Origin of the sequence: Parahoeflea halophila (genome assembly GCF_900220985.1) — a bacterium.
GTDB lineage: Bacteria > Pseudomonadota > Alphaproteobacteria > Rhizobiales > Rhizobiaceae > Hoeflea > Hoeflea halophila.
This window is the reverse complement of record NZ_OCPC01000002.1, coordinates 56,000-111,137: the sequence shown is the minus strand read 5'-3', so window position 1 is coordinate 111,137 and position 55,138 is coordinate 56,000. Positions and strand designations below refer to the sequence as shown.

Sequence of the window (55,138 nt, the reverse complement as noted above, 5' to 3'; positions counted from 1 at the left end):
CGGGAACTCGATCTGCCCGCCGGTTCGCTGTTTTCCGTCATCGCGTTCAGTGCCCTGACAGGGTTGAGCCTGAGAGGGGCGAAGTATCCGCTCGACCAGGCCGATATTGCATTCGGCGCCTCGCGCACCATCTCCAATGTGGCCCAAGGGCCTGTGACCGTCAGACTAAATGCCGGTCGCGCCCTGATCATCGCCCGTCCCCATGATTTTTCCGGAGCATGAGCATGGCGCCTCCCATTCTCAAACTTGACGATATCGGCCTTTCCTTTGGCGGCACGCCGCTGCTTGACGGGGCCGAGCTGCAGGTCGAGCCCGGCGACCGGATCTGCCTTGTCGGCCGCAACGGCTCGGGCAAATCGACGCTTCTGAAGATTGCCGCCGGACAGGTCGAGCCGCAGTCGGGCGAGATCTTCCGGCATCCGTCCTCGACTGTCCGCTACCTGCCGCAGGCACCGGATTTCGAGGGGTTCGACACGGTTCAGGCCTATGCGGAAGCCGGGCTCGGCCCCAATGATGATGTCTATCGTGTCACTTATCTGCTTGAGCATCTGGGGCTCGACGGAGACGCCGATCCGCAGACGCTCTCGGGCGGGGAAGCCCGGCGGGCGGCGCTGGCGCGGGTGCTGGCGCCGGAGCCCGATATCCTTCTGCTTGACGAGCCGACCAACCATCTTGATCTGCCGACGATCGAATGGCTGGAAGAGGAATTGCTGCGAACCCGCAGCGCGCTTCTGGTGATTTCGCATGACCGGCGCTTCCTCGAACGGGTCAGCCGGATCACGATCTGGCTCGACCGCGGCCGGTCGCTGCGGCTCGACCGCGGCTTTGAACATTTCGAGGCCTGGCGCGATACGGTGCTGGAAGCCGAGGAGCTGGAACAGCACAAGCTGGGCCGCCAGATCGAGCGCGAGGAACACTGGCTGCGCTACGGCGTGACGGCGCGGCGCAAGCGCAACATGCGGCGGCTGTCGGATCTCAAGACCATGCGGGCCGAGCATCGCGGCCACAAGGGCCCGCAAGGGCGGATCAATGCGCAAGTGGCCGAGGGCCGTGATTCCGGCAAGCTGGTGATCGAGGCCGAAGGCATCTCCAAGCGCTTTGACGGGGCGGATCCGGTAGTGCGCGACTTCTCGATCCGAATCAATCGCGGCGATTGTATCGGTATCATCGGCCCGAATGGTGCGGGCAAGACGACGCTCCTGAAGATGCTGATCGGCGAACTCGAAACCGACACCGGCTTCGTGCGGCATGGCTCGAAGCTCGACATCGCGGTGCTGGACCAGCGCCGGGACGTACTCAATCCGGACGAGACACTGGCGCATTATCTTACCGATGGGCGCGGTGACAGCCTGATTGTCAATGGCGAGGCCAAGCATGTCACCGGCTACATGAAGGATTTCCTGTTCCAGCCGGAGCAGGCACGGACGCCGATCCGAAATTTGTCGGGCGGCGAGAAGGCCCGGCTGGTGCTGGCGCGGATCCTGTCACGTCCGTCCAACCTGCTGATCCTTGACGAACCGACCAACGATCTCGACATGGAGACGCTGGACCTGCTGCAGGAGGTCGTTGCCTCCTATTCCGGCACGGTGATCCTGATCAGCCATGACCGTGATTTTCTCGACCGCACGGTGAATTCGACGCTGGCGCCGGCCGATCCCGTGGACCCCGACGGACGCTGGATTGCCTATGCCGGCGGCTACTCCGACATGCTGACCCAACGCGGAACCGAGGCGAAGGAAAAGAAGGCGCGGGCTGCGCAGGAAGCGGCCAGCCGTCCTGCAGCTGCCACCAAGTCACAGGCTGGAGGCCGGGACAACACGCGAAAGCTCTCCTACAAGCAGAAATTCGCGCTGGAATCGCTGCCCGCAAAGATCGAGGAAGCGCAAGCCAAGCTCGCCAAGGTCGAGGCGGAGATGGCTGATCCTGCCCTGTTTGCCAAGGACCCGAACGGGTTTGCCACTCGCGCCAAGACCCACGATGCCCTCAAGGCCGAGATCGAGGCGATGGAAGGTGAATGGCTGGAACTTGAAATGATCCGCGAGGAAATCGAAGGCGGCTAAGGCTGCAGGCGCGGCCGCATTTCCGCGCCCGGCTTCCGTCAGTCGGCCTGTGTCACAGAGGCGATGACGAAGGTGTGGAGTTCATCCGCCCCGTGGTCGCGAACAGAGATGTATTCCCCGGTCTTGAAGACGTGGTTGGAAAGCCGGTAACCGGTTTCGTCGTCATTGTCGTCGGCGGGATCATAATCGAAGGCCCAGCCGCCTTTCGGATGATGGACCAGATAGCCCAGCTCGGAGCGTTCTCCATCCCAGAAGCGGATCACCGTGCATGCCGATGGCACCTTTTCCCAGGCTTCCCTGTCGAGACGGCCGTCTGCGTCGAGCGGCGCATGGATGTCGTAACCGCGATGAACGTTGCCATCGGGGAAATCCTTGTTGCGGGCCATGACCAGATGAATGTGGTAAAGCGTCATCTCGTTCTCCCATAAGCGAAGTTCCAAGCTCACGCCCATCCTGTGCCATTGACGGCGATGATGCTTTGATCTGGCGCAAACCGTGTCAGCGGGTTGCGTCCCGGGCCCGAGTATGGTGTTGAAGACCCCATGAAACCAAGCTGCCTATGATGCGGCACATGGAGGGTACATGCAGTTTGAAGGCACTTCGGCCTATGTGGCGGAAAAGGATCTCACCGTAGCGGTCAATGCGGCCATCAAGCTCGAACGGCCACTATTGGTCAAGGGCGAGCCGGGGACCGGGAAAACCGAACTTGCCATCCAGATTGCCCGGGCGCTTGGCCTGAACCTGATCGAATGGTCGGTGAAATCCACCACCAAGGCGCAGCAGGGCCTCTACGAATATGATGCGGTCAGCCGGTTGCGCGACAGCCAGCTCGGCGACGAGCGGGTCAATGATGTTTCCAACTACATCCGCCGTGGCAAGCTGTGGGAAGCCTTCGTTGCAGAGAAGAAAACCGTGCTGCTGATCGACGAGATCGACAAGGCCGACATCGAGTTTCCAAACGATCTGCTGCAGGAACTCGATAGGATGGAGTTCTTTGTCTACGAGACCGGCGAAACCATCCGCGCCCGTCACCGGCCGATCGTCATCATCACATCCAATAACGAGAAGGAGCTGCCCGACGCGTTTCTGCGCCGGTGTTTCTTCCACTATATCCGCTTCCCGGACATGGACACGCTGCAGCGTATCGTCGATGTGCATTATCCCGGCATCAAGCAGGCGCTGGTACGTGAAGCCCTGACCCAGTTCTATGAGGTCCGCGAGACGGCGGGACTGAAGAAAAAGCCGTCGACCTCGGAAGCGCTCGACTGGATCAGGCTTCTGGTCTCCGATGATGTAGAACCGGAAACATTGCGCGGCGATGCGAAGAACGCCTTGCCGAAACTGCACGGAGCCTTGCTGAAGAACGAACAGGACGTGCATCTGTTCGAGCGGCTGGCGTTTCTGGCGCGGCAGCGGGGCGCCTAATTCCATCCGTGCCGTGGGGCTGCCTGACAAGATTGACCTCGGTGGCGCGCGTGACTAGATTGGTGCCCGTGGTGATTTGGCCGGCCGGCTTGCAGCCACGTTAAACAACTCGCTAAATGGCCGACGGGCATGTTCCCACCGGACCGGTAGCGTTTTTTTCGCGGCCGGTTTTTTGTTGGAGCAAAGTGACATGCCGATCCGTATTCCTGATGGTCTTCCCGCCCGTGATGCGCTGGTGCGCGAGGGCGTGCAAATCATGGATGAATCGATTGCCATCAGGCAGGATATTCGCCCGTTGCATATCGGGCTGTTGAACCTGATGCCCAACAAGGTCGCTACGGAAACCCAGATTGCCCGACTTATCGGCGCGTCACCCTTGCAGGTGGAACTGACACTCGTGCGGATCGGCTCACACAGAGCCAAGAACACCTCGGAAGAGCACCTGATCAATTTCTACAACACCTGGGACGAGGTGAAGCACCGGAAATTCGACGGTTTCATCATCACCGGGGCGCCGATTGAGACCATGCCGTTTGAGGATGTGACCTATTGGCAGGAGATGGAACAGATCCTGGACTGGACGACCACCCATGTGCATTCAAGCTTCTTTGTCTGCTGGGGTGCGATGGCGGCCGCGTGGCACTTTCACAAGGTGCCCAAATGGTCGCTCGACGAAAAGGCGTTCGGGATCTACCGTCACCGCAATCTCAATCCCGCCTCGCCCTACCTGATGGGCTTTTCGGACGATTTCCAGGTCTCGGTATCGCGTTGGACAGAAGTCCGGCGCGAGGATCTGACCCCGGATTTCGAAGTCCTGATGGAAAGTGAGCAGACCGGGCTCTGCCTGTTGCATGAAGCCTTTGCCAACCGGCTGTATATTTTCAATCACATCGAATATGATTCCGGCACATTGGCGGAAGAGTATTTTCGGGATGTCGAGGCCGGCAAGCCGATCAAGCCGCCGCATCATTATTTTCCCGATGACGACCCGCAGAAGAAACCGTCGAACCGCTGGCGCAGCCATGCCTTCCTGCTGTTCGGCAACTGGATCAACCAGGTTTACCAGACCACGCCTTTCGACATCCAGGAGATCGGCACGGATCGTCTGACTGCCGCGGGCTGACCGGTGAAGCGATCACGGAGTTTGATTTGACCCATCATCGGCGCGTGTGATTACAGATTAACTCACTTTAGCGCGCGGAGCAGTGGACGCGTGGGGATTTTGGGGGACTGAAATGACCGGGACCATGGAAATTCGGCCGATCACCTCAGCCGACGAGTCCGAATGGCGGCGGCTCTGGACGCTCTATCTCGAATTCTACGAGTCGCGTGTTCCCGAGGAGGTCTACCGGAGCACCTTGTCACGAATTGCCGGGGAGCATGAGGTTGGCCAGGCTTCGTTTTACGAGCCGCGCGGCATGCTGGCACTGGTCGATGGAAAACCCCAGGGACTGGTGCATTACATCTACCACCGGCATGGCTGGAAGATAGAGCCGGTCTGCTATCTCCAGGACCTTTATGCATCGCCTGACGTCCGTGGCACCGGCGTTGGCCGTGCACTGATCGAGGCAGTTTATGCGCAGGCCGATGCCGATGGCTGCCCGAGCGTCTACTGGATGACGCAGGAATTCAACGCTACCGCGCGCAAGCTCTACGACCGGATCGCAACGCTGACGCCTTTCATCAAGTACAGCCGCTGACGCGTGATGCGATGGCTGCTCGAGAATTTTGGCTGAATTGGCTATTTTGGCTAAGTTGTACAACGCGACAGGTTGTTGACTGGAGAACGGCGATGAAAGTCATGCAGGCAAGTGAAGCCAAGAACCGTTTCGGTGAGCTGCTGGAAAGCTCTGCATCGGAGCCTGTTATGATTCGCAAGAATGGCCGAGATGTGGCTGTCGTCGTGTCAAAAGCCGAGTACGACCGCAGGGTTGCTCAGGTTTCCAAGCAGGAGCTTGTGCGCCGCTATCACGAGGAAAGTATCGAGGAATTCGGCGGCCTCTACGAAGAACTGGCCAAGTAGCCTCAGACGATGGGCGAGATACTCTATCTTGATATGGCCGACGTGCTCGCTCTTCACGCCCGGCAGGCCGAAAGATTTGGTGGCGCTGACGGCATTCGCGATGCGGGATTGCTGGATGCTGAAATAAACCGCCCGCAATCAGGCTATTATTCCAATATTTTTGAGCAGGCGGCAGCGCTTTGGGAAAGCCTGACGATGAACCATTGTTTCGTTGACGGCAACAAGCGGGTCGGCTTTGCAAGTGTCTACGTGTTCCTGCGTCTGAATGGAGTGCGCATTGCCGCATCTGAAGCCGAAACTCTCAGCTTCATTATCCGAAGCATCGAAACCGGTAGCTTTACCAAGGACAATCTTGATACTTGGCTAAGGGCAAATACAGTCGGCTCGTGAAGCGAGCGAAGGCCGCAAGCCTATTTTGAGGCTGAAGCCAAACGGCAGTCAAAGCGGTTGGCAACTGATGCGCATTGCGGCTAATGTCGCGCGCATGTTTCTGCCGTTTTTTCTTGAGCTCAAAGCCGCAAAAGTACCGGTCTCGCTGCGCGAATACCTCACCCTGATGGAGGGGCTGGACGCGGGACTGTCGCTTTATGACGTGGAAGGCTTCTATTACCTCGCGCGAGCGGCGCTGGTGAAGGACGAGCGCCACATCGACCGCTTCGACCGGGTGTTTTCGCATTACTTCCGCGGGGTCGAGGCGGTCAGCGGCGAGAGCGGCGTCGATGCCCAGAACCTGCCCGAGGAATGGCTCCGGCGGATGGCGGAGAAGCACCTCAGCGAAGACGAAAAGAAGCTGATCGAATCGCTTGGTGGCTTCGACAAGTTGATGGAGACGCTGAAACAACGGCTCGAGGAACAGCAGAAACGGCACCAGGGCGGCTCAAAATGGATTGGCACCGCCGGTACCTCGCCCTTTGGCGCCTATGGCTACAATCCCGAAGGTGTGCGGATCGGGCAGAAGGAAAGTCGTCACCGACGGGCGGTCAAGGTCTGGGACAAGCGGGAGTTCAGAAATCTCGACGACAAGGTCGAACTCGGTACCCGCAACATCAAGGTGGCCTTGCGGCGTCTACGGCGCTGGGTGCGCGAGGGGGCTGCCGAAGAATTCGATCTTCCGGGCACCATCCAGTCGACGGCTGAGCATGGCTGGCTCGACGTCAAGACACGGCCGGAGCGACGCAACGCGGTCAAGCTTCTGATGTTTTTCGATATCGGCGGGTCGATGGATGACCATGTCAAGGTCGTCGAGGAGCTGTTCTCGGCGGCACGGGCCGAATTCCGGCACATGGAATATTTCTACTTCCATAATTGCCTCTATGAGGGAGTCTGGCGTGACAATCGACGGCGGCGGCAGGAATTGCTGCCGACGGCGGAGTTGTTGCGCACCTACGGTTCGGATTACCGGGTGATCTTTGTCGGCGATGCGGCCATGAGCCCCTACGAGATCGTCTCTGCCGGCGGATCGGTGGAGCACTGGAACGATGAACCCGGTCAGGTGTGGCTGACACGCGTGCTCAACCATTTCCACAAGGTGGCCTGGCTTAATCCGACACCGGAAGCCTATTGGCAGCACACCCATTCCACCGCCCTGATCCGGCAGCTCTTCAGCGACCGGATGTTTCCGATGACGCTGGCCGGGCTGGAAGCGGCGACGCGTCAGCTGACCCGCTGACAAAGGCTTGCGCCGCACCCGAAAGCCGGGCATGGCTTTCATTGGGACAGCGCAAACTGATCGACGGGGAGACTGCCAGGATGATTGAACCATTCGGCCAGACGGCGGACGGCCAGACCGTACACCGGGTGACGATCGCGGGCGGCGGGTTGAGCGCGAAGATCATGACCTGGGGCGCCACGCTGCAGGATCTGCGGCTCGAAGGCCACGGCGCGCCGCTGACGCTCGGGTTTCCGGATTTTGACAGCTATCCCGCGCATTCGCCCTATTTCGGCCAGACCGCGGGCCGGCATGCCAACCGGATTGCCAAGGGTCGTTTCGTGCTGGATGCAACAACCTATCAGCTTGAGTGCAACGAGCGCGGCGTGACCCATCTGCATGGCGGCAGCGCCGGCATCGGCAAGCGGCTGTGGACACTGGAAAGCCACGGCAGCGATTTCGCCGTGTTCTCGATCGTCGATCCCGACGGCCAGTCGGGATATCCCGGCACTGCGAAGACCGAGGCGCGGTACGAGTTGCGTCCCGGCGGCTGTCTGGCGATCACCTATACCAGCGTCACCGACCGGCCGACGCTCGTCAATGTCGCCCATCACAGCTATTTCACGCTCGATGATGCCGGCGATATCCTCGATCACGAACTTATGATGGCGGCCGATCATTATCTGCCGGTTGACGAGGATCTTATTCCGACGGGCGAGATCCGTGCGGTGGCAGGCACGGACCACGATTTCCGTGAGCTGCGCCCGATCCGTCGCGAGGGTTCCGATGGTCAGCAGGTGGCTTACGACCACAATTTCTGCCTGTCGCATGAGCGCCAAGCGGTCCGCACGATTGCACTGCTGCGGTCGATGCGCTCGGGTCTCGCCATGGAGCTTCGCTCGACCGAACCGGGTCTGCAGCTCTATACCGGCTTCAAGATCGCGACGCCGGTTGCCGGCCTGACCGGGAAACCCTATTCCGCCTGCGCCGGGCTGTGTCTCGAAACCCAGAGCTGGCCCGACAGCCCTAACCATGCGGGCTTTGCCGGCGCAGTTCTGCGGCCGGGCGAAAAACGGGTTCAGCACACCGAACATGTGTTCATCCGCAGCTGAAATGCTTCAGCAAAGACTTGACAGAGGCTGTGAAATAGAAGCCCATGTCAGAAGTCTTATATAAGACTGCGGAGCGAGTTTCGGGGTAGGGCCTGGGGAGGACCAAGACCATGACGGTTATACTGGCGTTGCTCAAGCCGCTGGCGGCTTTCAACACGCTGCTCTTGCGCCTGGGCCGGACCTTTGCCTGGGTGGCCATGGGTCTGATGGTCCTGATCATCATCCTGCAGGTGTTCTTTCGCTACATCGTTGGCAGTGCCCTGGCATGGCCAGATGAGGGTGCGCGCTTCCTGATGCTGTGGATGACGGCCTTGATCGCACCCTCCGCCTATCGCTGGGGCGGGTTCGTCTCGATCGAGATGGTCAAAGACCTGCTGCCGGCGCGGATCGGCTCTTTCCTGGGGCTTATCCTGCTTGCGGTTTCGCTGAGCGTGCTGGTTTACGGTTTTCAGCTCGGACTCAATCACGTCAAATCGGGCTGGCTGTTCAATTCGAGCTCCCTGAAGCTGCCGCTGGAGTTTCTCGGGCTGGGGCTGGTGCGGATCAAGCTCGCCTGGATGTACATGTCGTTGCCGGTCGGTCTGCTGCTGATGTGCCTGGTCAATGTCGAGCTGTGTCTGAAGGCCTGTGCCCATGTCATCGACCCGGAGGCCCACCTGCCCGATGACCGTGACCGCGTTATCGTGGCGGTGGAATAGGTCATGCTGTTCTTCTTCCTTCCCCTGTTCCTGATCTTCCTGATGATCGGCCTGCCGGTGTTCTTCGGCATGTTGGCAGCCCCTGGCTTCCTGCTCTGGCTCAATGGCCAGGAGCGCGACCTGGCGCTGCTCTATCGCAATGTCTACACGGGCATGGATTCGTTCCCGCTGATGGCGATTCCGTTTTTTATGCTAGCCGGCGAGCTGATGAACCGTGGCGGCATCACCATGCGGATCGTCGAGTTCAGCCAGGCAATGATCGGGCATCTCAAGGGCGGGCTGGCGCATGTCAACATCCTGTCATCGATGCTGTTTGCCGGTCTGTCCGGGTCGGCTGTCGCGGATGTTTCTGCATTGGGCTCAATGCTGATTCCGGCGATGGAAAAGAACGGCTATAGCCGCAAGTTCGCGGCGGCTGTGACCGCGGCCTCTTCGGTGATCGGGCCGATCATCCCGCCGTCGGGGATCATGATCATCTATGCCTATGTGATGGGCGAATCGGTGGCGGCGCTGTTCCTAGCCGGCATCGTTCCGGGCATTCTCGTCGGCGTCGGATTGATGAGCGTGGTAGCCTTGCTTGCCCGGCGGCACGGCTTTCCCGTTGCCGCGCGCAAGGCGAGCTGGCCTGAGCGCGGGCAGGCGAGCCTGAAAGCCTTCTTCCCTCTGCTGACGCCGGTCATCATTCTGGGCGGCATCCTGGGCGGGGTGTTCACGCCGACGGAGGCCTCCGCGGTGGCCGCGGTCTATGCCCTGATCGTGGCGATGTTCATCCTCAAGACCATGGCATGGGCAGACCTGCCGAGGGTTTTGACCAAGGCTGCAATGACGACTTCGGTGGTGCTGCTCCTGGTGGGGGCGGCGATGGCATTCAAGACCGTGGTCAGCCTGTCGCACACGCCGGAGATCCTGGCCAATTTCATTCTCGGCCTGTCGGACAATCCCTATATCCTGCTATTCCTGATCAATGTGCTCCTGTTCATCGTCGGGATGTTTCTCGACGCGGGGCCGGCGATCATCATCCTGGGGCCGATCCTGGGGCCGATCTTTACCGATCTCGGGGTTCATCCGGTGCATTTCGCCATCATCATGAGCGTCAACTTGACGGTGGGGCTGGCGACGCCGCCGATGGGGCTGGTGCTGTTTGTCACTTCAAGTGTGTCGGGCGAACGGGTGGAAACCATTGCCAAGGCAATACTGCCGTTTCTGCTGGTCGAAGTCATCGTGATCTTCCTGATCACCTTCATCCCGCAGATTTCGCTGTTCATGCCGCAATTGTTCGGTTTTGCCCGGTGACTGTCATGCGGGCGACATCGAAGGCCGGACAAGTGTTGTGGTTGACAAGTCCGGATGCGTCATCAATCTTATGTCTTATATAAGACAAGAAGGAAAATAGATCTCAACGGGAGGGTTATCGATGATCTTGAACAGGGCAATGAAAACACTGACGGCGGCTGCACTGGGGCTGGCGGTTCTGTCGGGGGGCATGATATCGGCCGCCCAGGCTGCCGACATCAAGCTGCGGGCGACGGCGAACTCGAATGAGAACGACGAGGACTATGATGGTCTGATCGTGTTCAAGGATTATGTCGAAAAGGCTTCGAACGGCGCCATCGAGGTGGAGCTGTTTATCGGAACGCAGCTCTGTTCGACCGGGGCTGAATGCCTGCAGGGCATCGCTGACGGCTCGATCGACATCTACATTTCCACATCCGGCGGCGCTTCGGGGATCTTCCCTTACGTGCAGGTTCTGGATCTGCCTTACCTCTTGCGCGACGACCGGATTGCCGAAGCCGTGCTGACCGAGGGCACCTTTACCCGGGCGCTGCGCGAGCAAATGCTGGCCGATTCGGGCGGCATGATCCGGCTGATGACGATCGGCAACACCGGTGGCTGGCGCAATTTTGCCAACACCAAGCGGGAAATCCGCTCGCCGGCCGACATGGAGGGGCTGAAGATCCGCACCGTGGTGGCCGATCTGCCACAGGAACTGGTGCGCTCGATGGGCGCTTCGCCGACCCCGATTCCGTGGCCGGAACTGTTCACCTCGTTCCAGACCGGCGTGGTTGAAGGCACCCAGAACGGTATCACCGACATCATGGGCATGAAGTTCCCTGATGCCGGCTTGAAATACCTGACGCTCGACGGACACTCCTACATGGGCGCGCTGTGGTACATGAACAATGACCGCTTCATGAGCATGGACGAGAACCTGCGCCGGGTGGTGGTCGATGGTTTTGCGGCGCTGCAGCAGGCAACATTCGCCTCGCCGAAGCGCAAGTCGATCGAGGCCTACAAGGCCTTCGCCGAGGACGGTGGTTCGGTCTATGTGCCGACAATGGAAGAAAAAGCCCAGTTCAAGGAAGCCGCAGCGCCAGTGTTCGAATGGTTCAAGTCCAATGTCCAGGGCGGCGCAACCTTCTATGACCTGCTGGTCGCGGAAGCCGCAAAGGCCTCCGAAATGATCGACAGCGGCGCGATGAAGGACATGCAATAAGGCCGTGGTGCCATAGCCGCGATGACAAGGCCGCCCGGTTCACACCGGGCGGTTTTTCGTTGATGACCGGTTTAGCGGAACGGGTACATCCAGGGACGGTAATCGTTGATCAGCACTTCGGCGCGGCGGATCTGCTCTGCCGTCATTTTCTTTGCGACTTCCTCGATCGAAATGGCTGCATCCGGATCGCCGCCGATGGCGGAAAGGCCGTACCAGAGATAGGCGCGTACCAGATCGACCGCGGTGCCGCGGCCGACTTCAAAATACCAGCCGACACCCGATTGCGCACCGGGATGGCCTTTCATCGAGGCGCGCAGATACCATTCGAAGGCGCGTTCATCATCGCGTTCGACGCCAAGGCCCATGGCGTACATGACGCCGATCAGTTCCTCAGCGTCGGCATTGCCGGAGCGGGCGGCCGGCAGGAACTCGGCCATGGCTTCCTCGAATTTGTGGCTTTCCATCAGCACGCGGCCCTTCTCGATTTCGGCCTGTGCAGGAGCGGCGATGGCCAGCGCGAGGCCCAGGGCCATGAGGCGGGTTTTGGCATTTGCAAGCGGAAGGTTCATTTGCCATTCTCTCGATATTCATTCGTGATGCCGACAATAGGGGCCTCGTGTCCGGGGTGGCAAGATGATGTGGCAACGGGTGTTGGCGGTGCGTCACCGGTTTTGGGAGGAACGGGAGATGAGCGGAGAGGAACTGCCTGACTGGCGAAGTGATGTGCTGCGCCACCTTGCCGCTGGCCGCACCCTGCTTGCGGCTATCCTGTTCGGCTTGGCTGGGCTCGTTGCGCCGGCCAAAGCTGACAGTGTCACCCCATTCCCCGAACCGCTGCGCGAGGCGGATTTTCATGACTACGATCCGCGACTCGCGAAGATCGGCCAGTTGCTGTTTTACGATCCAGTGCTGTCGGGCAATCGCAATATCTCCTGCGGCACCTGTCATCACCACGATCTCGCCTCAGGTGACGGCCTGCCGCTGGGTGTGGGAGAAGGCGGCATGGGCCTGGGGCTCAAGCGGACGACCGGTGAGGGCGCGGACCGGATCGAAAAGCGGGTGCCGCGCAACGCATCGGCGCTGTTCAATCTCGGCGCCCGCGAGATCCGGGTGCTGTTTCACGACGGCCGGCTGAGCATCGACGACATCTTCGGCAACGGGTTCAACTCTCCGGCGGAGGAATACCTGCCGGAAGGCCTCAAGGGGATACTGGCGGCGCAGGCGCTGTTCCCGCTGACGTCGGAAACCGAGATGGCCGGCAACCCGGAGGAAAACAAGGTCGCGGGGGCGGCCTATGACCGGATCGACTATGTCTGGCCGCTGCTGGTCGAGCGGGTGCGTGGTATTGACACCTATGTCGAGCAGTTCCGCGAGGCGGATCCCGACCTCCGCGGGCCGGGAGATCTCACCATTACCCATATTGCCAATGCGCTGGGAGATTTCGTCAATTCCGAGTGGCGCAGCATGGACAGCGCGTTCGACCGCTATCTTGCAGGCGATAACGCAGCGCTTGATCCTGCGGCGCTGGCCGGGATGGAGCTGTTTTACGGCAAGGCGCAATGCGCAAGCTGCCACGCGGGCAAGCTGATGTCGGACCAGGAGTTCCATGCGCTGGCGCTGCCGCATTTCGGTCCGGGCCGGACCCGGCGGTTTGATCCCTATGTGCGTGATGTAGGGCGGATGGCGGAATCGGACCGGCTGGAGGACGCCTACAGTTTCCGCACGCCGATGCTGCGCAATGTGGCGTTGACCGGGCCATGGGGCCATAACGGGGCCTATGCCACGCTCGAAGGTATTGTCCGGCATCACCTCGATCCGGTGACAGCGCTGGACGGCTGGACGCCGGAATTGGTAAAACTGCCGCCCGACGAGCGCTTCGCCCGCGTGGATTTCATCTCCTTCGACGACAAACGGGAACGGGAGCGGCTGCGGGCGAGGGTCGATATCGAGCCGGTGACGCTTTCCGATCGCGAAGTCTCGGATCTCATCGCTTTTCTCGAGGCCTTGACGGGTGAAGCCAAAGGCCGGCTTGGGCGGCCGGCCGCAGTGCCGAGTGGTCTTCCGGTGGATTGAGATCAAGTTCATCCCTTTCAGCGGTCTACGGCGGGCGATTAGCTCTTGTGTCTTATATAAGACTTGATAGAGTCGTGCCGCGGAGGGTGCTTTTCGCAACCTCGATGCGCCAGGGATACTAGCTTGCAATGACAAAGATCGTGACCACCGGGGTCGCCGTGATGGATTTCGTTTTTCATCTCGACGAGATGCCGAGGCTGGCTGAAAAATACCGGGCGAAGGGTGCTGAAATCACCGGAGGCGGCGGCGCAGCCAATGCGGCGGCTGCAATTGCACGGCTGGGCGGTCATGCGATGCTGGCGAGCCGGCTCGGCTCGGACCAGGTGGCAGAGATGATTGCCGCCGGGCTTGAAGCCGACGGTGTCGATTGCTTTATGCTGAAGCAGTTCGAGGGGCGGCGGTCCTCGTTTTCCTCGGTGTTTATCGATCAGGCAGGAGAACGCCAGATCGTCAATTTCCGTGATCCCGAACTGCCGATGGATGCAGACTGGCTACTGGCCGCGTTGCCGGAGGATTTCAACGCGGCGCTGGCGGACACTCGGTGGCCGGATGGGGCCGAGGTCCTGATGCGGGCAGCACGCGAGCGTGGGGTACCCGGCGTACTGGATGGCGAAGCACCGATACGCGAGGCGGAAACCGCGCTGCAACTGGCGAGCCATATCGCGTTTTCGGCGCAAGGGCTGCGCGACTGGGCTGAGCACGAGGATCTCGACACAGCGCTCAACGATGTTGCGGCGGAAACCGGCGCGTTTGTGTGCGTTACCGATGGCGGAAACGGCGTGAATTGGCGGCATGGCTCAGCGTCGGGCTTCGAGCCTGCCTTTGCGATCACGCCGCTTGATACGCTGGGGGCGGGCGATGTCTGGCACGGCGCCTTCGCCCTGCTGCTAGGGGAAGGGGCATCACCGCCCGAGGCGATCCGCTTTGCCAGTGCTGTCGCCGCCATCAAGTGCACCCGGACCAATGGCCGTGACGGTTATCCGACACGTGCAGAAACCGAAACATTCATGAAAGAGGCCCAGCCATGCAGCTAAGCGCGGGAAAGCTATGGGGCATGCGCCGCATGGCCGATGAAAAGGGGCTGTTCAAAATGACGGCGGTGGACCAGCGGCCGCCGATCAAGGGGCCGATTGCCAGGCACCATGGGGTTGCCGAAGCGCCGTGGCAGGAAGTGGCGGACTTCAAGACCCTGCTTATTGAAACGCTGCAGGGGCAATCCTCGGCGATGCTGCTCGATCCGCATTTCGCCATCCCGCGCGGGATCGGCAAATTGTCTCCGGCCAAGGGGCTGATCGTGACGCTGGAGGATTCGGTGTTCGAGGAAACACCGGATGGGCGGCTGTCGAGCGAGATCGATGACTGGTCGGTGGCCAAGATCAAGCGGATGGGAGGTGACGCGGTCAAGGTGCTGGCGTGGTACCGGCCCGATGCTGCGGAACACATCCGGCAGAAGCAGAAGGACTTCACCAAGCGGATCGGCGAGGCCTGCGCGCGCCATGACATCCCGTTCCTGTTCGAACTGCTGGTCTACCCGCTGGCCAATGACACGCACCAGACCACGGACTATGTCGAGATGACCGGCAAGCGCACCGACCACGTGTTGCAGTCGGTTGCGGATTTCGCTGCGCCTGAGTTCGGTATCGACGTGTTCAAGCTGGAGAGCCCGGTTGCGGCCAAGGATGTTCCCGAAGCGGAGGACGGGCAGGTGCAGGCGGCATTTGACGAGATGGGCCGGCTTGCCGGCCGGCCTTGGGTGATGCTTTCAGCCGGCGCCGGCAAGGCCGAGTTCCGAAATATCCTCAGCCACGCCTACAGGGCGGGCGCATCAGGTTATCTCGCAGGCCGCGCGATCTGGCTCGAGCCCTTCGCGCTCTACCCGGACTGGGAGGGGATGCGCAATGGGCTGGAAACCGGGTCGGTAGAGTATATGCGCGATCTCAACGCCTTGACCGACCGTGCGGCAAAGCCCTGGAACAAGCACGAGATGTTCGGCGCGGATGGCGCCCGGTTCGCGCCCGCGGACCAGAGCTTCCGGCACAGCTATGGAGATTTCGGATGAGACGGGCGCCTTGCTCAGTCGAGAAGCAGCCGGTTGACGACGCGCGGCTTGTCGCCGGGTTCGAGGCCCGGTGCAATGATCACGGCTTCGCCTTTACGCGGTACGCTGCCGGAGATGGCCGCAATCAGAGCCGGATGGGTGACCATCAGCTGATTGCCGGCGCCAAAAAACTCCTCGACGGCAACGATCAGCTCAGGCGGGATGATGGCCGGGTCGGCGCCGTCGACAATCGAATTGAGAAATGGGGCGGTTTCGACGTTGGATCTGCCGAAGGCCAGTTGCGCTGTCTCCAGCGCACGGCAGAATTCTCCGGAATAGACCGCACTGATCGCCACGGCGCGGGCGGCAAAGCGCATGCCGATGCGACGGGCTTCCTGGATGCCCCGGTCAGTCAGGCTCTTGCGGTTCTCGCAGTCGCCGAGATCGGGCCTGAGCGGCTCGCCGCCCGGCGTGCGGGCATAGCCGAGCAGGATGGTGTAGCCGCCTTGCGCCAGACGGGCCCAGGCGGCCTCGGTGGCTGCACTCTGTTTTATCGGGGCAACGGCAAACAGTGCCACTGCAAGGATGAGGGCCGCAGGCCAACGTCGCAGGTTCAGGTTCATGACTGCAATCTAGTGTTTTTACCAGATGATGTAAGGGGGCATGTCGATGTCCGGTGAAACTCTGACCCTGGGCGTTCTGCCGCTGGGCCGGCCAACCTTCGATGTGGCCTTCGCTGAAGAGATGCTGGCCGGCATGATGGCCGATCTCAAGGCCACCGGGCACCATCTGGTGGGACCCGAAAAGCTTTTGATGGATGCGGCCTCGACCGAGGCCGCGATGGCGGACATCAAGGTCAAGAATCCGGACCGCATCATCATTCTGCAGGTGACGTTCACCGACGCCGCGATGACCTGCCGGATCGCGGATGCTTTTGCCGAGCCGCTGTCGATCTGGGCGGTTCCGGAGCCGCGGCTCGGCGGGCGGCTCCGGCTGAATGCCTTCTGCGGTCTCAATCTGGCCTCGCACGCGCTGGGGCTGCGCGACCGGCTGTTTTCCTGGAGATATGCCGCCCCCCATACTCCGGGTATCGAGACGATGCTTGCCGAGACGCCGATGGTTGTTCCGCTTGTTCCTGAGGCTTCGCAGGCCGATCCCTCAGCCGGTGCAACCTTGCTGGCCGGGCTTTCGGGCAAAAGCATTGCGCGGATCGGTGCGCATCCGGACGGGTTTGACACCTGCGCCTATGACAGCGCGGAACTGGCAAGGCTAACAGGCATGAAGGTAAGCGGGTTCGAGCTGCCGGAGCTGTTCGCGCGGGCACGGTCGACCCCCGAGAGTGCTGCCCGGGCGCTGAAGGCCGAGGTCGGCGATCATCTTTCGGGCATGGACAAGGTTGATCAGGCGGAACTCGACCGCTCGTTGCGGCTCAAGCTGGCGCTCGATGGAATGAAGGCAGATGGCGGCTTCGATGCCTTTGCCATCCGTTGCTGGCCGGAAACATTCACCGAGTATGGCGGCGCTGTCTGCGGACCGGCCTCGATGATGGGCGAGGGCCGGGTGCCTTGCGCCTGCGAAGCCGATGTCTACGGGGCGGCAACGCAACTGCTGCTGCAGGCGGCGAGCGATCAGCCGGTTTTCCTGGTCGATCTGGTCGATCTCGATGCAAGCGACGACACCGGCGTTGTCTGGCATTGCGGTCAGGCGCCGGTCTCGATGGCGGATCCGGACGTGGTGGCGCGGGCGACGATCCACACCAACCGCAAGATGCCGCTCCTGTTCGAGTTCCCGCTCAAGCCGGGACCGGTGACCTTCGTGCGATTGAGCCAAGCGCGCGGGCAACAGAGCCTGATCATCGCCCGCGGCGAGATGCTCAAGCGCGAGATGGCCTTTACCGGCACCTCCGGCGTGGTGAAATTCGAGCGCCCGGCGCAGCAGATGCTTGAGCGGGTGATCGACAGCGGGCTCGAGCACCACATGGCGCTGGCCTATGGCGATCATGTCGCGGCGCTCGAAAGCTTCGCCGCCGCCGCCGGGTTGCCGGTGGTGCATCTCTAGACAATTTTCGAACTTCAGGGCCTGGCCATGACAGAACTCAGATACGGCATCATCGGCTCGGGCATGATGGGGCAAGAGCACATAAGGACCCTCGGGATCCTAGAGGGGGCCCGGGTGACAGCGGTCTGCGATCCGGACGAGGGCATGCGCACGAGCGCCGCGTTCATGGCCGGTGCGGGCTGCGCCCAGTTCGGCGATCATGCCGCTCTGCTGAATTCCGGTCTGTGTGACGCGCTGGTGATCGCAGCGCCCAACCATCTGCACTACCCCATCCTGAAGGATGTGCTGCCGGCGGACCTGCCGATGCTGGTGGAAAAGCCATTGTGCACGACGCTGGCTGATTGCGAAGATATCCTGGACCGCGCTGCCGGGCGGGCATCGCCAGTCTGGGTGGCGATGGAGTATCGCTACATGCCGCCGGTGGAGCGGCTGCTTGAGGCCGTCCGGTCGGGCGAGACCGGGGTGCCACGGATGATCTCGATCCGCGAACACCGGTTCCCGTTCCTGAAGAAAGTCGGCGACTGGAACCGATTTGCGGCCAAGACCGGTGGCACCATGGTGGAGAAATGCTGCCATTTCTTCGATCTGATGCGGCTGATCGCCGAGTCGGAGCCGGTCCGGGTCTACGCCTCGGGTGGGGCGGATGTGAACTTTCTCGATGAAGAATATGACGGGCAGCGTCCTGACATCCTCGACAATGCCTTTGTGGTGGTCGATTTCGCCAATGGCGTGCGCGCCCTGCTGGATCTATGCATGTTTGCCGAAGGCTCGGGCTGGCAGGAAGCCATCGCCGTGACCGGCGATGTCGCCAAGGCGGAGGCGTTCGTGCCCGGGCCTTCGCGGTTTTCGCCCGACGGAAAGGAAAGGCACTCGGAATTTGTGCTGTCTCCGCGCGCCAGCAAGCTTGAACAGCGCGAGATTGTCGATGTCGATGCCGCCATCCTGGCGGTGGGCGATCACCATGGATCGACCTATTTCCAGCACCGGAAGTTTCTCGAGATGGTCCGCAGCAATGGCGTGCCCGAGGTCTCTCTCGAGGATGGCATGAAGGCCGTGCGGATCGGTCTGGCGGCAGAGCAGTCAGCCAAGACCGGTACTGCGATCAGCTTATGAGTTTCACCGAAGATTGACTGAATAATGGATGTTGCGGCTGATGCAGCGCGACCAGCGAAGTTCGACCGGGCGGTTTTCCAGATCGCGGGCGACACGGCTGATCAGCAGCAGCGGCTCTCCCGGGTCGCATCCCAGCTTGGCGGCATCGCGGGCACTGGCGGCAATCGCCTTGAGCCGTTCCTCGGCGCTGCCGATGGTGATGCCCCAGCGCTCGGAATAGAGCCTGTAGACATTGTTCGGGATGATCGTCAGATGATCGAAATCGGGAAACCGGTTTGACGGCAGCGTGAGGGTTTCGATCAGGATCGGTTCTCCGGCCAGCGAGCGGATGCGCTCGATGCGGATGACCTCATCGGTGTCATCGAGACCGAGCTGCTGTTTTTCCGTGTTCGTCGGGGCGGCGGCGCTGGTGCTCAGGACCCTGGAATCGGGAAAGCTGGGGCTGCCTTCATCCGGTGAGAGCCTGAAAAACTGGAACAGAATGCGGCTTTCCTCGGGCTCGGCCACATAGGTGCCGCGGCCCTGTCGGCGCAAGAGCAAATTGTCCGCCGTCATTGAGTCCAGGGCCTTGCGAACCGTGCCCTGGCTGACATTGAGCTGGCGCGCCAGAACCATCTCGCTTGGCAGCAGCATGCCCGGCACCCATTCACCTTCAACGAGACGCCGCATCAGCCTTTCGCGGACCTGGGCATAGAGCGGTTTGAAGCCGATCGCATCGCCAGCTGCGGTTTCAGTGCCTTCCGGCAGCCGTTTCTTGTTTTCCATGCGTCGCCCCGGTTGACTTTTGGTTCATACCATATCTTATGTCTTATATAAGACTCAAATAGCTGATGTCATCAGAATACACCTTATCCACATTGGAGGACAAACGTGACCGCACCTCATTTGCTAGTCCATGATCACGCAGACAATGTCGGCGTCGTCGTTGTCGAGGGCCTGACGGCTGGAACCACGATGCTCTGTGTCGTCACGCATGACAATTCGAGCTTTGAGTTGGCGTCAAAGGCAGATGTACCGATTGGCCACAAGATCGCGCTGAAAGACATCAAGTCCGGCGACACCGCGATCAAATACGGTGAGGACATTGGCAAGTTTGTCGCCGATGTGGAGAAGGGCGCCCACGTCCATACACACAACCTCAAAACCAAGCGCTGGTAGGAGCCCTGATCATGGCATCGAAATATTCCAACATGACGTTTCAAGGCTACCGGCGTGAGAATGGCCGTGTCGGCGTCCGCAATCATGTCGTCATCCTGCCGGTGGACGATATCTCCAATGCGGCTTGCGAAGCGGTGGCGAACAATATCAAGGGGACGCTGGCCCTGCCGCATGCCTATGGCAGGTTGCAGTTCGGCGAAGACCTGGATCTGCACTTCCGCACCATGATCGGCACCGGGTCGAATCCGAACGTGGCGGCTGTCGTGGTGATCGGTATCGAGCCGGGCTGGACCAAGAAGATCGTGGACGGGATCGCTGCCACCGGCAAGCCGGTGACGGGCCTCTCAATCGAGCAGAATGGCGATCTCAAGACCATCATGGATGCGTCACGGGTGGCCAAGGAATATGTGCATTTCGCTTCCGAGCTGCAGCGGGAAGAGTGCTCGATCTCGGAACTGTGGGTCTCGACCAAGTGCGGCGAGAGCGACACCACGACCGGTCTCGGCTCCTGCCCGACAGTTGGCAACATGTACGACAAGCTGTTGCCGGAAGGCATTTACGGCTGCTTTGGCGAGACCTCCGAGATCACCGGCGCCGAGCATATCTGCAAGGCCCGCGCGATCAATGAGGAAGTCGGTGAGCGCTGGTACAAGATGTGGAAGGCCTATCAGGACGACGTCATCTTCGCGCACCAGACGGACGATCTATCAGACAGCCAGCCGACCAAGGGCAATATCGAGGGCGGGCTGACCACGATCGAGGAGAAGGCGCTGGGCAATCTCGAGAAGATCGGCCGGAGCTCGAAATACATCGACATTCTCGAGCCGGCCGAAGCGCCGCAATCGGGCAAGGGCCTGTATTTCATGGATTCGTCTTCGGCGGCAGCGGAATGCGTGACGCTGATGGCCGCTGGCGGTTACGTGGTGCACACTTTCCCGACCGGTCAGGGCAATGTGATTGGCAACCCGATCGTGCCGGTGATCAAGATCACGGCCAATCCGCGCACGGTTCGGACCATGGGCGAGCATGTCGATGTCGATGTCTCGGGCATCCTCAGGCGCGACATGACCATCGACGAGGCGGGCGATGCGCTGATCGAGATGATTGTGCGCACATCGAATGGCCGCGCCACGGCAGCAGAAGCCCTCGGGCATCGCGAATTCTCCATGACAAAGCTCTATCGTTCCGCTTAACCCGGCGAAACAATAAAGGTTCATCATGGCAGACATCGTCATTACCGAATTCATGGACGAGGCGGCAGTCGGCCGCCTCGTCCAGGCCCATGACACGGTCTATGATCCGAAGCTCGTCGATGACCCTGCGGCTTTGCACGAGCATCTGGCGTCGGCGCGGGCGTTGATCGTGCGCAACCGCACCCAGGTGGACGAGACGCTTCTCGGCATGGGCCCGAAACTGCGTGTGGTCGGGCGGCTGGGTGTCGGGCTCGACAATATCGATGTGGCGGCCTGCAAGGCGCGCTCGGTCAAGGTGATCCCGGCGACCGGGGCCAATGATCTGTCGGTGGCCGAATACGTCATCACGTCGGCACTGATGTTGTTGCGTGGCGCGTTTCTGCGCTCGGCCGAGGTGGCTGCGGGTGACTGGCCGCGGCAATCAATGATGGGCCGCGAACTTGCCGGCAAGACCATCGGGCTGGTCGGCTATGGCTCGATTGCCCGCGAGGTGGCGTGGCGGGCACACATGATGGGCATGCAGATCGTCGCCTGTGATCCTTACCTGATGGCCGACCATCCCGGCTGGCAGATCGCCCGCAATGTATCACTGGATGCGGTGCTCGAACTCTCCGACGTGGTTTCGCTGCATACGCCGCTGACCGATGCGACGCGCAACATGATTGATGCCAGAGCGCTTTCGAGCATGAAGCCGGGGGCGGTGCTGATCAATGCGGCACGTGGCGGCATCGTCGATGAGGCGGCGTTGGCTGAGACGCTGAAGGCCGGCAAGCTGGCCGGCGCCGCTCTTGACGTGTTCGAGACCGAGCCGCTGACGGCGGAGGCGGGCGCGAAATTCAAGGGGCTGAGCAATCTTGTGCTGACACCGCATATCGCCGGGGTAACGGATGAATCGAACGAGCGGGTCAGCCATCTGATCGCCGACAAGGTGCTTGAAGTGCTGGGGAGCAAGGCGTGAGCGGCATGCTGACAATGACACCGGAGGCGGTCACCGATCTGATAATGGGGGCGCTGACCCGGAACCGGACATCGGACGCCAATGCCGCCTCAGTGGCGCGGGCATTGCTTGCGGCCGAGCTGGCCGGGCAGAACGGCCATGGCTTGCGGCGTGTGGCGGCCTACGCGGCCCAGGCGCAGGCCGGAAAGGTGGATGGTTTTGCGGAGCCATCATCCGAACAGACACGGCCCGGCGCACTGGCAATCGACGCGGGCAACGGCTTTGCCTATCCGGCGATGGATCTGGCGCTCGACTGGCTGCCTGGGGCAGCAAGGGCGCAGGGCATTGCCATTGCCGGCATTCGCCGCTCGCATCATTGCGGGGTTGCCGGGGTGATAGTCGAGGCGTTGGCCGAACGTGGTGTCGCCGCGCTGATGGTGGCCAATGCACCGGCGGCAATGGCGCCTTGGGGTGGGAACCGAGCGTTGTTTGGGACAGATCCGATTGCCTTTGCTGCTCCGGTTTCCAATGGAGCACCAGTGGTGGTGGACATTTCTCTGTCGAAGGTTGCGCGCGGCAAGATCATGGCGGCCTCGCAGAGAGGCGATCCGATCCCTGAAGGATGGGCGCTGGATCCAGATGGTCAGCCGACGACGGATGCCAAGGCGGCGATGGCCGGCACGATGATCCCGCTCGGGGACGCCAAGGGAACGGCCCTGGCCCTGATGGTGGAGCTTCTCTGCGCCGGGCTGACCGGGGCGAACTATGCCTGGCAGGCGACATCGTTCTTTGACGACAAGGGTGATCCGCCGGGTACCGGCCAGGCAATCATCGCGATTGACCCGGACGCGTTCGGAGCCGGCGGCGAGGCGCGCATGGCGCTTATGGCCGATATGGTTGCCGGTACAGACGGCGCACGTGTGCCCGGACGGCGGCGGCAGCAGATCCGCGCCGATTATCTCGAGCACGGCATTCCGGTGGATGCGGAGCTGGAAGCTTCCATCCGCGCGATCGGCGGTTGAATCCCATTATCCGCCGTGCCGTGCCTGCCCGGCATGCCCGCCGGCGTCAGTAGAGCAATCTGACGGCGACGAGGGTGATGGCCGGGAACATGGTCAGGATGGCGACGCGGACAATGTCGGTGACGACGAAGGGGAACACGCCGCGGTAGGTTGCCGAGAGCGGGGTGTTGTCGGCCATCGAGTTGATGACAAACAGGTTCATCCCCACCGGGGGCGTTATCAGCCCGACCTCGACCACGATCAGCACGATGATGCCGAACCAGAGGGCGAATTCCTCCGGCGTCAGGCCGAAATCGAGCGCCGACATGATCGGGAAGAAGATCGGCACGGTGAGCAGGATCATCGACAGCGAGTCCATGATGCAGCCGAAAACCAGGTAAAGCATCAGCACAACCACCATGACCAGCCACGGGTTGAAGCCCTGGTTGCCGACATAGGCGGCGGCGGTCTGCGGCAGCTGGCTCAGCGCCAGAAAGGCGTTGTAGACGCCGGCGCCGAAAACGATGAGAAAGATCATGCCGGTGGCGCTGGCGGTGGCCAGTATCGAGGATTTCAGCGTCGTTCTGTTCAGGCCACCATTGACGAGCGCGATCAGCCCGGTGCCGAAGGCGCCGATTGCGGCAGCCTCGGTCGGGGTGAAGATGCCGCCGTAAATGCCGCCGACAACGGCAATGAAAACCAAAAGCACCGGCCAGACGTGGATCAGGCTGCGGAAGCGCTCGGAATAGGGCGCGCGCTCACGCTGACCGGCAGAGCCGGGCTTGAACCTGACATAGATCGCAATGGCGATCATGTAGCCGATCGCCGCCAGGATGCCCGGAATGAAGGCGGCGACGAAGAGCTTGGCAATGTTCTGTTCGGTCAGGATGGCATAGATGACCAGGATCACCGAGGGCGGGATCAGAATGCCCAGGGTGCCGCCGGCCGCCAGCGCACCGGTGGCGAGCTCGCCGGAATAGCCATAGCGCTTGAGTTCGGGCAGGGCGACTTGGCCCATTGTGGCTGCGGTCGCCAGCGACGAGCCGCAAATCGCGCCAAAGCCCGCACAGGCGCCGACGGCGGCCATGGCCACGCCGCCCTTCTTGTGGCCCATCCAGGTTTCGGCCGCCTTGAACAGGGCCTGGGACATGCCGCCGAGGGTGGCGAATTGCCCCATCAGCAGAAACAGCGGGATGATGGAAAGCGAATAGCTGGAAAATGTGCCCCAGGTCAGGTTCTTGAGCTGAGCGAAGATCATCAGGAACGAGCCGTTGATGAAATAGCTGCCGCCGATGCCGGCGAGCAGCATCGCCAGTCCGATCGGTACCCGCAGGAAAATCATCAGCAGAAGGACGGGAAAGGAGAGAAGTGCGATGTCGATATTGCTCAATGTACCGTCTCTCCATTCGGCCAGCTCCGGCCGCTCATCAACGCCCGTGCGCTCAGGATCACGCACCAGGCGCTGACCAGCACAAATCCGATTGCCCCCACAAGTCCGGAGGCATAGGCCCACCAGATCGGATACTGGATGATGAAAGTGGTTTCGCCGTAGGCCAATTTGTCGAGTGTGCCCTCCCAGTGCTTCCAGGTCAGAAGTACGGCGATGGTCAGCATCAGAAGGTCGGACACCATATCGATCACGCGATTGGCGGTGGCGCCCAGGTGCATGGTCAGGATTTCCACCGCTGCATGCTGGCGGTTGATCTGAACCCAGGGCAGAAACGCAAAGACAGCGAAGCCGGTGCCAAGCTCGACAAGCTCGAAGTCACCGCGGATCGGCCCAAGCCCTGCCCAGAGCAGGGCGCGGCCGGAGACCGAGGCGACGGTTGACAGGATAACCACAATCAGTGCCAGCCCGCCAACAATGGCCAGTAAAGCTGCAAGCAACCGCATCAAGCGGTCAATCCGGTCAAACATCTGATATCTCCGGGTGTGGCCACGAAGGCGGTTTGCTGCGGATCGTTTTGGGCATCTTGTTCAGCCTGCCGATCCGGTCCGCCGACCCGTTGTCATCTTGACCCATTGTTTCCCGGCGGGCACGGCCTGCAGCCTGGCCCGCCGGGGTTTTCATACCGGCCGCGTCAGTTGGAGTGTTTCGCGATCAGTGCCTGGGCCTTTTCATACAGCGCCTTGCCGTCGATGCCCTTGGCGTCCATTTCCGTGAACCAGTTGTCGAGCACGGTCTCGGCAGCTGATTTCCAGCGCGCCACTTCAGCTTCATCGAGAACAACAATCTCGTTGTCGGTGGCCTCGGCGATGGCGCGGCCGCTGGCGTCGTAGCCTGCCATGGTCTTGCCGGCATGGGCGGAGAAGTCGGCGCCGGTGTTGTCGTCGAGGATCTTCTTGAGATCGTCAGGCATGCTGTCGTATTTGGCCTGGTTCATGGCAAGCACGAAGGCCGCGGTGTAGAGCGCGGTGTCGCCGGAGAACTCGGTGTGGGTGTCGACGAGTTCAGCAACCTTGAGCGCGGGAGTGACTTCCCACGGGATAACGGTGCCGTCGATCACGCCCTTGGAGAGCGCTTCCGGGATCGCGGGAACGGGCATGCCCACAGGCTCGGCGCCGAGTTCGGCCAGCAAGCCGTTGATGACGCGGGTCGGACCGCGCACCTTCTTGCCCTGCATGTCTTCGAGCTTGCGGACACCTTCGCCCTTGGAGTGGATGACGCCGGGGCCGTGAACCCAGGTGCCGAGAATCTTGACGCCCTTGAACTCGGTTTCTTCCATGTCGGACTTGAACAGTTCCCAATAGGCGCGGGAGGTGGCCTCCGCATTGGTCATGGTGAAGGGAAGTTCAAACACTTCGACGCTGGGGAAACGGCCCGGCGTATAGCCCGGCAGGGTCCAGACGATGTCGACCACACCATCACGGGCCTGGTCCATCAGCTGCGGTGGAGTGCCGCCAAGCGACATTGCCGAGAAGACTTCGACCTTGATGCGGCCCCCCGATTCCGTGCCGATCTTTTCAGCCCAGGGAATCAGAATGCCGGCAGGCACATTGGCCTGCGGGGGCAGGAACTGATGCATGCGCAGTGTCACTTCCTGCGCGGCAGCACCTATTGAAGATGCGCCCATTGCAGACAGGGCGAGGGCTGCAACGGCAGCGGATTTCAGGAAATTTCGTTTCTTCATATTGTCCTCCCAGTTTGAACTTGCCGGTCGAAATCACGGCTCCCCCGGAAAATAGGGGCATTTTTGGTCGCTGCATAGCGTCCGCCGCACCTCTTCAACATGACCGTGCTGCGCAGAGTGTATGCCAGTTCCAGTCGGCATCGGAAAGCTGGTCCCGGATTGGCCGTGTTAGTCTTTCGGATAGTATCCCCCCAAAGCCTTGTGGCGAGATTAACCGACCGTCCGGTCAGTTTATAGGTAGGGACATCGTTGCCGGCAACCGGTTTGTACTGACAAACGACCCGTGCGACGCTGGTCTGGCAGCGGATGGCAGCACCGTCGTGTCGGAAAAGACGTCCGACCGCATTGTGGCCGCACAGCTGCGCGGTTGGGAAAAAGCGGCTTGAGCACGAACACCAATGCCACAGAACCCGACATTGTAGGGTGAAGATAAAACAGAGTTTAGCGGTTGATCCTTTTCAAAAAAAGGAAAATGATGCCCTCAGGGTGAGTGAGGTCTGTGCACCCAGGGAGGAATTTATGGCGAATGTATCTATGACCGTGAACGGGCGCTCCGTTTCCGGCCAATGCGAGGACCGGACTCTTCTGGTTCAATTCATCCGGGAAAATCTCGGACTGACGGGAACCCATGTCGGATGCGACACGTCCCAGTGCGGGGCCTGCGTGGTCCATGTCGACGGCAAGGCCGTGAAATCGTGCACAATGCTGGCCGCGCAGGCGGACGGCTCGGAGGTTGTGACGATCGAAGGCCTGGCCTCGGGTGGCGAACTGCACCCGGTACAGGCGGCGTTCCGTGAGCATCATGGCCTGCAGTGCGGATTCTGCACCCCGGGCATGATCATGTCGGCTGTCGACATGATCGAACGACATGGTGGCCAACTGGACGAGAAAACCGTCCGCGCGGAACTCGAAGGCAATATTTGCCGCTGCACGGGTTACCACAACATCGTCAAGGCCGTGCTCGATGCGGCGTCCAAGATGGGCGACGGAGCAAAGGTCGCAGCTGAATAGGCATGCCTGATCAAGGCAATGGCGAAAGGCCGAAGACATGCGGATGAGCGAAAGACAATAAACACTGGAGTCTGAGGGGCTTTGGCCGGGTACGAGATCCCGCCCGACGGTTCGCTCAAGTCCCTGGACCGGCACTGCTGCCGGGGCAATCCGCACCAGCCTTTCTCCATCATCCAACCGGAGGAGTTTGAGACATGGGAATGGAAGGCGTAGGCGCCCGCGTGGCGCGCAAGGAAGACAAGCGGTTCATCACCGGCAAGGGCAAATACACAGACGACATGGTCGTACCGGGCATGAAGCAGGCGCATTTCGTCCGCTCGCCGCATGCCCATGCCAAGATCAAGAGCATCGACACGTCCGAAGCCGAGAAGATGCCGGGCGTGATCGGCATTCTCAACGGCAACCAACTGGCCGAAGACGCGGTCGGCAACATCATCTGCGGCTGGATGATCCATTCCAAGGATGGCTCGCCGATGAACATGGGCGCCTGGCGCCCACTGGCACAGGATACGGTGCGCTATGTCGGTGATGCGGTGCTCATCGTGGTGGCCGACACCAAGGCGCAGGCGCGGGATGCGGCTGAAGCCGTGGTTATCGACTACGAAGAACTGCCGGTGGTGACTTCGGCGGTCGAGGCGCTGAAGGACGGCGCACCACAGCTTCATCCGGAAGCCAAGAACAACCAGATCTTCGACTGGGAGATCGGCGACAGTGCCGCCGTCGATGCGGCCATTGCCTCGGCCGCGCATGTGACCGAGATGAAGATTGTCAACAACCGCCTGGTTCCCAACCCGATGGAACCGCGCGCCGCACTTGGCGTCTATGACGAGGGTGAGGATCACTACACGCTCTGGACCACCTCGCAGAACCCGCATGTGGCTCGGCTGGTGCTGAGCGCGTTCTACAATGTGGCGCCGGAAAACAAGCTTCGGGTGATCGCGCCCGACGTCGGTGGTGGCTTCGGTTCGAAGATCTATATCTACCCCGAAGAAATCGTCTGTCTCTGGGCCTCGAAGCGTACCGGCGTCCCGGTCAAGTGGACGTCAGACCGCACCGAGGCATTTCTGACCGACGCACATGGCCGCGACCATGTCTCGACGGTGAAAATGGCGTTTGATTCCGAAAACCGGATTACCGGCTTCAAGGTCGACACGATTGCAAATCTCGGCGCCTACATGTCGCTGTTTTCCAGTTCTGTCCCGACCTATCTCTATGCAACGCTGCTCTCGGGCCAGTACAACATCCCCAACATCCACGCCAATGTGCGCACGGTCTACACCAACACCGTGCCGGTGGACGCCTATCGTGGTGCCGGCCGTCCGGAGGCCACCTATCTGGTCGAGCGGACCATGGAAACGGCGGCGCGCGAGCTCGGCATCTCGCCGGCGGAGCTGCGCAGGACCAACTTCGTGCGCGAGTTCCCGCACCAGACGCCGGTGATCATGTGTTATGACGCCGGTAATTTCGAAGCCTCGCTCGATGCCTCCATGGAGGCTGCCGATTATGCCGGGTTCGAGGCGCGCAAGGCCGAAGCCAAGAGCCGCGGCAAGCTGCGCGGCATCGGCATGAGCTGCTACATCGAGGCCTGCGGCATCGCGCCGTCGGCCGCGGTTGGCTCGCTGGGAGCCGGTGTCGGGCTCTGGGAATCGGCGGAAGTGCGGGTCAATGCGGTGGGCACGATCGAGGTGCTGACCGGCTCGCACAGCCATGGCCAGGGCCATGAGACCACCTTTGCTCAGCTGGTGGCGGAACGCTTCGGCGTCGGTCTCGATACGGTCTCCATTGTTCATGGCGATACCGACAAGGTGCAGATGGGCATGGGTACCTATGGCTCGCGCTCGGGTGCGGTCGGCATGTCGGCGATCGTCAAGGCGCTCGACAAAGTGGAACTGAAGGCCAAGAAGCTTGCGGCACACCTGATGGAGGCCGATGAAGGCGACATCGTCATCGAAAATGGCGAGCTCAAGGTTGCCGGCACCGACAAGAGCGTGCCTTGGTTCCAGATGGCGCTGGCGGCCTATACCGCGCACAACATGCCCGAAGGCATGGAGCCGGGCCTGAAGGAGGGCGCGTTCTACGATCCGTCCAACTTCACCTTCCCCGCTGGATGCTACATCTGCGAAGTCGAGGTCGACCCCGAAACAGGCAAGACCGAGATCATCCAGTTCGTGGCCGCCGACGATTTCGGCAACATCATCAACCCGATGATCGTCGAGGGGCAGGTGCATGGCGGGGTGGCGCAAGGCATCGGACAGGCGCTCTTGGAAGGCACGCATTACGATGCGGATACCGGCCAGCTGCTGACAGCAAGCTACATGGACTACACCATGCCGCGCGCCGACGATCTGCCGTCCTTCAACGTCTCGCACCAGAACACGCCATGCCCGGGCAACCCGCTTGGCATCAAGGGCTGCGGCGAGGCCGGCGCGATCGGGTCACCACCGGCACTGATCAACGCCATCACCGACGCCATCGGCAACAATGACCTGACGATGCCTGCGACCCCGCAACGGGTCTGGGCAGCGCTCGCATCGGCACAATAGGAAAGGGAGGCAGACGTCATGTATGCAACCAATTATCACCGCGCCTCCTCGGTCGAGGACGCAGTCAAGCTGGCAACAGCGAACGACGAAACCAAGTACCTCGCCGGCGGACAGACCCTGTTGCCAACCATGAAGCAGCGGCTCGCAGCACCTTCGGATCTCGTTGATCTTCGCCACATCGCGTCGATGAAGGGAATTTCGGTCAACGGCGGGACGATCCGCATCGGTGCAGCCACGCCGCATGCGGATGTCGCGAACTCGAAGGAGGTCGCATCCGCCTGCCCGGGACTTGCCCATCTGGCAGCCCATATCGGGGATCCGCATGTGCGGCACATGGGCACGATCGGTGGTTCTATCGCCAACAACGACCCTGCGGCGGATTACCCGGCGGGGCTGATGGCACTCAATGCTACCATCGTCACCAACAAGCGCTCGATTTCCGCGGATGATTTCTTCACCGGCATGTTCGACACCGCGCTTGAGGATGGCGAACTGGTGGTGGCGGTGGAAATCACCGCGCCATCCAAGTGCGGCTATGCCAAGTTCCCCAATCCGGCCTCGCGCTATGCAATGACCGGCGTTTTCGTCGCCAAGCATGGTGACGGATCAGTGCGGGTGGCTGTGACCGGTGCGGGTTCGGACGGCGTGTTCCGGCATGAGGGCATGGAGCAGGCGCTGGCCTCGAATTTTTCCGCCGAAGCGCTCGATAGCGTCACGGTCGATGATGCCGACCTGATGTCGGACATTCACGCCTCGTCGGCCTACCGGGCCAACCTGGTCAAGGTGATGGCCAGACGGGCGGTTGCCGCCGCAGGCTGATGCGAAACCGCTGACTGCAATGTTGATAACGGGGCGGTCTTTCGGGGCCGCCCTTTTCAATTGAGTCAGTCGGACTGGCGTAGGAGCGAAGCCGCCACGTCACGGGCGTCCCGGTCGGCCGCATAGACATCTTCAATCGAGTGCGCCACGCGGCCATCATCGAGCTTGTCCATTGTGGTGGCGACGATGTCGGCCATTTGTAGAAACCCGAGCTTGCCGTTGATGAACGCCTCCAGTGCGATCTCCTTGGCGCCGTTGAGCACCGCGCCCTGAAGCCCGCCGCGCTGCATGGCGGTGCGGGCGAGGCCAAGGGCAGGGAAGCGAGCCTCGTCGGGGGCGTAGAACTCGAGCTTCGCCAGCCTGGCGAAATCGAGCCGTTCGACCGGCAGGCCGGCGCGCCTTGGATGGGCAATGGCGTAGCCGATGGCGTGGCGCATGTCGGGCGCGCCGAGCTGGGCGAGGACAGAACCGTCGCTGTAGCCGACCATGGAATGGATGATCGATTGCGGATGCACGATTACCTCGATCTGGTCGGGCCGCATGCCGAAGAGATGCCGCGCCTCGATCATCTCGAGCGCCTTGTTGAACATCGAGGCGCTGTCGATGGAGATCTTCAGACCCATCGACCAGTTGGGATGGGCGGCCGCGGTTTCCGGCGTGACGGCGGCCATCTGGTCGCGGGTGAAATCGCGGAACGGGCCACCCGATGCGGTCAGGATGATGCGGTCGACGGCATGGCGCTGGTCCTGTTCCAGCACCTGGAAGATGGCGTTGTGCTCGCTGTCGACCGGCAGCAACTTACCGCCGCCGCTGTCAATGGCGTCCTGGAACAGGTCGCCGGCGGAAACCAGGCATTCCTTGTTGGCAAGTGCGATATCCGCGCCCTGGGCCACTGCCGCCAGGGTCGGGGCGAGACCGGCAATGCCGACAATGCCGGCCATCAGCAGATCGGTTTCGCGCGCGCCGGCCTCGATCAGAGCCGAAGGCCCGGCACCGACCTCAATACCGGTTCCGGCAAGGGCGGATTTGAGATCGTCATAGCGTGCGGGGTCGGCGGTGACGGCGAATTTCGCGCCGGTCTGCCGCGCCTGGGCTGCCAACAGCTCGATATTGCCCATGCCGGTAATTGCGGGTACGTCAAACGCCTCGCGGCCACCGAGATGGGTCATGACATCAAGCGTGTTGCAGCCGATGGAACCGGTGGATCCGAGGATCGAGATGCGGCGTTTGGATGTCTCTGGGCAGCTGTTCATGGCTTGCAATCGGAACTTGGAGTTTGCGGTCGAGCCGCCTGAATTGCCGGATGGCCTCGCACCCGGTTGGTCAGTTCATCAGGACAGTAGGACACTTTCTGATCTGGCTGTCCGGGCGTGGCTCAGGCGAGCGGACTTCTAGACCGCCCGTTGAGATCAAGCAATTCGACAAACAGGGCAGAATGGTCAAGATCGCCGCCATCCAGCTCTTCGACCAGCCGTACGAAACGGTCACGCACAGCCTCAACCATCGGTAGCCTGATGCCGAGGCTGCGGGCCTCGATGAGCACATTGTCGAGATCCTTGATCTGCACCGAAGCACGGCCGCGGGCGACGAAGTCGTCTTGCTGCATCCGCTGACCATGCACCTGCAGGATGGTCGAATCGGCAAAGCCGCCGGCAAGGGCTGCGCGGAAAGCCGCCAGGTCGCCGCCGCCTTCCGAAACCAGCAGTGTTGCTTCTGAGACCGCGCCGATAGCGATGGCGACAATGGCCTGGTTGGCGAGCTTGGCAAGCTGGCCTGCGCCGCTGGGGCCGACGCGGATGGCGCGCCCCATCGGCGCGAGCACGGATTTGGCATCCTCGAACACCTGCTCGTCGCCGCCAGCCATGATGGCCAGTGTACCGGCTTCGGCTCCCCCTGTGCCGCCACTCACCGGCGCATCGAGGTGGAAGATACCCAGCGCGGACAGGCGATCGGCATGGGCGCGGGCTTGGCGTGGCTGGATCGAACTCATGTCGATGACAATGACGCCGCGGCTCAGCGCTTCGGCAACGCCGGTTGCGAACAGGACGTTCTCGACGACATCGCCATCGGTCAGCATAGTGATGACGTGGGTGGCGTCTTTCACCGCCTCGGCAGCACTGGCTGCCAGGTGCGCGCCTCCGGCTTCAAGCGGCCGGGCTTTCGATTGGTCCCGGTTCCAGACCGTTAGCTGGTAACCGGCACCGAGCAGTCGCCGCGCCATCGGCAGGCCCATCAATCCGGTGCCGAGAAATGCAATCTTTGTCTTCATGTCCGGTGTCCTCCTCCGCGGTCGATCTTGCGGGCAAGCAGTACAGGGGTGAAAGCCGCGTGGCAATTTCCAATAGCGGACCAAGCCGTCAACATCGCCGTCAGCGTCACCGAGCGCAATTGCCTATACAATCATCGATTTGCCCCATAACGTGCGCGGCATGAGTGAGTCTGAAACCCTCGACAGCCGCTATTCCTGGACACGGCTTGGCATCACGCTGGCAATTGCCGTGCTCGGCAATGTCGGCATGTGGTCGATCATCGTCATCATGCCGGCGGTGCAGGCGGAATTCGCCGTCGCCCGCGCCGACGCGGCGCTGCCCTATACCCTGACCATGGTTGGCTTTGCGCTTGGAAATCTGGTGATCGGGCGGGCGGTCGACCGGTTCGGTGTCACCGCCGCCCTGATCGGTTCCGCGCTGACCATGGCGGCAGGCTTCGGGCTTGCGGCGGTCAGCGGATCGATTGTGGCACTGTCGCTGATGCAGTTTGTCATCGGCTTTGGAACGGCAGTGGGGTTCGGCCCGCTGATTGCGGATATCTCGCACTGGTTTTACCGGCGGCGCGGCATCGCGGTGGCGATCGCGGCCAGCGGCAATTACCTGTCGGGCGCGATCTGGCCGCTGCTTTTGAGCGGCGTGCTGAGCGAACATGGCTGGCGCACCGCCTATCTGGTGCTGGCCATCGTACCGGTGGTTCTGATCATCCCGTTGTCGCTGCTGTTGCGAACCCGGGTTCCCGAAGAAGCCACGGCGCATGCCAACCGGATGTCGCTCAGCAATGCGCGTTCGGTGCAGTTTTCGCCCACAGCGCTGCAATGGATGCTGGGCCTTGCCGGGATCGGCTGCTGCGTGGCGATGTCGATGCCGCAGGTCCATATCGTCTCCTACTGCGCCGATCTCGGCTACGGCCCGACGGTGGGCGCCGAGATGCTGTCGCTGATGCTGATGGGCGGCGTTGTTTCGCGGCTGATCTCGGGGCTGGTCGCCGACCGGCTGGGCGGGGTGATCACGCTTCTGATCGGATCGACGCTGCAATGCATCGCGCTGTTTCTGTACCTGCCGTTTGACGGGCTGGCGCCGCTTTACATCGTCAGCCTGATCTTCGGCCTGTCGCAGGGCGGGATCGTGCCGAGCTATGCGCTGGTGGTGCGGGAATATATGCCTGCGAAGGAAGCCGGCGCGCGGGTCGGTTTCGTCATCATGGCAACCATCGTGGGCATGGCGCTCGGAGGCTGGATGTCAGGCTGGATCTACGACCTGACCGGGTCTTACCGGGCCGCCTTCCTGAACGGCATCGCCTGGAACTTCCTCAATATCGGCCTCATGATGATGATCCTCATCAAGTCCCGGTCCCGGCGCGGGGATGCGGTGCCGGCGTGAGGCATGACACGTAGGCAAAGCGTGGAGATTGGTGATCCCGGCAGGATTCGAACCTGCGACACCAGGATTAGGAATCCTGTGCTCTATCCCCTGAGCTACGGGACCACGCGAGAGAGTGCATACAGAAAACCGGGTGGCTCTTCAATACGAAGAACCATCCGGTTGTCATCTTCCGGTGCGGGATCGCCGGTCAGGCGGCGAGCGCCTTTTCGGCGAGCTTCACCCAGTAGGAGACGCCGACGGGGATGGCGTCGTCGTTGAAGTCGTAGGCAGGGTGGTGCAGGCTCGCGGTGTCGCCATTGCCCATGAAAATGAAGGCGCCGGGCCGGGCCTCGAGCATGAAGGAGAAATCCTCGCCGCCCATGGTCGGAGGCTGCTGGCGTTCGACCTTGCCCTCCCCGGCGACGCTTTCTGCGATGTCGGCGGCGAAATCGGTCTCGTCGGCATGGTTGAAGGTGACGGGATAGTTGCGGATGTAGTTGAAGCTGCCTTCAGCGCCATGGGCTGCGGCGACGCTGCGGACGATCTCACCGATCCGGGTCTCGGCCATGTCGCGCATTTCAGGCGACAGGGTGCGGACGGTGCCGGCCATCTCCACTTTGTCGGGAATGACGTTGTAGGCCGAGCCGGCGATGAACTTGGTGACCGAGACCACCACCGAGGCGAGCGGGTCGGCGTTGCGCGAAGCGATCGACTGCAGCGCCGTGACAACAGCGGAGCCTGCCACAATAGGATCGATGGTCTGGTGCGGCATGGCTGCATGGCCGCCGCGTCCGGTGATGGTGACATCGAAGATGTCGGTCGCAGCCATGATCGGGCCCTTGCAGATGGCGAATTCGCCGACCGGCAGGCCTGGCAGATTGTGCATGCCGAAGACCTTGGTGATGCCGAAACGCTCCATCATGCCGTCATTGACCATCTCACGGCCGCCGCCACCGCCTTCTTCGGCAGGCTGGAAGATCACCGCCACGGAGCCGGTGAAATTGCGGGTTGCCGCAAGATGGCGTGCGGCGCCCAGAAGCATTGCGGTGTGGCCGTCATGGCCGCAGGCATGCATCTTGCCGGGGGTTCGCGAGGCCCAGGGAACACCGGTGATCTCGTTGATCGGAAGAGCGTCCATATCGGCGCGCAGGCCGATGGCCGGCCCGTTGCCGCCGGGACGGCCGTGGATGATGCCGACAACGCCGGTGCGGCCAATGCCGGTGACGACTTCGTCGCATCCGAAGGACTTGAGCTTTTCGGCGACGAAGGCTGCGGTGTTGTGCACGTCAAACAGCAGTTCGGGGTCGGCGTGAAGCGTCCGGCGCCATTGCGCGACTTCATCCTTCATGGAGACAACGTCTTCGACAAGCTGCATTTTACACCTCTGTGGCTTGGTGATCGTTATGTCGGGCAAACGGGTATAACTTGGTGTCGCCTTTTGCCATCTGACTGCCATATAGGCTAAGTAGGAGACCGTGACGAGCGAAAAGCGGCGCGTTGGCAGACGCGGGCATCGTGCCAATCGTTGAATTTGCATCGAACACCGTTGGAAACTGGAAAATCGGAAGCCGGGAATGAGCTTGAAGTTACAATCGCGCCAGATGGTCGCCGGAGTGGCGATCGCAACTCTTGCGGCCATGTTTCCAGGTGGCGCGTCAGCCAATCCGGTGATCGCCGTGGATGTGGGATCGGGCCGTGTGATCGAACACGAGGAGGCGTTCCAGCGCTGGTATCCGGCGTCGCTGACCAAGCTGATGACGATCTACGTGGTCTTCAAGGCGGTCAAGGCCGGCCGGATGAGCATGCAGACGCCGGTTACCATGTCGGTTCAAGCGGCCAAGGAGCCGCCGAGCAAGATGTATTTCAAGCCTGGAGAGCGGTTCCCGCTCGATTCGGCGCTAAAATATCTGATGGTCAAATCGGCCAACGATGTCGCCGTGGCCATCGGCGAAGCCGTGTCGGGGACCGAGGAAGCCTTTGTCGCCGACATGAACGCGGCCGCGCGGCAGCTTGGCATGAATTCGACACGCTTCATCAATCCCCACGGCTTGCCCGGCGACGGTCAGTACACGACCGCGCGCGACATGGCACTGCTGGCGGTCGCGCTGAAACGCGAGTTTCCCGAATTCGCGCATTATTTCAGCTATGAAGGGTTTACCACCGGCAAGAAGAACTACACGAATTACAATTTGCTGATGGGCCGCTTTGCCGGCGCCGACGGCATGAAAACCGGGTACATCTGCGCCTCCGGATTCAATCAGGTTTCCTCGGCGACACGCAACGGGAAGTCGGTCATCAGCGTGGTTCTGGGCGCGCCCTCGCAGAAGACGCGGGCCGAGGTGTCGGCAGAGCTGCTGCACAAGGCGCTGACGACAACAGCCTGGGGTGGCACCAGACTGCAGAGCCTGGCGCCCTATGGCGACGGACGTGACCGGGTGGTCGATATCTCCGGCGAGATCTGCACCGCCGAGGCGCGCGCCGCTCGCTATGAGGGGCGAGATGACGAGGGCAAGATCGTGCTCAATTCGCCCTATCTCGCGAAGATGGAGCGCGAGCCACGGCTGGTACAGGCTCCTGCCGGGCTGCCGCGTGCCAATGTCGAGGTTGCGCTGTCGCGGGTTCCGATTCCGGTACCCCGGCCTGGCGGCATACTGGCGGGGCAGGTGGAGCCGTTTGCTGCCTCGGCCTTTACCGCGCCGGCCCAGGCTGCGGAAATGCTTCCCTTTGCGGGAGGCGTTCCGATTCCGGTTCCGCGCCCCCAGATCTGATCTGCGAAAGAGTCCTGCACATGACAGCGGAAATCCAATCCGAGCGCAGCTGGAGCGTCCCGAACGGCGTGCCTGTTTCCATTCTGACCGGATTCCTCGGCGCCGGGAAAACGACCTTGCTGAACCGGCTGATCGGCGATCCCTGGCTCAGCGATGCGGCGCTGATCATCAATGAGTTCGGTGATGTGGGCATCGATCACCTGCTGGTCGAGAGTTCGGGCGACGGGGTGATCGAACTGTCGGATGGTTGCTTGTGCTGCACGGTGCGGGGCGAGTTGGTCGACACATTGGCCGACCTGATGGACCGGATGCAGACTGGCAAGATCAGGCCGTTTTCGCGGGTGGTGATCGAGACCACAGGCCTTGCCGACCCGGTGCCGGTGATGCAGTCGGTGATTGGGCATCCGGCGCTTGGTCAGTCCTACCGGCTGGAGGGCCTGGTCACGGTGGTCGACGCGGTCAATGGTATGGCGACGCTGGAATCCCACGAGGAAGCGCGCAGGCAGGTGGCGGTGGCGGACACGCTGGTGCTGTCCAAGACTGCGCTCGTCGAGAATTGCGTTGCGCTGCGGACAAGTCTCGAAGCGCTCAATCCGCTGTCACGGGTGTTCCTGGCCGATGAGCCGGATCTCAGCGCGCAGAGCCTGTTTGACAGCGGCGCCTATGATCCCGATCGCCGCTCTCTCGATGTGGCCCGGTGGCTGAGTACAGAGCAAGATCACGCAGACCATGGACATGGTCATGGCGGCCATCATCACCACGGCCACGATCATCACCATGCCCATGATGTGAACCGGCATGATGAGCATATCAGGTCGGATTCGCTGGTGTTCGAAAAACCGATCACGCCCGAAGCGCTGGGAATGTTTCTCGACCTGGTGCGCTCGGCACACGGGCCGAAGCTTTTGCGAATGAAGGGCCTCATCAAGCTTGCGGATGATCCGTCGCGGCCGCTCGTGCTGCATGCCGTCCAGTCGCTGATGTCCGAGCCCGTGCGGCTCAAGGCCTGGCCGGAGGGGTCCAGGGAAGAAACCAGGCTGGTGGTGATCACGCGAGACATGCCGGAGGGATTTGTTGCGGAGCTGTTCTCGTCCTTCGCCAATGTGCCGGGGGTGGGGCGGCCCGACCGCGAGGCGCTGACAGCCAATCCACTGGCCATCCCGGGAATGCCGGCACGGCGCTAATGCATGTCGCGTTCAAATGGATTCATTTGAACGATAACGTACATGCATGATTTCAAAGTGTTACAGCGACCTTTGCACATCCGATCGGATGCGCGGCGCTGAAGAACCGGTCAGCCTTTTTCGATGAGAAAGACATGGCCGCCCTCCACCGTGGCGCTGTCGAGCAACTGATGCCCGTCCTCGTGGCAGAAATGCGGCACGTCAATGACGGCCAGCGGATCAGTGGTTTCGATGCGCAGCCGGGTGCCCGAGGCGAGGCCGCGCATATGCTTGCGGGTCTTGAGCACGGGAAGCGGACATTTCAGGCCCCGGAGATCCAGCGCACTGTCGTCTGTGCCGCTCATTTGCTGCTCCAGATCTTCCAGAACGGCTTGTCGGACTGGTCCGGTTGCGCCGCCTGTCCTGCGTTGGCGGTCTGAGACGGGACGGCGGGATTGGGAGTCGGCACGGGAATGCCGGCGCTGGCGGCTGCCGGCGCGGCCTGTCCGGCCTCAATGTCCGCCTGATCGGTCACGGTCACCGCAGCGGCGGCGGGGCTGGCCGGCGGTGCCGCGGGTGCGGTTCCGGGCGCAAGGGCCTTGAGGGGGTTGCCGGTCGAAAAAAGGCTGAGAACCGGAACCGAGGCGGACTGCCCTTCATTGGCAGCGATCCGGGCCGCCTTTTCGGCTTCCCGCTCGGCACGCCTGGCTTCGGCTTCAGCCTTGGCTTCATTGGCGGCGATCTGCCTGGCCTCCTCGTTGTCGAACCTGGCGACTGCCTCGATGAAGTTCCGGTTCCAGTCCTTCTCGAAAGCGGCATTGGCAACCGCCAGCGTGCTCGGCACGCTTGCCGGAGGGCAGGCTGCGCTGGCCTGGAAGCTGGCGTTTTCGACCTGAGGAACCTGGTTGAAGACATACCGGCGTTCGCAGACCTCCACCTTCGGAGGCCGCTTGGTCAGTTCGAAATGGTCATAGCCGACCTTCAGCATCTTCCAGAATTCGAAATGTTCGCTGTCGCGATGCCTGGCCATGTTTTCCGGCGTCATGCGGAAAGGCAGTGCCTCGACGATAAAGTATTCCTGGCCGCCCTTGAAGGCGTCGCGGGCAAAACCGTAGAACTCGAGGACCTGTTCATCGGTCATCGAGTAACAGCCGGCCGAAGAGCAGGCGCCATGCACCATCAGGTTCGAGCCGGTCCGGTTGTGTGCGCGGTCGTAGCTGTTGGGGAACCCCATGTTGAACGACAGGTAGTAGCTCGAATTCGGATTCATCTGGTGGGGATAGATCCGGTAGTAACCTTCGGGCGCCTGACGGTCACCCTCCTTGAACTTGGGACCAAGATCGCCTGACCATTTGCAGATATCGTAGGACGCGATGATGTCGTAGCGGCCATTGCCCTTCTGCTTCCAGACTTCGAGTACGCCCTCTTCCTTGAAGATCCGCATCATGATCGGCGAGCGCGTGCTCATGTCCTGCGCCTTCATCTTGTTGACGAGCTTGGCAGGCAGCGGGTGTTCGACCTTGTTGGAAACGGAATCGAGCGCATCCTGACATCCGGACAGACCCAGGAGAAGAACAGGGAGGAAACGCAGCGTGCGGGTCGGAATCATGGGGTCTCTTGGACGTTGCAGTGGCAAGTTCTGGGGCCAGTCGGATCGTCTTCGGGGTGATCCCCGGTCGGGCATTTCAACGCAACACTACTACAAACATGGTTCATGAAGCATTACCAATCCGATGGTGCCGCTCCAGGTCATCTGAACGGTATCGAGGGAGAAGTGGCAAAGCAGCCACTGCCGTACGGGCCGCTTCCGTCGTCCCGCCGCCGGCGGAAACCCGCCGGATGTTGCTACCTGGATGCGCCAGACGCCCTATTGGCGTTCCAAATGTGGCCCCAATGGGGCGAAAATCACCCGATGTGACGGCCAATCTCGAGAAACTTCTTGCGGCGATCAGCGCGCAACTCTTCGCCGGAGCGGCTGGACATTTCCTCAAGAGCCGAGGCGATCAGGTCGCCGGCGCGCGAGAACACGCTTTCGGGATCGCGGTGGGCGCCGCCGACGGGTTCGGCGATGATGCCGTCGATGACGCCGAGATCAAGCAAGTCCTCGGCAGTGATCTTCATCGAAGTGGCAGCATCGCGTGCTCGCGTTGCATCGCGCCACAGGATAGAGGCGGCGCCCTCGGGCGAGATGACGGAATAGATCGAATGCTCGAGCATGTAGACCTTGTTGCCGGTGGCAATGGCGATGGCGCCGCCCGACCCGCCCTCGCCGATGATGATCGAAATCAGCGGAGAACGGAGATTGAGGCACGCTTCGGTCGAACGGGCAATGGCTTCAGCCTGGCCGCGTTCCTCCGCGCCGACGCCGGGATAGGCGCCTGCGGTGTCGACGAGCGTGATGACGGGAAGCCGGAAGCGGTCAGCCATCTCCATGATACGGATAGCCTTGCGATAGCCTTCGGGCCGGGCTGAGCCGAAATTGTGTTTGATGCGGGTCTTGGTGTCGTGGCCTTTTTCCTGGCCGATAACGACCACAGGCTGGCCGCGGAAGCGGGCGAAACCTGCCTGAATCGCAGCGTCCTCGGCAAATTTGCGGTCTCCGGCCAGCGGTGTGAATTCGTCGAACAAGGTCTTGGCGTAGTCATTGAAATGCGGACGGTCCGGATGGCGCGCAACCTGGGTCTTCTGCCAGGGATTGAGCTTGGCGTAGATTTCGGCCATGGCGTCGCGGGCCCTGGTTTCGAGCCGGGCAATTTCATCGCCTGTGTCGATGCTCTCGTCCTCGCTCGCGAGCTTCCTCAATTCGAGGATCTTGCCTTCCAGGTCGGAGATCGGTTTTTCGAAATCAAGATAGTTGTGCATTGAGTTTTTCCACGCAGGCCATCGCATTTTTCGTCGCCAAGACCAGTCAAGCCTAGTCTGACATGTCTGTCACGCATTCATTTGCCGTGTTGCGAGCGGGCTTAATCGCGGCTTTTTGTGGCTTTTGCAAGGGGGTGATGTTCATTGACCAGTTGTCGCAGGCGTTCGTCTAGCACATGGGTGTAGATCTGGGTGGTGGAAATGTCGGCATGGCCAAGCAGTTCCTGGACGGCACGCAGATCGGCACCTCCGGCAAGCAGATGGCTTGCAAAGGCATGGCGCAGGACATGCGGCGAGACTTTCGCAACGGGAATTCCGGCGCGGCCGGCAACTTCCTTGAGCTCGCGCGCGAAGACCTGGCGGGAGAGATGTCCCTCGGCGGAGTTGGCCGGAAACAGGAAGCCGGCGTCCTCGGCAGCGTCGCCGATCGTTGCCAGCCAGGCATCAAGCGCTGCGCGTGAGGGACGCGACATCGGCACCATGCGCTCCTTGGCGCCCTTGCCGCGAATGACCAGAAACCGTCCGTCATCAGCGAGCACCCGAAAAGGCAGGCTGACCAGTTCACTGACCCGCATGCCGGTAGCGTAGAGCAGCTCGAGCAGCGCGCGGAAGCGGATGCGGCGCGATGCCTCTTCCTCGTCCTGGGCCGTGGCGATATCGGTTTCCGCCTGTGCCAGCAGACGCGAGACATCGTCGATGCTAAGCACTTTCGGCAGGGCGCGGGTCTTTCGCGGGGAATCGATCACCCCGGTGGGATCGTCATTGCGCAAGCCTTCGGCGTGGAGAAACTTGTAGAACTGCCGCAAGGCTGACAGGCGCCGCGCCTGGGAGGCCGGCGAAAATCCGCGGGCAGCCAGATCGGCGACAAAGCGCCGGATGTCGTCGGCCTGGGCCTTGAGAAGCGAGGTTCCGAACGCGCCCAGAACATCGGAAGCATCGTCAAGATCGCGGCGATAGGCTTCAAGCGTATTTTCGGCAGCGCCACGCTCGGCACTCATCATTTCGAGGAAGGCTTCGGCATTGGCGGCGCTGAGATCGCGCATGATAGGGCCGGATCCTGTCAGTTGTTGAGTTTTTCGGTGGGGACGCGAATGGTAACCTCGCGGTCCACCGGCTCGACATAGATGATCAATGCAAACATGGCGCCGTAGACGATGCCGGCAAGCACGGCGCACAGGAAAAGGAACCGAAACAGGGAAGGCATGGGCACTCCGGCGAACTGGTGTCGACATGTTATGCGGCAGCACGCGCGCCGTTTCAAGCGCGATAGGGAAACCCGGCCGCGCTTGACGCGCCGCCGGACATGGCCAATAGAAGGCGCGGATCATTGGCCCTAGGGGCGGGGGAGACAGTTGACTGAACCGCAGACATTCGCGCCGGAACAGGATATCGAGATGGCGCGGCGTGTGCTCGGCCAACGCAATCTGGTGTTTGTCGGGCTGATGGGCGCCGGCAAATCGGCTATAGGCCGGCTGGTGGCGCAGATGCTCGACATCCCTTTCGTCGATTCCGACCACGAGATCGAACGGGTTTCGCGGATGAGCATCCCGGAGCTGTTCGAGGCCTATGGAGAGCCGGAATTCCGGGCTCTGGAGGGGCGGGTGATCAAGCGCCTTCTGAAGACCGGCCCCAGGGTGCTGTCGACCGGCGGTGGGGCGTTCATGAATGACACGATCCGGACGATGGTACTGAACGACGGCCTGTCGGTTTGGTTGAAGGCGGATCTCGACGTGCTGTGGGCGCGGGTCTCGAAGCGGGATTCCAGACCGTTGCTGAAGACTGCCAATCCCCGGCAGACGCTGTCGGATCTTCTAGACAAGCGTTACCCGGTCTATGCCAAGGCGGACCTGACGGTTTGGTCACGTGATGAAGACAAGGACATTATTGCCTCTGAAACAGTCATGGCGCTGGCCCGGCTGGGCAGGGGCCAGGATACGGTGCCAATACCATGACCCAGAACTCTCTGCGTGAAACCGTCCGCGTCGACCTCGGCGACCGCAGCTATGACATTGTCATCGGACCCGGGCTGATTGCAGAAGCGGGTGCTCAGATAGCGGCCCGCGAGCCGGGCATAAGGTGCGCAGTCGTAACCGACCGCAATGTCGCCGCCGCACATCTCGATGCGCTGCTTGGAAGCCTTGCTGCAAGCGGAATCGAGGCCGCGCCGCTGGTGCTTGAGCCAGGCGAGAAAACCAAGCGTTTCGACGAACTGGTGCATGTGTGCGACCATGTGCTCGGGGCCCGGCTCGAGCGTGGCGATGCGGTGCTGGCGCTGGGCGGCGGCGTGATCGGCGACCTTTCGGGCTTTGCCGCCGGCATCGTGAGGCGCGGCATGGGGTTCATCCAGGTTCCGACCAGCCTGCTGGCGCAGGTGGATTCCTCAGTCGGCGGCAAGACCGGAATAAACTCATCGCATGGCAAGAACCTGATCGGCGTGTTCCACCAGCCGGATCTGGTGCTGGCGGATACCGATGTGCTGGATACGTTGCCTATCCGGGAGTTTCGGGCCGGTTATGCCGAAGTGGCTAAATATGGCCTGATCGACCGGCCGGAATTCTTTGCCTGGCTTGAGAAAAACTGGCGTGACGTGTTTTCCGGCGGCGAGGCGCGGATACGGGCGATTGCCACGGGATGTCAGGCAAAAGCCGATGCGGTGGCTGCCGATGAGCGTGAACACGGGTCTCGCGCGCTTCTCAATCTCGGCCATACATTCGGCCACGCGCTGGAAGCGGCCACGGATTATGACGGGCGGCGGCTTGTGCATGGCGAGGGTGTTGCGATCGGAATGGTGCTGGCGCACGAGTTTTCTGCGCGGATGAACCTTGCCAGTCCCGATGATGCCCGAAGGGTCGGCCATCATCTCAGGGAAGTCGGACTGCCAACCGTAATGTCGGATATTGAAGGTGAGCTGCCACCGACCGATATACTGATGAAACACATCGCGCAGGACAAGAAGGTCCGGCGCGGTGCGCTGACCTTCGTCCTGACGCGCGGTATCGGCCAGTCCTTTGTAGCCGATGACGTACCGGCAGATGAAGTGTTTCGATTTCTGGAGGAAAAGCGGGCATCATGATCCTGGAAACAATCGGCGCAATCCTGGCTGAGCACGGCCTGACCATTCTGGCGATCCTGGCGTTGATCGGATTGTCGGGATTCTTTTCGGGCTCCGAGACCGCGCTGACAGCTGCCTCGCGGGCCCGGATGCATTCGCTCGAGACCAATGGGGATGCGCGCGCCGGCACGGTCAACACGCTCATCGAGCGCAAGGACCGCTTGATCGGGGCGCTGTTGATCGGCAACAACCTGGTCAATATTCTCGCCTCGGCACTGGCGACGAGTGTGCTGTTGTCGATTTTCGGCGATTCCGGCGTGGCTGTGGCGACGCTGACCATGACCCTGTTGCTGGTGATCTTTGCCGAAGTGTTGCCCAAGAGCTGGGCAATCTCCACACCTGACCGTTTCGCCATGTTCGTTGCCCCGCTGGTCAGGGTCTTTGTCGTGGTCGTTGGTCCGTTGTCGAGTATCATCAACTGGATCGTGCGCAAGATCATGTCCGTGTTCGGCGTGACGTTTGCGTCTGAAACCTCGATGCTGTCGGCACACGAGGAAATCCGCGGCGCGGTGGACCTGCTGCACCGCGAAGGTTCGGTGGTCAAGGCGGACCGAGACCGGCTCGGCGGGGTCCTGGATCTGGGCGAGCTGGAAGTCTCGGATGTGATGATCCACCGCACCTCGATGCGCATGCTCAATGCCGACGAGACGCCGGAAACCAATGTGCGGGCAGTTCTTGAAAGCCCCTATACACGGATGCCGATCTGGCGTGGTTCGACCGACAACATCATTGGCATCGTTCATGCCAAGGACGTGCTGCGCGTGCTCGCGGACAACCCGACCGAGCCGCATCGGATGGATGTGGTCAAGATCGCCCAGAAGCCGTGGTTCGTGCCAGATACGACCAGCGTGCCCGACCAGCTCAACGCCTTCCTCAGACGCAAAGCGCATATTGCCATCGTCGTTGACGAATATGGCGAGGTTGAAGGGCTGGTGACGCTTGAAGACATTCTCGAAGAGATCGTCGGTGACATCGCCGACGAGCATGACACCGAGGTTCAGGGTGTCCGGCAGGAGGCCGACGGCTCGATCGTGGTCGATGGTTCGGTTCCTATCCGCGATCTCAACCGGGCGCTCGACTGGTCACTGCCCGATGATGAAGCCACCACAGTGGCGGGGCTGGTGATTCACGAATCCCAGACCATTCCCGAGGAGAAGCAGGCCTTCACATTCCACGGCAAGCGATTCATCGTCATGAAGCGTGACCGCAACAGAATTACCAGGCTGCGCATTCGCCCTATGGAAAAAGCGTGACCAGCACCTAGATTGCTGTTTGACGGTTCGGCTGTAAGCGATTACCAGCGCGTCGGCTCGCCCGGTGCGCTCGCCTCGATCGCCATGGCGTGGAGGCCGCCGTCGAGTTCAGCCTTGAGCAGTTCGTTGACGGCGCGATGACGCTGGATCCGGCTCAGGCCGGTAAAGGCGGGCGAAACGATACGGATGCGAAAATGAGTTTCGCCGGTCCCGTCGAAGGTTTCGTGGTGATCGCTGCCGGAATGATGATGACCGGCGTGCAGGTGGCTTTCGTTGATCACCACCAGCCGTTCAGGTTCAAATTTTTCAGTCAGCGCTGTTTCAATGCGGTTCTGGCGGGACATGAGGATGCTCCTGGTGTAGGGTGCGCGGTCACAAAATTCGACTGTTGCGATTTGCATGGTGGCATTCGAAGTCGAGACGGGGTACGCAGCTTGAATCACCCCTGTCAATCCTTGTTCGCTAACCTGTAGAGCACCATAATTGTCGCTATGAAACTGGATTCCAAATATTTTGATCGCATCCGGGTCCGCCGCAAGGGCGCAAAACCGGCTGAGCCAACGGCGCCTGAATGCCAGTGGGACGGCTGCAGCAAGCCCGGTACCCACCGTGCGCCCGTGGGACGGGATGCCGAGGGGCAGTACTTCATGTTCTGCGTTGATCACGCACGCGAATACAACAAGGGTTACAACTACTTTTCCGGTCTGTCCGACGGCGAAATTGCGCGCTATCAGAAAGAGGCGCTGACGGGAAACCGCCCGACCTGGAAGATGGGTGTCGACCGCTCTGCGGCCAGCGGTCCGACGCAGTCGAAAGCCCGCTCCGGGTCAGCCGGGGCCCACGCGCGGATGCGCGACCCGCACGGGTTTTTCAACGAGACCCGACCCCACCGTCCGGCCCGGGCGCGTAAGGTCAAGACTCTCGAGGGCAAGGCGTTTGACACGCTCGGTCTCGCTGCAAATGCGACGTCGACAGAGATCAAGACCCGTTACAAGGAACTGGTCAAACAGCACCACCCCGATGCCAATGGCGGCGACCGCGGTTCCGAGGACCGTTTTCGCGCCGTCATCCAGGCCTATCAATTGTTAAAGCAGTCTGGTTTCTGCTAAGCGAACAGTCTAAGCAGGACCGGACAGGAGAGCGGCCCGCGGGCGGATCAGCCAGGCCTTGGAGACATGATGAGCAAGATCGACCTCGATATCACCAACCTTCCAGACACGACCGTCAAGGTACGCGATGTGTTTGGCATAGATTCGGACATCACTGTCCCGGCCTACAAGGAGCGGGACGCCTATGTGCCCGACCTTGATCCGGATTACCTGTTTGACCGTGACACCACGCTCGCCATCCTGGCAGGCTTTGCCCACAACCGCCGGGTGATGGTCTCGGGCTATCACGGCACCGGCAAGTCGACCCATATCGAGCAGGTCGCGGCGCGCCTCAACTGGCCGTGCGTGCGCGTCAATCTCGACAGCCATGTCAGCCGTATCGATCTCGTCGGCAAGGATGCGATCGTTGTCCGCGAAGGCATGCAGGTGACCGAGTTCAAGGACGGCATTTTGCCCTGGGCGTACCAGCACAACGTAGCGCTGGTGTTTGACGAGTATGATGCCGGCCGCCCGGACGTCATGTTCGTGATCCAGCGGGTGCTCGAATCCTCAGGACGCCTGACGCTGCTCGACCAGAGCCGAGTCATCAGGCCGCATCCGGCGTTCCGCCTGTTCGCAACGGCCAACACCGTCGGCCTGGGCGACACGACCGGCCTTTATCACGGCACCCAGCAGATCAACCAGGCTCAGATGGACCGCTGGTCGATCGTCACCACGCTCAACTATCTGCCGCATGACCAGGAAGTCGATATCGTCGCTGCCAAGGTCAAGGACTTTGCCGAGGGCGAGGGCCGCGACGCGGTGTCGAAAATGGTGCGGGTGGCCGACATGACCCGGTCGTCGTTCATCAATGGTGATCTTTCGACAGTGATGAGCCCGCGGACCGTGATCACCTGGGCGGAAAACGCCGCCATCTTCGGTGACGTGGCCTTTGCCTTCCGGCTGACCTTCCTCAACAAGTGCGATGAGCTGGAGCGTGCGCTGGTGGCCGAGCACTATCAACGCGCCTTCGGCGTCGAGTTGAAGGAAAGCGCCGCCAACATCGTTCTCAGCGCAACCGCCTGACGGGTATATCCATGGCTGGACGCGGCGACAATTCGCGATCAAGACCAAGCGGCAGCGTGGACGCCGAGCCGTTCCGGCGGGCGCTGACGGGCTGTGTGCGGGCGATTGCAGGCGACCATGAACTGGAAGTCGCGTTTGGCAATGACCGACCCGGGATCTCCGGTGACAGGGCGCGGCTGCCGGACCTGCCAAAGCGGCCGACGCAGGCCGATTTTTCAGTCACCCGCGGCCTTGGCGATTCCATGGCCCTGCGCAAGGCCTGTCATGATGATGCGGTTCATGCGCGCATGGCGCCATCCGGCGCTGATGCGCGTGCCGTCTATGACGCGGTCGAGCAGGCGCGGGTCGAATCGATCGGTGCACGGCGTATGACCGGAGTCGGTGACAACCTGACCTCGATGCTGGAAGACAAGTACCAGCGGGCCAATTACCAGGGCATTATCACGCGCGAGGATGCGCCGCTCGAGGAAGCCGTGGCGCTGATGGTGCGCGAGAAGCTGACCGGCCGCAAGCCGCCGAAGTCGGCAGGCCAGGTGGTCGAACTGTGGCGTGAATTCATCGAAGACAAGGCCGGCAGCGCGCTCGATACGCTTGAAGGGTCGCTCGAGGACCAGCAGGCCTTTGCCAGGGTGGTGCGCGAGATGCTTTCGGCCATGGATATGGCCGAGGATTACGGCGACGACGACAGCGAACAGGACGAGCAGGACGAGGTTTCCGACGAGGATCAGCCGCGCAGCGAGGAAGACAACGACAAGTCCTCTCAGGAAGAAGCAGGCTCGGATGCTGCACCGGCGGAGGAAAGCGAGACCTCCGACGAGCAGATGGACTCTGGTGAAATGGACGGCGCGGAAACCGGCGACGATGACACCGTCGACGACAGCGACGAAGACGCTGAAACGCCAGGCGAGACCCGGAAGCCGAGCGATCCCTTCGCCGATCTCAACGAAAAGGTCGACTATCACGTCTTTGCCACCGAGTTCGATGAGGAAATTTCAGCCGAAGAGCTCTGCGACGAGGCAGAGCTCGACCGGCTGCGGTCCTTTCTCGACAAGCAGCTGGCGCATCTGCAGGGCGTCGTCGGACGGCTTGCCAACCGGCTCCAGCGCCGGCTGATGGCACAGCAGAACAGGGCTTGGGATTTCGATCTCGAGGAAGGCTATCTCGACAGCGCCCGCCTGACGCGGATGATCATCGATCCGATGCAGCCGCTGTCGTTCAAGATGGAGCGCGACACCAGTTTCCGCGATACGGTAGTGACGCTGCTGATCGACAATTCGGGCTCGATGCGCGGCCGGCCGATCACGGTTGCTGCCACCTGCGCGGACATCCTGGCCCGGACGCTGGAGCGCAGCGGCGTCAAGGTGGAGCTTCTCGGCTTCACCACAAAGGCGTGGAAGGGCGGGCAGAGCCGCGAGAAGTGGCTTGCCGGTGGCAAGCCGGCTACGCCGGGCCGCCTGAACGATCTGCGGCACATCATTTACAAGTCAGCGGATGCGCCATGGCGCCGTGCCAGGCGCAATCTCGGGCTGATGATGCGCGAAGGCCTGCTCAAGGAAAACATCGACGGCGAAGCCCTGATCTGGGCGCATTCGCGGTTGTCGCGGCGTCCCGAGCAGCGCAAGATCCTGATGATGATTTCCGATGGTGCGCCGGTCGACGATTCCACACTGTCGGTCAATCCTGGCAATTATCTCGAACGGCATCTGCGGGCGGTGATCGAGGAAATCGAGACGCGCTCGCCGGTTGAATTGCTGGCCATTGGCATCGGCCATGACGTCACCCGCTACTATCGCCGTGCGGTGACCATCGTCGATGCGGAAGAGCTGGCCGGCGCCATGACCGAGCAGCTGGCTGCTCTGTTCGCCGATGAATCCGGCGATCCCCCGGCCCGTCGCGGACGCAAGCGGGCGTGACACCGGGCCGGACCATTGCAAGATTGTCACTGGTCGCCGGCTTCGCGGCGATGCTGGCAGTTTCCACCGCCGTTGCACCGCGCGCGGAAGACCAGTCCCTCCAGATCAATTCCCGCCTTATCGAGCATTTCAAGGTCGGATCCGACGAGAGACGGTTTGGCAGTTTCGAATTTGTCGGTGGTATCGAGCTGAGTTCGCCCAGCGCCGCACTCGGGGCCATGTCCGGGATCAGCCTGTCAGAGGACAGGCGCAGCTTTCTCGGGGTCATGGACACCGGCTTCTGGTATGCTGGCCGGTTTGAACGCGACGCTGACGGTGTCCTGACCGGTGTCACGGATTTCACGATCTCGTCGATCCTCGACAGGAACGGTGAGGCTTCAAAACAAAAATGGCGGGTCGACGCCGAAAGCATCGCTGTCCGGGGCGACGAAGTGCTTGTCAGCTTCGAACGGAACAGCCGTGTCGATGTCTATCCGGCAAAGGCGCCCGGCAACGCGCGGCCCTTGCGGTCGCTTCCCTTGCAGATCCCGCTTCACGAGATTCGCAACAATCGGGGGCCGGAAACCGTGATGGTGGCCTCTGCGGCGTCGCCGCTGGCCGGTGATGCTGTCGTTATCACCGAGCGTAGCCTGAACACGGACGGCGATATCTACGCTGCAGTTCTCACCGGACCGCTGAAAGGCGTGTTCTTCGTCAAGCGGCATCCACCCTACGACGTTACCGACGGGGATTTCCTGCCCAATGGCGATCTGCTGTTGCTCGAGCGGCGGTTTTCGATCGCAGGCGGCATCGGCATGCGGATCCGCCGCATCGATGGCAGCCGGCTGGGCCCGGGAAACCTGGTCGACGGACCGGTGCTGCTGGAGGCCGATTTCGGCTACCAGATCGACAATATGGAAGGGCTGGATGTCAGCACGGATGAGGCGGGACAGGTTTTCGTCACGCTTGTGTCGGACGACAACCACTCCATCCTGCAACGCAATCTGGTTCTTGAATTCCGCTATCTTGGAGACGGCGAATAGGCCCCTATCAATCCGCTGACAGCGGGATGGGCGGTCTCCCGTTTCCGCGAAACCCCCGTTTTTGTCAGACGCGGGACTGGTGGGGTGCCAGAACCGGTATCAGGGCGCCGTAGGGCAGCAGCATCGACAGTCCGACGACGAGCTTGACCGCGAGGTCTCCAAGCGCCCAGGAAAGCCAGCGTGGCGCCTCGGTGGCGAACAGGCCCAGCAGAGGGGCTGCTTCGCTGGCGAAACCATCGCCGGGGCCGATGATGTTGGCTGCCTGCGAGAAGGCGAGACCAAAGAAGATCAGGGTGTCGAGGCTGGAACCGATGATGGTAGAGGCTAACGGCGGCAGCCACCAGACGCGGTTGCGCAGCCGGTCGAAGATCGACACGTCAAGCAGTTGCGCCAGCAGGAAGGCGGAGCCGGAGGCCACCGCGATACGCGGTGTGGCGAGCCAGATCGACAGAGCGACGGCGATGACAAAGCCTGAAAAAACCACCAGACGCGCCGTTGCCGGGCCGAAGCGGCGGTTGGCAAGATCGGTGACGAGGAATGCCACCGGATAGGTGAAGGCGCCCCAGGTCAAAAGATCGGCAAGGTTCAAGGCACCGATGACGTAATCGACCGGGAACTGAACCAGATAGTTCGAGGCGATGACGACAGCGGCCATCAGGGCCATGAATGGATATACGGAAGGGATCATGCGCATTTTTTTATCCTGGGTTGATGCCACCAGTTGAAAAAGATGAAGGCGGGCCATGGCCCGCCTCATATACGGTAAACCGTCAGCCCTTATCAGGCAGCAGCTTTTTCTTCGATCTTCTTTGCGATCTGACGCTTGAGCAGACGCGCGCGCATCGACAATTCGCTGTCCTTGGCCTTGGCAAGGAACGCATCAAGGCCGCCGCGATGCTCGACAGTGCGCAGAGCGTTTGCCGAGATGCGCAGACGGTAGCGCTGGCCGAGAGCATCGGAAATCAGCGTGACGTTGCACAGGTTCGGCAGAAACCGGCGACGGGTCCGGTTGTTGGCGTGGCTGACATTGTTTCCGGACTGTACAGCCTTGCCGGTCAATTCACAGCTGCGTGACATTTTTCACCTATATCTTTTCGCCAACGGACGGGCCGAGCCAGGATGGAGGCTCACCCAAAGGACCGCAGGCCTTTATCGGAAGTCGCGTGTCTATAATCAGACCAGCCAGCCGCGTCAAGCCGCCAATGTCCGGAAACCGGCATTCGGGGCCATCAGACCCGGACAAAGCCGCTTTTTCTGTTGCCCGCCGGACATGGTACTCCGTTCAGTGTGGGTTCAGGATGAGAAATCGATAAAGGCAGCACAGGAAAAGAAGGGTAAGGATTCCCGATGGCACGTGTGAAAATGTTCTTATCAGGTCTCATGCTGGCGGCTGCAATGGCCGGACCACAGCATGCGATGGCGGAACCGGTCCAGGTTCGCACGGATTACAAGGTTTCCCTGGTCGGCTTTCCTGTCGCCTCCGCCAAGTTCGTCACCCAGGTGGACGGTTCTTCCTACAGGATAACGGGTGATTTGCGGTCCTCGGCCTTTTCGGATCTGTTCTCCAGGGTCCGGGGCAATGCCGACGTTACCGGCAGGGTGGCCGGCGACAGGCTGGAAGCGTCGAAATTTCGCGTTGCCTATACCAGCGGCAAGAAGAAGCACCGGACCGAGATCACCTTCAGGAACGGGGATGTTCACTTGACCATCAACGAGCCCGAACCGAAGCCCAGAGGCTCGGACTGGGTTCCGCTGCTGAAGGGAGATCTGCGCAAGGTACTCGACCCGCTTTCCGGCCTCGTCTTCCCGGCAGGTTCCGCCGTGTGTCCGCGCAGCCTGCCGATCTTTGACGGCGAAGCACGGGCGACACTGCACCTGACGCCGAAGAGCGTCCGCCCCTTCCGGACAAAGGGTTTCAAGGGTGACGCCATCGTGTGCAGTGTCCGGTTTGAGCCGAATTCCGGATACAGGAAGAACTCGTCGGGTATCCGCTATTTGCGAAACCTCAAGGGTGCGGAGGTCTGGTTCGCCAAGGACGAGGCCCTCGGTCTCTACGCCCCGGTTTACGCCAAGGTGCCGACAAAGATCGGAAAGGTCATTGTTGCAGCCACAAGATTTGGCGTCTAAGTAGGCTTGGCACGGGGCATAAAACGGATGCACAAGGTATGCCTCTGAACTGGTCTTGCGCAGGTGCTGCGAATGGTGTCGGGGTGGTGCGGCGCACGCGGGGGCGGTAGTAACGGTGCAGAATTTTCCCACTCTTGTCGGCTTTACGGCGATTCTGATGTGGTCGGCGCTGGCGGTGCTGACAGCCGCATCCGGGACGATGCCGCCGTTTCAGCTGTCGGCAATCTGTTTTCTCGTCGGATCGCTGATCGGATTGACGGCAATGCTCAGGGAGCCGAAGCGGTTCCGTGCCTTGCGGCAGCCGGCGAAGGTCTGGGCGCTGGGGTTGTTTGGCCTGTTCGGCTATCATTTTCTCTATTTCACTGCCCTGAGAAATGCCCCTGCCGTCGAAGCAGGGCTGATCGCCTATCTCTGGCCTCTGCTGATCGTCGTCGGTTCGGCACTTCTGCCGGGTGAACGGCTGGGCTGGCACCATGTGGCCGGCGCATTGATGGGACTGGCCGGAACCGCTCTGATCCTGATGCGCGGTGCGGAAGGCGGCTTTGGCGGCGGCAGCCTGCTCGGATATGCGGCGGCAGGGCTGTGCGCGCTCACCTGGTCGGGCTATTCGCTGTTGTCGCGCCGTTTCGGCTCGACGCCGACCGACGTGATTGCCGGCTTCTGCATTCTTTCCGCGGTGCTTTCCGTGATCTGTCATGTGATGCTCGAAACCACCGTCTGGCCCGACACGAGCGGTCAGTGGCTGGCGGTTCTGGGACTCGGCCTGGGGCCGGTGGGGCTTGCCTTCTATGTCTGGGATAGCGGTGTCAAGAAAGGCAACATTCAGGTCCTGGGTGTCGCAAGCTATGCAGCACCGCTGCTGTCGACCCTGATCCTGATCCTGTTCGGTCACGGCCAGCTGAGCGTCGGGATCGCCGTGGCCTGTCTCCTGATCACAGGGGGCGCGTTTCTCGCCGCAAAGGATCTCCTCAGGCGGCCGGCATCGTCGTGAGCGGGTTCTTCGAAAGCCTGGACATGGTTTCGACCGGCTTGTTGCTGGTATCCGGCTTCGGGTTTGCGGCCTATCTGGTGATGCTCCTACAACCGGCGTCGCTGAAGCGGACGCTTGCCAAGACCGCAGCCATTGGGGCGCTCGCCGCACTGGCGCTTTATGTAGGCGGGCCGGTGTTGCTGGTGCTGGCGTTGGTTCTGTCGGCCGCAGGTGACGCGTTTCTCGCCCATGAGGGTGATGCGGCTTTCCTGGGCGGACTGGGCAGCTTCCTGCTGGCGCATGTCGCCTATGCGGTTCTGTTCCTTGCTTCAGGGCCGGGACTGACTGAAACGCCGCTGCCCGGACTTGCAGCGGTGGGTGTGTTTGCAATTGTCATGGGCGGCCTCATGGTCCGGAAAGCGGGGCCGCTGGCCGTCCCGGTTGCGGCCTATGTGCTGGCGATCGCAATCATGGGGGTTGGCGGGGTCGGGCTTGGCGGTCTGGTGCTGCTGGGTGCGGTTCTGTTCATGGCGTCGGACGCGATTCTGGGCTCGGAGAAGTTCCTGATGTCCGAAACCAGTACCTTGCGGCGTCTGACGAGCCCGGCGGTGTGGATCCTCTATTATGCCGGTCAGGCGCTAATCACGCTTGGCCTTTTGGCCTGACCGGGGCACCTTCAAAAGGCGAGGGACGCCAGTCGGGCGGCGCCATCTCGAAGCTTGCGAATTCGAAGCCTGGTGCGACCGTGCAGCCTACAAGCGTCCAGGCGCCGAGCGAGGCTGCCGATTGCCAGCAGTTGGCGGGCACCACGATCTGCGGCCGCTCACCGGACACCAGATTCATGCCGAGCCGGTAGGACTGGGCGTTGCATCCGTCTTCAGACAGCGTGAGGGCCAGCGGTCCGCCTCCGTACCAGTGCCAGATTTCCACCGCGTCGGTAACACGATGCCAATGCGAGCAGTCACCGCCTTCGAGCAAGTAGTAGATCGCAGTTGAATTGCCGCGCTCGCCGCCGGCGGTGTCGCGGAAGGTTTCGCGGTACCAGCCGCCCTCGGGATGCTGCTGCATCTCTAAAAGCGTGATGATCTCGCGGGCGGGCAGCTCTGAATTCATCTTCAGAAACTGTCCTTGCGGCGGCGCAGTTCGGTGAACACCTCGAGGTCGCTTGACGTCTCCATGCCCAGCTGCTTGCGGATGGCCGGGTCACCGGTCCGCATGAACGGGTTGGTCCGCTTCTCGAAGCCGATGGTGGTGGGCAGCGTCGGCAGCCCTTTCGAACGCAGGTCGGAAATTTCTTCCGCCCGTTTGGCCAGCATCTCGTTGTCGGGATCGACCGACAGCGCAAAACGTGCGTTCGATTGGGTGTATTCATGGCCGCAATAGACGCGGGTCTCGTCGGGAAGTTCCACCAGGCGGGCAAGCGAGCCATGCATGTCGGCGGGTGAGCCTTCGAAGAGCCGGCCGCAACCGAGCGCGAACAGCGTATCACCGGCAAACAGCAGGCCCTCGTCCGGCATGTAGAAACAGATATGGCCGGCAGTATGGCCCGGCGTCGAGATGACACGGACTTCTCTGCCCGCGAAATCGAAACTCTCGCCATCGCTGAC

Annotated in this window: 57 protein-coding genes, 1 tRNA gene and 1 riboswitch (2 of these 59 cut by a window edge); of the genes, 37 read left to right on the top strand and 21 right to left on the bottom strand. The window is 61.6% G+C overall.

The window, feature by feature from the left end:
• Together CRO46_RS07880 and CRO46_RS07875 are read left to right on the top strand one after the other, a co-directional pair.
• Window positions 1-222, top strand: the 3' end of a protein-coding gene (locus CRO46_RS07880) for a thiamine diphosphokinase (protein ID WP_097106765.1). The gene continues 432 nt to the left of window position 1, outside the view; only the last 222 of its 654 coding nucleotides appear in the window; the start codon falls outside the window, past its left edge; the stop codon is at window positions 220-222.
• 2 nt (window positions 223-224) lie between these two features.
• On the top strand, window positions 225-2,060 hold the full coding sequence (locus CRO46_RS07875; protein WP_097106764.1) for an ABC-F family ATP-binding cassette domain-containing protein: 1,836 nt from the start codon (window positions 225-227) through the stop codon (window positions 2,058-2,060).
• Window positions 2,061-2,098: 38 nt separating this feature from the next.
• Here CRO46_RS07875 and CRO46_RS07870 read toward each other — a convergent pair whose 3' ends face one another.
• Entirely contained in the window at window positions 2,099-2,473 is a 375-nt protein-coding gene (locus tag CRO46_RS07870; protein WP_097106762.1) for a hypothetical protein, read from the bottom strand.
• Window positions 2,474-2,642: 169 nt separating this feature from the next.
• Here CRO46_RS07870 and CRO46_RS07865 point away from each other — a divergent pair, with 169 nt between their 5' ends.
• The 10 genes from CRO46_RS07865 to CRO46_RS07820 all read left to right on the top strand — a co-directional run bounded on the left by CRO46_RS07865 (window position 2,643) and on the right by CRO46_RS07820 (window position 11,460).
• Window positions 2,643-3,485 (top strand): AAA family ATPase, encoded by an 843-nt coding sequence (locus CRO46_RS07865; protein ID WP_097106761.1) that lies wholly within the window; start codon window positions 2,643-2,645, stop codon window positions 3,483-3,485.
• Between the two features lie 58 nt (window positions 3,486-3,543).
• Window positions 3,544-3,621, top strand: a riboswitch (SAM riboswitch).
• 54 nt (window positions 3,622-3,675) lie between these two features.
• Complete coding sequence (locus tag CRO46_RS07860) at window positions 3,676-4,608, top strand: homoserine O-succinyltransferase (RefSeq protein ID WP_097106759.1); 933 nt, start codon at window positions 3,676-3,678, stop codon at window positions 4,606-4,608.
• Between the two features lie 112 nt (window positions 4,609-4,720).
• Window positions 4,721-5,185, top strand: coding sequence for a GNAT family N-acetyltransferase (locus tag CRO46_RS07855; protein WP_097106758.1), 465 nt, complete (start codon window positions 4,721-4,723; stop codon window positions 5,183-5,185).
• A gap of 92 nt (window positions 5,186-5,277) precedes the next feature.
• Window positions 5,278-5,508: a type II toxin-antitoxin system prevent-host-death family antitoxin gene (locus tag CRO46_RS07850; RefSeq protein ID WP_097106756.1), complete on the top strand. Its 231-nt coding sequence runs from the start codon at window positions 5,278-5,280 to the stop codon at window positions 5,506-5,508.
• Between the two features lie 9 nt (window positions 5,509-5,517).
• Window positions 5,518-5,898, top strand: a complete 381-nt coding sequence (locus CRO46_RS07845; protein WP_097106753.1) for a type II toxin-antitoxin system death-on-curing family toxin — start codon at window positions 5,518-5,520, stop codon at window positions 5,896-5,898.
• A gap of 94 nt (window positions 5,899-5,992) precedes the next feature.
• Window positions 5,993-7,177, top strand: a complete 1,185-nt coding sequence (locus CRO46_RS07840) for a vWA domain-containing protein (RefSeq protein ID WP_097107626.1) — start codon at window positions 5,993-5,995, stop codon at window positions 7,175-7,177.
• An 80-nt stretch (window positions 7,178-7,257) separates the two neighbouring features.
• A complete protein-coding gene (locus CRO46_RS07835) occupies window positions 7,258-8,268 on the top strand; it encodes an aldose epimerase family protein (protein ID WP_097106751.1) in 1,011 nt (336 codons plus the stop codon).
• Between the two features lie 110 nt (window positions 8,269-8,378).
• A complete protein-coding gene (locus CRO46_RS07830; protein WP_244577819.1) occupies window positions 8,379-8,966 on the top strand; it encodes a TRAP transporter small permease in 588 nt (195 codons plus the stop codon).
• Window positions 8,967-8,969: 3 nt separating this feature from the next.
• Window positions 8,970-10,259 (top strand): TRAP transporter large permease, encoded by a 1,290-nt coding sequence (locus tag CRO46_RS07825; protein WP_097106750.1) that lies wholly within the window; start codon window positions 8,970-8,972, stop codon window positions 10,257-10,259.
• 124 nt (window positions 10,260-10,383) lie between these two features.
• Window positions 10,384-11,460 (top strand): TRAP transporter substrate-binding protein, encoded by a 1,077-nt coding sequence (locus CRO46_RS07820; RefSeq protein WP_097107624.1) that lies wholly within the window; start codon window positions 10,384-10,386, stop codon window positions 11,458-11,460.
• A 71-nt stretch (window positions 11,461-11,531) separates the two neighbouring features.
• On the opposite strand, the gene CRO46_RS07815 is transcribed toward CRO46_RS07820, so the two are convergent.
• Window positions 11,532-12,029, bottom strand: coding sequence for a tetratricopeptide repeat protein (locus CRO46_RS07815; protein ID WP_179758990.1), 498 nt, complete (start codon window positions 12,027-12,029; stop codon window positions 11,532-11,534).
• Window positions 12,030-12,147: 118 nt separating this feature from the next.
• Here CRO46_RS07815 and CRO46_RS07810 point away from each other — a divergent pair, with 118 nt between their 5' ends.
• The 3 genes from CRO46_RS07810 (at window position 12,148) to CRO46_RS07800 (ending at window position 15,592) form a co-directional block, all read left to right on the top strand.
• On the top strand, window positions 12,148-13,533 hold the full coding sequence (locus CRO46_RS07810) for a cytochrome-c peroxidase (RefSeq protein ID WP_097106748.1): 1,386 nt from the start codon (window positions 12,148-12,150) through the stop codon (window positions 13,531-13,533).
• 128 nt (window positions 13,534-13,661) lie between these two features.
• Window positions 13,662-14,567 carry a PfkB family carbohydrate kinase gene (locus CRO46_RS07805; RefSeq protein WP_097106746.1) on the top strand — a complete coding sequence of 302 codons (906 nt, stop codon included), beginning with the start codon at window positions 13,662-13,664 and terminating at the stop codon, window positions 14,565-14,567.
• A gap of 20 nt (window positions 14,568-14,587) precedes the next feature.
• Complete coding sequence (locus CRO46_RS07800) at window positions 14,588-15,592, top strand: tagatose 1,6-diphosphate aldolase (RefSeq protein ID WP_244577818.1); 1,005 nt, start codon at window positions 14,588-14,590, stop codon at window positions 15,590-15,592.
• 14 nt (window positions 15,593-15,606) lie between these two features.
• Here the strand turns inward: CRO46_RS07800 and CRO46_RS07795 are convergent, their stop codons facing one another.
• Entirely contained in the window at window positions 15,607-16,194 is a 588-nt protein-coding gene (locus CRO46_RS07795) for a histidine phosphatase family protein (RefSeq protein ID WP_097106742.1), read from the bottom strand.
• Window positions 16,195-16,240: 46 nt separating this feature from the next.
• On the opposite strand from CRO46_RS07795, the gene CRO46_RS07790 reads away from it, so the two are divergent.
• Both CRO46_RS07790 and CRO46_RS07785 read left to right on the top strand, forming a co-directional pair.
• Window positions 16,241-17,629, top strand: coding sequence for an L-fucose/L-arabinose isomerase family protein (locus CRO46_RS07790; protein WP_097107620.1), 1,389 nt, complete (start codon window positions 16,241-16,243; stop codon window positions 17,627-17,629).
• A gap of 27 nt (window positions 17,630-17,656) precedes the next feature.
• Window positions 17,657-18,742 carry a Gfo/Idh/MocA family protein gene (locus CRO46_RS07785; protein ID WP_097106740.1) on the top strand — a complete coding sequence of 362 codons (1,086 nt, stop codon included), beginning with the start codon at window positions 17,657-17,659 and terminating at the stop codon, window positions 18,740-18,742.
• A 3-nt stretch (window positions 18,743-18,745) separates the two neighbouring features.
• Here the strand turns inward: CRO46_RS07785 and CRO46_RS07780 are convergent, their stop codons facing one another.
• On the bottom strand, window positions 18,746-19,507 hold the full coding sequence (locus CRO46_RS07780; RefSeq protein WP_097106738.1) for a GntR family transcriptional regulator: 762 nt from the start codon (window positions 19,505-19,507) through the stop codon (window positions 18,746-18,748).
• A 105-nt stretch (window positions 19,508-19,612) separates the two neighbouring features.
• Between CRO46_RS07780 and CRO46_RS07775 the strand changes: the two genes are divergently transcribed.
• From CRO46_RS07775 to CRO46_RS07760, 4 genes are read left to right on the top strand one after another with little or no spacing between them, the layout of a single operon-like run.
• Window positions 19,613-19,900 carry a UxaA family hydrolase gene (locus CRO46_RS07775; RefSeq protein ID WP_097106736.1) on the top strand — a complete coding sequence of 96 codons (288 nt, stop codon included), beginning with the start codon at window positions 19,613-19,615 and terminating at the stop codon, window positions 19,898-19,900.
• 11 nt (window positions 19,901-19,911) lie between these two features.
• Window positions 19,912-21,093, top strand: a complete 1,182-nt coding sequence (locus CRO46_RS07770; protein ID WP_097106735.1) for a UxaA family hydrolase — start codon at window positions 19,912-19,914, stop codon at window positions 21,091-21,093.
• A gap of 25 nt (window positions 21,094-21,118) precedes the next feature.
• Entirely contained in the window at window positions 21,119-22,051 is a 933-nt protein-coding gene (locus tag CRO46_RS07765; RefSeq protein ID WP_097106733.1) for a hydroxyacid dehydrogenase, read from the top strand.
• A 5-nt stretch (window positions 22,052-22,056) separates the two neighbouring features.
• Window positions 22,057-23,052 carry an Ldh family oxidoreductase gene (locus CRO46_RS07760; RefSeq protein WP_097107618.1) on the top strand — a complete coding sequence of 332 codons (996 nt, stop codon included), beginning with the start codon at window positions 22,057-22,059 and terminating at the stop codon, window positions 23,050-23,052.
• A gap of 46 nt (window positions 23,053-23,098) precedes the next feature.
• Here the strand turns inward: CRO46_RS07760 and CRO46_RS07755 are convergent, their stop codons facing one another.
• The 3 genes from CRO46_RS07755 to CRO46_RS07745 form a co-directional block, all read right to left on the bottom strand.
• The gene (locus tag CRO46_RS07755) at window positions 23,099-24,421 is read right to left on the bottom strand and encodes a TRAP transporter large permease (protein ID WP_097106731.1); all 1,323 of its coding nucleotides are present in this window, start codon (window positions 24,419-24,421) and stop codon (window positions 23,099-23,101) included.
• Window positions 24,418-24,948, bottom strand: a complete 531-nt coding sequence (locus tag CRO46_RS07750) for a TRAP transporter small permease (protein WP_097106729.1) — start codon at window positions 24,946-24,948, stop codon at window positions 24,418-24,420. Before CRO46_RS07750 ends, CRO46_RS07755 begins: the two co-directional genes overlap by 4 nt.
• A gap of 164 nt (window positions 24,949-25,112) precedes the next feature.
• A complete protein-coding gene (locus CRO46_RS07745; RefSeq protein WP_097106727.1) occupies window positions 25,113-26,162 on the bottom strand; it encodes a TRAP transporter substrate-binding protein in 1,050 nt (349 codons plus the stop codon).
• Window positions 26,163-26,681: 519 nt separating this feature from the next.
• Here CRO46_RS07745 and CRO46_RS07740 point away from each other — a divergent pair.
• From CRO46_RS07740 to CRO46_RS07730, 3 genes are all read left to right on the top strand, one after another.
• Complete coding sequence (locus CRO46_RS07740) at window positions 26,682-27,173, top strand: (2Fe-2S)-binding protein (RefSeq protein ID WP_097106725.1); 492 nt, start codon at window positions 26,682-26,684, stop codon at window positions 27,171-27,173.
• Between the two features lie 194 nt (window positions 27,174-27,367).
• Entirely contained in the window at window positions 27,368-29,716 is a 2,349-nt protein-coding gene (locus CRO46_RS07735; RefSeq protein WP_097106724.1) for a xanthine dehydrogenase family protein molybdopterin-binding subunit, read from the top strand.
• An 18-nt stretch (window positions 29,717-29,734) separates the two neighbouring features.
• Window positions 29,735-30,535, top strand: a complete 801-nt coding sequence (locus tag CRO46_RS07730; RefSeq protein WP_097106723.1) for an FAD binding domain-containing protein — start codon at window positions 29,735-29,737, stop codon at window positions 30,533-30,535.
• A 65-nt stretch (window positions 30,536-30,600) separates the two neighbouring features.
• Here the strand turns inward: CRO46_RS07730 and dxr are convergent, their stop codons facing one another.
• Window positions 30,601-31,788: a 1-deoxy-D-xylulose-5-phosphate reductoisomerase gene (gene dxr, locus CRO46_RS07725; protein WP_097106722.1), complete on the bottom strand. Its 1,188-nt coding sequence runs from the start codon at window positions 31,786-31,788 to the stop codon at window positions 30,601-30,603.
• A gap of 122 nt (window positions 31,789-31,910) precedes the next feature.
• On the bottom strand, window positions 31,911-32,804 hold the full coding sequence (locus CRO46_RS07720) for an NAD(P)-dependent oxidoreductase (protein ID WP_097106721.1): 894 nt from the start codon (window positions 32,802-32,804) through the stop codon (window positions 31,911-31,913).
• Window positions 32,805-32,964: 160 nt separating this feature from the next.
• Here CRO46_RS07720 and CRO46_RS07715 point away from each other — a divergent pair, with 160 nt between their 5' ends.
• The gene (locus CRO46_RS07715; protein WP_097106719.1) at window positions 32,965-34,185 is read left to right on the top strand and encodes an MFS transporter; all 1,221 of its coding nucleotides are present in this window, start codon (window positions 32,965-32,967) and stop codon (window positions 34,183-34,185) included.
• 29 nt (window positions 34,186-34,214) lie between these two features.
• Here the strand turns inward: CRO46_RS07715 and CRO46_RS07710 are convergent.
• Both CRO46_RS07710 and CRO46_RS07705 read right to left on the bottom strand, forming a co-directional pair.
• A tRNA-Arg gene (locus CRO46_RS07710) sits at window positions 34,215-34,290 on the bottom strand.
• Between the two features lie 85 nt (window positions 34,291-34,375).
• Window positions 34,376-35,542, bottom strand: a complete 1,167-nt coding sequence (locus CRO46_RS07705; protein WP_097106718.1) for a M20 aminoacylase family protein — start codon at window positions 35,540-35,542, stop codon at window positions 34,376-34,378.
• A gap of 199 nt (window positions 35,543-35,741) precedes the next feature.
• On the opposite strand from CRO46_RS07705, the gene CRO46_RS07700 reads away from it, so the two are divergent.
• Together CRO46_RS07700 and CRO46_RS07695 are read left to right on the top strand one after the other, a co-directional pair.
• On the top strand, window positions 35,742-36,935 hold the full coding sequence (locus CRO46_RS07700) for a D-alanyl-D-alanine carboxypeptidase family protein (RefSeq protein WP_097106716.1): 1,194 nt from the start codon (window positions 35,742-35,744) through the stop codon (window positions 36,933-36,935).
• A 20-nt stretch (window positions 36,936-36,955) separates the two neighbouring features.
• The gene (locus tag CRO46_RS07695; RefSeq protein WP_097106714.1) at window positions 36,956-38,119 is read left to right on the top strand and encodes a CobW family GTP-binding protein; all 1,164 of its coding nucleotides are present in this window, start codon (window positions 36,956-36,958) and stop codon (window positions 38,117-38,119) included.
• A gap of 110 nt (window positions 38,120-38,229) precedes the next feature.
• Here the strand turns inward: CRO46_RS07695 and CRO46_RS07690 are convergent, their stop codons facing one another.
• From CRO46_RS07690 to CRO46_RS07670, 5 genes are all read right to left on the bottom strand, one after another.
• Window positions 38,230-38,463 (bottom strand): sulfurtransferase TusA family protein, encoded by a 234-nt coding sequence (locus CRO46_RS07690; protein WP_097106713.1) that lies wholly within the window; start codon window positions 38,461-38,463, stop codon window positions 38,230-38,232.
• Complete coding sequence (locus CRO46_RS07685) at window positions 38,460-39,707, bottom strand: L,D-transpeptidase family protein (protein ID WP_097106711.1); 1,248 nt, start codon at window positions 39,705-39,707, stop codon at window positions 38,460-38,462. The genes CRO46_RS07690 and CRO46_RS07685 overlap by 4 nt, the downstream gene beginning before the upstream one ends.
• 296 nt (window positions 39,708-40,003) lie before the next feature.
• A complete protein-coding gene (locus CRO46_RS07680) occupies window positions 40,004-40,960 on the bottom strand; it encodes an acetyl-CoA carboxylase carboxyltransferase subunit alpha (protein ID WP_097106710.1) in 957 nt (318 codons plus the stop codon).
• 101 nt (window positions 40,961-41,061) lie between these two features.
• A complete protein-coding gene (xerD, locus tag CRO46_RS07675) occupies window positions 41,062-42,003 on the bottom strand; it encodes a site-specific tyrosine recombinase XerD (protein WP_097106708.1) in 942 nt (313 codons plus the stop codon).
• Between the two features lie 17 nt (window positions 42,004-42,020).
• Window positions 42,021-42,164 (bottom strand): histidine kinase, encoded by a 144-nt coding sequence (locus CRO46_RS07670; protein ID WP_097106706.1) that lies wholly within the window; start codon window positions 42,162-42,164, stop codon window positions 42,021-42,023.
• Between the two features lie 148 nt (window positions 42,165-42,312).
• Here CRO46_RS07670 and CRO46_RS07665 point away from each other — a divergent pair, with 148 nt between their 5' ends.
• The 3 genes from CRO46_RS07665 to CRO46_RS07655 are packed head-to-tail and all read left to right on the top strand — an operon-like array spanning window position 42,313 to window position 45,325.
• Complete coding sequence (locus tag CRO46_RS07665; protein ID WP_280176262.1) at window positions 42,313-42,912, top strand: shikimate kinase; 600 nt, start codon at window positions 42,313-42,315, stop codon at window positions 42,910-42,912.
• Entirely contained in the window at window positions 42,909-44,033 is a 1,125-nt protein-coding gene (gene aroB, locus CRO46_RS07660; RefSeq protein ID WP_097106705.1) for a 3-dehydroquinate synthase, read from the top strand. Before CRO46_RS07665 ends, aroB begins: the two co-directional genes overlap by 4 nt.
• Window positions 44,030-45,325 (top strand): HlyC/CorC family transporter, encoded by a 1,296-nt coding sequence (locus CRO46_RS07655; protein ID WP_425479245.1) that lies wholly within the window; start codon window positions 44,030-44,032, stop codon window positions 45,323-45,325. The genes aroB and CRO46_RS07655 overlap by 4 nt, the downstream gene beginning before the upstream one ends.
• Window positions 45,326-45,366: 41 nt before the next feature.
• Here the strand turns inward: CRO46_RS07655 and CRO46_RS07650 are convergent, their stop codons facing one another.
• Window positions 45,367-45,669 (bottom strand): BolA family protein, encoded by a 303-nt coding sequence (locus CRO46_RS07650; RefSeq protein ID WP_097106703.1) that lies wholly within the window; start codon window positions 45,667-45,669, stop codon window positions 45,367-45,369.
• A 138-nt stretch (window positions 45,670-45,807) separates the two neighbouring features.
• Here CRO46_RS07650 and CRO46_RS07645 point away from each other — a divergent pair, with 138 nt between their 5' ends.
• From CRO46_RS07645 to CRO46_RS07630, 4 genes are all read left to right on the top strand, one after another.
• On the top strand, window positions 45,808-46,434 hold the full coding sequence (locus CRO46_RS07645) for a J domain-containing protein (RefSeq protein ID WP_097106702.1): 627 nt from the start codon (window positions 45,808-45,810) through the stop codon (window positions 46,432-46,434).
• A 69-nt stretch (window positions 46,435-46,503) separates the two neighbouring features.
• Window positions 46,504-47,499 carry a cobaltochelatase subunit CobS gene (gene cobS / locus CRO46_RS07640; protein ID WP_097106700.1) on the top strand — a complete coding sequence of 332 codons (996 nt, stop codon included), beginning with the start codon at window positions 46,504-46,506 and terminating at the stop codon, window positions 47,497-47,499.
• An 11-nt stretch (window positions 47,500-47,510) separates the two neighbouring features.
• Window positions 47,511-49,412, top strand: coding sequence for a cobaltochelatase subunit CobT (gene cobT / locus CRO46_RS07635; RefSeq protein ID WP_097106699.1), 1,902 nt, complete (start codon window positions 47,511-47,513; stop codon window positions 49,410-49,412).
• 23 nt (window positions 49,413-49,435) lie between these two features.
• Window positions 49,436-50,434: an esterase-like activity of phytase family protein gene (locus tag CRO46_RS07630; RefSeq protein ID WP_425479242.1), complete on the top strand. Its 999-nt coding sequence runs from the start codon at window positions 49,436-49,438 to the stop codon at window positions 50,432-50,434.
• A 64-nt stretch (window positions 50,435-50,498) separates the two neighbouring features.
• Here the strand turns inward: CRO46_RS07630 and CRO46_RS07625 are convergent, their stop codons facing one another.
• Both CRO46_RS07625 and rpmB read right to left on the bottom strand, forming a co-directional pair.
• The gene (locus tag CRO46_RS07625) at window positions 50,499-51,128 is read right to left on the bottom strand and encodes a queuosine precursor transporter (RefSeq protein ID WP_097106698.1); all 630 of its coding nucleotides are present in this window, start codon (window positions 51,126-51,128) and stop codon (window positions 50,499-50,501) included.
• 86 nt (window positions 51,129-51,214) lie between these two features.
• On the bottom strand, window positions 51,215-51,511 hold the full coding sequence (gene rpmB, locus CRO46_RS07620) for a 50S ribosomal protein L28 (protein WP_097106696.1): 297 nt from the start codon (window positions 51,509-51,511) through the stop codon (window positions 51,215-51,217).
• 270 nt (window positions 51,512-51,781) lie between these two features.
• Between rpmB and CRO46_RS07615 the strand changes: the two genes are divergently transcribed.
• The 3 genes from CRO46_RS07615 (at window position 51,782) to CRO46_RS07605 (ending at window position 54,196) form a co-directional block, all read left to right on the top strand.
• A complete protein-coding gene (locus CRO46_RS07615) occupies window positions 51,782-52,561 on the top strand; it encodes a DUF3108 domain-containing protein (RefSeq protein WP_097106694.1) in 780 nt (259 codons plus the stop codon).
• Window positions 52,562-52,676: 115 nt separating this feature from the next.
• Window positions 52,677-53,552, top strand: coding sequence for an aromatic amino acid exporter YddG (gene yddG, locus CRO46_RS07610; protein ID WP_097106692.1), 876 nt, complete (start codon window positions 52,677-52,679; stop codon window positions 53,550-53,552).
• Window positions 53,549-54,196 carry a lysoplasmalogenase family protein gene (locus CRO46_RS07605; protein ID WP_097106690.1) on the top strand — a complete coding sequence of 216 codons (648 nt, stop codon included), beginning with the start codon at window positions 53,549-53,551 and terminating at the stop codon, window positions 54,194-54,196. The genes yddG and CRO46_RS07605 overlap by 4 nt, the downstream gene beginning before the upstream one ends.
• On the opposite strand, the gene CRO46_RS07600 is transcribed toward CRO46_RS07605, so the two are convergent.
• Window positions 54,174-54,644, bottom strand: a complete 471-nt coding sequence (locus tag CRO46_RS07600; RefSeq protein WP_097106688.1) for a cupin domain-containing protein — start codon at window positions 54,642-54,644, stop codon at window positions 54,174-54,176. The genes CRO46_RS07605 and CRO46_RS07600 overlap by 23 nt on opposite strands.
• Window positions 54,645-54,646: 2 nt before the next feature.
• Window positions 54,647-55,138, bottom strand: partial view of a hydroxyacylglutathione hydrolase gene (gene gloB / locus CRO46_RS07595; protein WP_097107611.1) — the 3' portion only. 279 nt of this gene lie beyond the right edge of the window; the window shows 492 of its 771 coding nt (coding positions 280-771); its start codon lies beyond the right edge, outside the window — the gene reads right to left on this strand; the stop codon is at window positions 54,647-54,649.

What these genes read in the sequence shown, in the direction of transcription:
- CRO46_RS07750 (WP_097106729.1), bottom strand. Translation starts at nt 24,948, where the DNA reads ATGTTTGACCGGATTGACCGCTTGATGCGGTTGCTTGCAGCTTTACTG.
- CRO46_RS07765 (WP_097106733.1), top strand. Translation starts at nt 21,119, where the DNA reads ATGGCAGACATCGTCATTACCGAATTCATGGACGAGGCGGCAGTCGGC.
- CRO46_RS07870 (WP_097106762.1), bottom strand. Translation starts at nt 2,473, where the DNA reads ATGACGCTTTACCACATTCATCTGGTCATGGCCCGCAACAAGGATTTC.
- CRO46_RS07670 (WP_097106706.1), bottom strand. Translation starts at nt 42,164, where the DNA reads ATGCCTTCCCTGTTTCGGTTCCTTTTCCTGTGCGCCGTGCTTGCCGGC.
- CRO46_RS07615 (WP_097106694.1), top strand. Translation starts at nt 51,782, where the DNA reads ATGGCACGTGTGAAAATGTTCTTATCAGGTCTCATGCTGGCGGCTGCA.
- cobT (WP_097106699.1), top strand. Translation starts at nt 47,511, where the DNA reads ATGGCTGGACGCGGCGACAATTCGCGATCAAGACCAAGCGGCAGCGTG.
- CRO46_RS07790 (WP_097107620.1), top strand. Translation starts at nt 16,241, where the DNA reads ATGTCCGGTGAAACTCTGACCCTGGGCGTTCTGCCGCTGGGCCGGCCA.
- CRO46_RS07860 (WP_097106759.1), top strand. Translation starts at nt 3,676, where the DNA reads ATGCCGATCCGTATTCCTGATGGTCTTCCCGCCCGTGATGCGCTGGTG.
- CRO46_RS07760 (WP_097107618.1), top strand. Translation starts at nt 22,057, where the DNA reads ATGCTGACAATGACACCGGAGGCGGTCACCGATCTGATAATGGGGGCG.
- CRO46_RS07855 (WP_097106758.1), top strand. Translation starts at nt 4,721, where the DNA reads ATGACCGGGACCATGGAAATTCGGCCGATCACCTCAGCCGACGAGTCC.
- CRO46_RS07770 (WP_097106735.1), top strand. Translation starts at nt 19,912, where the DNA reads ATGGCATCGAAATATTCCAACATGACGTTTCAAGGCTACCGGCGTGAG.
- CRO46_RS07695 (WP_097106714.1), top strand. Translation starts at nt 36,956, where the DNA reads ATGACAGCGGAAATCCAATCCGAGCGCAGCTGGAGCGTCCCGAACGGC.
- CRO46_RS07735 (WP_097106724.1), top strand. Translation starts at nt 27,368, where the DNA reads ATGGGAATGGAAGGCGTAGGCGCCCGCGTGGCGCGCAAGGAAGACAAG.
- CRO46_RS07745 (WP_097106727.1), bottom strand. Translation starts at nt 26,162, where the DNA reads ATGAAGAAACGAAATTTCCTGAAATCCGCTGCCGTTGCAGCCCTCGCC.
- CRO46_RS07815 (WP_179758990.1), bottom strand. Translation starts at nt 12,029, where the DNA reads ATGAACCTTCCGCTTGCAAATGCCAAAACCCGCCTCATGGCCCTGGGC.
- CRO46_RS07805 (WP_097106746.1), top strand. Translation starts at nt 13,662, where the DNA reads ATGACAAAGATCGTGACCACCGGGGTCGCCGTGATGGATTTCGTTTTT.
- xerD (WP_097106708.1), bottom strand. Translation starts at nt 42,003, where the DNA reads ATGCGCGATCTCAGCGCCGCCAATGCCGAAGCCTTCCTCGAAATGATG.
- CRO46_RS07720 (WP_097106721.1), bottom strand. Translation starts at nt 32,804, where the DNA reads ATGAAGACAAAGATTGCATTTCTCGGCACCGGATTGATGGGCCTGCCG.
- CRO46_RS07785 (WP_097106740.1), top strand. Translation starts at nt 17,657, where the DNA reads ATGACAGAACTCAGATACGGCATCATCGGCTCGGGCATGATGGGGCAA.
- CRO46_RS07830 (WP_244577819.1), top strand. Translation starts at nt 8,379, where the DNA reads ATGACGGTTATACTGGCGTTGCTCAAGCCGCTGGCGGCTTTCAACACG.
- CRO46_RS07600 (WP_097106688.1), bottom strand. Translation starts at nt 54,644, where the DNA reads ATGAATTCAGAGCTGCCCGCCCGCGAGATCATCACGCTTTTAGAGATG.
- CRO46_RS07625 (WP_097106698.1), bottom strand. Translation starts at nt 51,128, where the DNA reads ATGCGCATGATCCCTTCCGTATATCCATTCATGGCCCTGATGGCCGCT.
- CRO46_RS07650 (WP_097106703.1), bottom strand. Translation starts at nt 45,669, where the DNA reads ATGTCCCGCCAGAACCGCATTGAAACAGCGCTGACTGAAAAATTTGAA.
- CRO46_RS07800 (WP_244577818.1), top strand. Translation starts at nt 14,588, where the DNA reads ATGCGCCGCATGGCCGATGAAAAGGGGCTGTTCAAAATGACGGCGGTG.
- CRO46_RS07840 (WP_097107626.1), top strand. Translation starts at nt 5,993, where the DNA reads ATGTTTCTGCCGTTTTTTCTTGAGCTCAAAGCCGCAAAAGTACCGGTC.
- CRO46_RS07845 (WP_097106753.1), top strand. Translation starts at nt 5,518, where the DNA reads ATGGGCGAGATACTCTATCTTGATATGGCCGACGTGCTCGCTCTTCAC.
- CRO46_RS07705 (WP_097106718.1), bottom strand. Translation starts at nt 35,542, where the DNA reads ATGCAGCTTGTCGAAGACGTTGTCTCCATGAAGGATGAAGTCGCGCAA.
- CRO46_RS07685 (WP_097106711.1), bottom strand. Translation starts at nt 39,707, where the DNA reads ATGATTCCGACCCGCACGCTGCGTTTCCTCCCTGTTCTTCTCCTGGGT.
- CRO46_RS07780 (WP_097106738.1), bottom strand. Translation starts at nt 19,507, where the DNA reads ATGGAAAACAAGAAACGGCTGCCGGAAGGCACTGAAACCGCAGCTGGC.
- CRO46_RS07715 (WP_097106719.1), top strand. Translation starts at nt 32,965, where the DNA reads ATGAGTGAGTCTGAAACCCTCGACAGCCGCTATTCCTGGACACGGCTT.
- cobS (WP_097106700.1), top strand. Translation starts at nt 46,504, where the DNA reads ATGAGCAAGATCGACCTCGATATCACCAACCTTCCAGACACGACCGTC.
- CRO46_RS07850 (WP_097106756.1), top strand. Translation starts at nt 5,278, where the DNA reads ATGAAAGTCATGCAGGCAAGTGAAGCCAAGAACCGTTTCGGTGAGCTG.
- CRO46_RS07835 (WP_097106751.1), top strand. Translation starts at nt 7,258, where the DNA reads ATGATTGAACCATTCGGCCAGACGGCGGACGGCCAGACCGTACACCGG.
- CRO46_RS07690 (WP_097106713.1), bottom strand. Translation starts at nt 38,463, where the DNA reads ATGAGCGGCACAGACGACAGTGCGCTGGATCTCCGGGGCCTGAAATGT.
- dxr (WP_097106722.1), bottom strand. Translation starts at nt 31,788, where the DNA reads ATGAACAGCTGCCCAGAGACATCCAAACGCCGCATCTCGATCCTCGGA.
- CRO46_RS07730 (WP_097106723.1), top strand. Translation starts at nt 29,735, where the DNA reads ATGTATGCAACCAATTATCACCGCGCCTCCTCGGTCGAGGACGCAGTC.
- CRO46_RS07655 (WP_425479245.1), top strand. Translation starts at nt 44,030, where the DNA reads ATGATCCTGGAAACAATCGGCGCAATCCTGGCTGAGCACGGCCTGACC.
- CRO46_RS07810 (WP_097106748.1), top strand. Translation starts at nt 12,148, where the DNA reads ATGAGCGGAGAGGAACTGCCTGACTGGCGAAGTGATGTGCTGCGCCAC.
- CRO46_RS07740 (WP_097106725.1), top strand. Translation starts at nt 26,682, where the DNA reads ATGGCGAATGTATCTATGACCGTGAACGGGCGCTCCGTTTCCGGCCAA.
- aroB (WP_097106705.1), top strand. Translation starts at nt 42,909, where the DNA reads ATGACCCAGAACTCTCTGCGTGAAACCGTCCGCGTCGACCTCGGCGAC.
- rpmB (WP_097106696.1), bottom strand. Translation starts at nt 51,511, where the DNA reads ATGTCACGCAGCTGTGAATTGACCGGCAAGGCTGTACAGTCCGGAAAC.
- CRO46_RS07795 (WP_097106742.1), bottom strand. Translation starts at nt 16,194, where the DNA reads ATGAACCTGAACCTGCGACGTTGGCCTGCGGCCCTCATCCTTGCAGTG.
- CRO46_RS07875 (WP_097106764.1), top strand. Translation starts at nt 225, where the DNA reads ATGGCGCCTCCCATTCTCAAACTTGACGATATCGGCCTTTCCTTTGGC.
- CRO46_RS07680 (WP_097106710.1), bottom strand. Translation starts at nt 40,960, where the DNA reads ATGCACAACTATCTTGATTTCGAAAAACCGATCTCCGACCTGGAAGGC.
- CRO46_RS07825 (WP_097106750.1), top strand. Translation starts at nt 8,970, where the DNA reads ATGCTGTTCTTCTTCCTTCCCCTGTTCCTGATCTTCCTGATGATCGGC.
- CRO46_RS07865 (WP_097106761.1), top strand. Translation starts at nt 2,643, where the DNA reads ATGCAGTTTGAAGGCACTTCGGCCTATGTGGCGGAAAAGGATCTCACC.
- CRO46_RS07700 (WP_097106716.1), top strand. Translation starts at nt 35,742, where the DNA reads ATGAGCTTGAAGTTACAATCGCGCCAGATGGTCGCCGGAGTGGCGATC.